At 55.4% G+C, this 56,648-nt stretch carries 53 protein-coding genes, 2 tRNA genes, 18 pseudogenes and 1 CRISPR repeat array (1 of these 74 running past the window's edge); of the genes and pseudogenes, 43 read left to right on the top strand and 30 right to left on the bottom strand.

What is annotated here, in order from left to right:
* Positions 1-186, top strand: the 3' portion of a protein-coding gene (locus tag JCM13583_RS04415) for a DUF6114 domain-containing protein (RefSeq protein WP_075056837.1). Its footprint begins 171 nt before the window's first position; 186 of the gene's 357 nt are visible here — the last part of the coding sequence; its start codon lies off the left edge, out of view; the stop codon is at positions 184-186.
* A 166-nt stretch (positions 187-352) separates the two neighbouring features.
* Here the strand turns inward: JCM13583_RS04415 and JCM13583_RS13825 are convergent, their stop codons facing one another.
* A complete protein-coding gene (locus tag JCM13583_RS13825; RefSeq protein WP_171823436.1) occupies positions 353-514 on the bottom strand; it encodes a hypothetical protein in 162 nt (53 codons plus the stop codon).
* Between the two features lie 244 nt (positions 515-758).
* Between JCM13583_RS13825 and JCM13583_RS04405 the strand changes: the two are divergent.
* Positions 759-3,496: pseudogene (locus tag JCM13583_RS04405) on the top strand (DEAD/DEAH box helicase).
* On the opposite strand, the gene JCM13583_RS04400 reads toward JCM13583_RS04405, so the two are convergent.
* On the bottom strand, positions 3,493-3,861 hold the full coding sequence (locus tag JCM13583_RS04400) for a heavy metal-binding domain-containing protein (RefSeq protein ID WP_075056836.1): 369 nt from the start codon (positions 3,859-3,861) through the stop codon (positions 3,493-3,495). The pseudogene JCM13583_RS04405 and the gene JCM13583_RS04400 sit on opposite strands and share 4 nt — an antisense overlap.
* Before the next feature lie 307 nt (positions 3,862-4,168).
* Between JCM13583_RS04400 and JCM13583_RS04395 the strand changes: the two genes are divergently transcribed.
* The 3 genes and pseudogenes from JCM13583_RS04395 (at position 4,169) to rnz (ending at position 5,872) form a co-directional block, all read left to right on the top strand.
* A complete protein-coding gene (locus JCM13583_RS04395) occupies positions 4,169-4,399 on the top strand; it encodes a hypothetical protein (protein WP_162509384.1) in 231 nt (76 codons plus the stop codon).
* A gap of 112 nt (positions 4,400-4,511) precedes the next feature.
* Entirely contained in the window at positions 4,512-4,901 is a 390-nt protein-coding gene (locus JCM13583_RS04390) for a hypothetical protein (protein WP_075056834.1), read from the top strand.
* Between the two features lie 42 nt (positions 4,902-4,943).
* A pseudogene (gene rnz / locus JCM13583_RS04385) lies at positions 4,944-5,872 on the top strand (ribonuclease Z).
* On the opposite strand, the pseudogene JCM13583_RS04380 reads toward rnz, so the two are convergent.
* The 3 genes and pseudogenes from JCM13583_RS04380 to JCM13583_RS04370 all read right to left on the bottom strand — a co-directional run bounded on the left by JCM13583_RS04380 (position 5,873) and on the right by JCM13583_RS04370 (position 7,719).
* Positions 5,873-6,314: pseudogene (locus JCM13583_RS04380) on the bottom strand (dCTP deaminase). It lies immediately after the preceding pseudogene.
* A 65-nt stretch (positions 6,315-6,379) separates the two neighbouring features.
* Entirely contained in the window at positions 6,380-6,784 is a 405-nt protein-coding gene (locus JCM13583_RS04375) for a hypothetical protein (RefSeq protein ID WP_075056833.1), read from the bottom strand.
* An 83-nt stretch (positions 6,785-6,867) separates the two neighbouring features.
* A complete protein-coding gene (locus tag JCM13583_RS04370; protein ID WP_075056832.1) occupies positions 6,868-7,719 on the bottom strand; it encodes a cytosine permease in 852 nt (283 codons plus the stop codon).
* 10 nt (positions 7,720-7,729) lie between these two features.
* On the opposite strand from JCM13583_RS04370, the gene JCM13583_RS04365 reads away from it, so the two are divergent.
* The 5 genes from JCM13583_RS04365 to JCM13583_RS12125 all read left to right on the top strand — a co-directional run bounded on the left by JCM13583_RS04365 (position 7,730) and on the right by JCM13583_RS12125 (position 9,626).
* Entirely contained in the window at positions 7,730-8,179 is a 450-nt protein-coding gene (locus JCM13583_RS04365; protein WP_162509382.1) for an SMC-Scp complex subunit ScpB, read from the top strand.
* Positions 8,140-8,304: a hypothetical protein gene (locus JCM13583_RS13820; RefSeq protein WP_171823435.1), complete on the top strand. Its 165-nt coding sequence runs from the start codon at positions 8,140-8,142 to the stop codon at positions 8,302-8,304. Before JCM13583_RS04365 ends, JCM13583_RS13820 begins: the two co-directional genes overlap by 40 nt.
* Complete coding sequence (locus JCM13583_RS12135) at positions 8,294-8,650, top strand: hypothetical protein (protein WP_162509381.1); 357 nt, start codon at positions 8,294-8,296, stop codon at positions 8,648-8,650. Before JCM13583_RS13820 ends, JCM13583_RS12135 begins: the two co-directional genes overlap by 11 nt.
* Before the next feature lie 147 nt (positions 8,651-8,797).
* Positions 8,798-9,184 (top strand): hypothetical protein, encoded by a 387-nt coding sequence (locus JCM13583_RS12130; RefSeq protein ID WP_162509380.1) that lies wholly within the window; start codon positions 8,798-8,800, stop codon positions 9,182-9,184.
* Positions 9,132-9,626 (top strand): hypothetical protein, encoded by a 495-nt coding sequence (locus JCM13583_RS12125; protein ID WP_171823434.1) that lies wholly within the window; start codon positions 9,132-9,134, stop codon positions 9,624-9,626. The genes JCM13583_RS12130 and JCM13583_RS12125 overlap by 53 nt, the downstream gene beginning before the upstream one ends.
* Here JCM13583_RS12125 and JCM13583_RS04355 read toward each other — a convergent pair.
* The 7 genes and pseudogenes from JCM13583_RS04355 to JCM13583_RS04325 all read right to left on the bottom strand — a co-directional run bounded on the left by JCM13583_RS04355 (position 9,567) and on the right by JCM13583_RS04325 (position 14,312).
* Positions 9,567-10,508: a hypothetical protein gene (locus tag JCM13583_RS04355; RefSeq protein WP_075056830.1), complete on the bottom strand. Its 942-nt coding sequence runs from the start codon at positions 10,506-10,508 to the stop codon at positions 9,567-9,569. The two genes, JCM13583_RS12125 and JCM13583_RS04355, sit on opposite strands and share 60 nt — an antisense overlap.
* Before the next feature lie 71 nt (positions 10,509-10,579).
* Positions 10,580-10,936 carry a ferrochelatase gene (locus JCM13583_RS04350; protein ID WP_075056829.1) on the bottom strand — a complete coding sequence of 119 codons (357 nt, stop codon included), beginning with the start codon at positions 10,934-10,936 and terminating at the stop codon, positions 10,580-10,582.
* Positions 10,937-11,083: 147 nt separating this feature from the next.
* A complete protein-coding gene (locus JCM13583_RS04345; RefSeq protein ID WP_075056828.1) occupies positions 11,084-11,395 on the bottom strand; it encodes a ferrochelatase in 312 nt (103 codons plus the stop codon).
* Complete coding sequence (locus JCM13583_RS04340; protein WP_075056827.1) at positions 11,392-12,027, bottom strand: hypothetical protein; 636 nt, start codon at positions 12,025-12,027, stop codon at positions 11,392-11,394. The genes JCM13583_RS04345 and JCM13583_RS04340 overlap by 4 nt, the downstream gene beginning before the upstream one ends.
* A gap of 43 nt (positions 12,028-12,070) precedes the next feature.
* Positions 12,071-12,403: a hypothetical protein gene (locus JCM13583_RS04335; protein WP_171823433.1), complete on the bottom strand. Its 333-nt coding sequence runs from the start codon at positions 12,401-12,403 to the stop codon at positions 12,071-12,073.
* A gap of 17 nt (positions 12,404-12,420) precedes the next feature.
* Positions 12,421-13,732 (bottom strand): annotated as a pseudogene (gene asnS, locus JCM13583_RS04330) (asparagine--tRNA ligase).
* A gap of 52 nt (positions 13,733-13,784) precedes the next feature.
* Positions 13,785-14,312, bottom strand: coding sequence for a DUF309 domain-containing protein (locus tag JCM13583_RS04325; protein ID WP_162509377.1), 528 nt, complete (start codon positions 14,310-14,312; stop codon positions 13,785-13,787).
* Positions 14,313-14,400: 88 nt separating this feature from the next.
* On the opposite strand from JCM13583_RS04325, the gene htpX reads away from it, so the two are divergent.
* The 8 genes and pseudogenes from htpX (at position 14,401) to JCM13583_RS04285 (ending at position 21,684) form a co-directional block, all read left to right on the top strand.
* Positions 14,401-15,363 carry a zinc metalloprotease HtpX gene (gene htpX / locus JCM13583_RS04320; RefSeq protein ID WP_075056824.1) on the top strand — a complete coding sequence of 321 codons (963 nt, stop codon included), beginning with the start codon at positions 14,401-14,403 and terminating at the stop codon, positions 15,361-15,363.
* Positions 15,364-15,408: 45 nt separating this feature from the next.
* Positions 15,409-15,480: transfer RNA gene (locus JCM13583_RS04315), tRNA-Cys, on the top strand.
* A gap of 849 nt (positions 15,481-16,329) precedes the next feature.
* A complete protein-coding gene (locus JCM13583_RS04310; protein WP_075056823.1) occupies positions 16,330-16,938 on the top strand; it encodes a hypothetical protein in 609 nt (202 codons plus the stop codon).
* The gene (locus tag JCM13583_RS04305) at positions 16,908-17,336 is read left to right on the top strand and encodes a hypothetical protein (protein WP_075056822.1); all 429 of its coding nucleotides are present in this window, start codon (positions 16,908-16,910) and stop codon (positions 17,334-17,336) included. The genes JCM13583_RS04310 and JCM13583_RS04305 overlap by 31 nt, the downstream gene beginning before the upstream one ends.
* 1,224 nt (positions 17,337-18,560) lie before the next feature.
* A complete protein-coding gene (locus tag JCM13583_RS04300) occupies positions 18,561-18,749 on the top strand; it encodes a hypothetical protein (RefSeq protein WP_075056821.1) in 189 nt (62 codons plus the stop codon).
* A gap of 768 nt (positions 18,750-19,517) precedes the next feature.
* Positions 19,518-20,050 (top strand): annotated as a pseudogene (locus JCM13583_RS04295) (DUF2250 domain-containing protein).
* Between the two features lie 17 nt (positions 20,051-20,067).
* Positions 20,068-21,106: pseudogene (locus JCM13583_RS04290) on the top strand (phytoene/squalene synthase family protein).
* A complete protein-coding gene (locus JCM13583_RS04285) occupies positions 21,094-21,684 on the top strand; it encodes a lycopene cyclase domain-containing protein (RefSeq protein ID WP_075056820.1) in 591 nt (196 codons plus the stop codon). Before JCM13583_RS04290 ends, JCM13583_RS04285 begins: the two are co-directional and overlap by 13 nt.
* Before the next feature lie 60 nt (positions 21,685-21,744).
* Here the strand turns inward: JCM13583_RS04285 and JCM13583_RS04280 are convergent, their stop codons facing one another.
* From JCM13583_RS04280 to JCM13583_RS04265, 4 genes and pseudogenes are all read right to left on the bottom strand, one after another.
* Positions 21,745-22,146: an FAD-dependent oxidoreductase gene (locus tag JCM13583_RS04280; protein WP_075056819.1), complete on the bottom strand. Its 402-nt coding sequence runs from the start codon at positions 22,144-22,146 to the stop codon at positions 21,745-21,747.
* 28 nt (positions 22,147-22,174) lie between these two features.
* Complete coding sequence (locus JCM13583_RS04275) at positions 22,175-22,924, bottom strand: NAD(P)/FAD-dependent oxidoreductase (protein WP_075056818.1); 750 nt, start codon at positions 22,922-22,924, stop codon at positions 22,175-22,177.
* Between the two features lie 151 nt (positions 22,925-23,075).
* The gene (locus tag JCM13583_RS04270; RefSeq protein ID WP_075056817.1) at positions 23,076-23,285 is read right to left on the bottom strand and encodes an FAD-dependent oxidoreductase; all 210 of its coding nucleotides are present in this window, start codon (positions 23,283-23,285) and stop codon (positions 23,076-23,078) included.
* Positions 23,282-23,765 (bottom strand): annotated as a pseudogene (locus JCM13583_RS04265) (porin). The gene JCM13583_RS04270 and the pseudogene JCM13583_RS04265 overlap by 4 nt, the downstream one beginning before the upstream one ends.
* Before the next feature lie 479 nt (positions 23,766-24,244).
* Here JCM13583_RS04265 and JCM13583_RS04260 point away from each other — a divergent pair.
* The 3 genes and pseudogenes from JCM13583_RS04260 (at position 24,245) to JCM13583_RS04250 (ending at position 27,954) form a co-directional block, all read left to right on the top strand.
* Positions 24,245-25,673: pseudogene (locus JCM13583_RS04260) on the top strand (APC family permease).
* Positions 25,674-26,555: 882 nt separating this feature from the next.
* On the top strand, positions 26,556-27,404 hold the full coding sequence (locus tag JCM13583_RS04255) for an APC family permease (protein ID WP_075056816.1): 849 nt from the start codon (positions 26,556-26,558) through the stop codon (positions 27,402-27,404).
* A complete protein-coding gene (locus tag JCM13583_RS04250) occupies positions 27,373-27,954 on the top strand; it encodes an APC family permease (RefSeq protein WP_075056815.1) in 582 nt (193 codons plus the stop codon). The genes JCM13583_RS04255 and JCM13583_RS04250 overlap by 32 nt, the downstream gene beginning before the upstream one ends.
* A 497-nt stretch (positions 27,955-28,451) precedes the next feature.
* Here JCM13583_RS04250 and JCM13583_RS04245 read toward each other — a convergent pair.
* Positions 28,452-28,525 (bottom strand) — tRNA-Arg (locus tag JCM13583_RS04245).
* A gap of 78 nt (positions 28,526-28,603) precedes the next feature.
* On the opposite strand from JCM13583_RS04245, the pseudogene JCM13583_RS04240 reads away from it, so the two are divergent.
* The 4 genes and pseudogenes from JCM13583_RS04240 to JCM13583_RS12115 all read left to right on the top strand — a co-directional run bounded on the left by JCM13583_RS04240 (position 28,604) and on the right by JCM13583_RS12115 (position 31,862).
* Positions 28,604-30,988: pseudogene (locus JCM13583_RS04240) on the top strand (glucan 1,4-alpha-glucosidase).
* The gene (locus tag JCM13583_RS04235; protein ID WP_075056814.1) at positions 30,978-31,163 is read left to right on the top strand and encodes a hypothetical protein; all 186 of its coding nucleotides are present in this window, start codon (positions 30,978-30,980) and stop codon (positions 31,161-31,163) included. The pseudogene JCM13583_RS04240 and the gene JCM13583_RS04235 overlap by 11 nt, the downstream one beginning before the upstream one ends.
* A gap of 114 nt (positions 31,164-31,277) precedes the next feature.
* A pseudogene (locus tag JCM13583_RS04230) lies at positions 31,278-31,662 on the top strand (acetate uptake transporter).
* Positions 31,653-31,862: a GPR1/FUN34/YaaH family transporter gene (locus tag JCM13583_RS12115; protein WP_162509374.1), complete on the top strand. Its 210-nt coding sequence runs from the start codon at positions 31,653-31,655 to the stop codon at positions 31,860-31,862. Before JCM13583_RS04230 ends, JCM13583_RS12115 begins: the two are co-directional and overlap by 10 nt.
* A 22-nt stretch (positions 31,863-31,884) precedes the next feature.
* Here JCM13583_RS12115 and JCM13583_RS04225 read toward each other — a convergent pair.
* From JCM13583_RS04225 to JCM13583_RS04210, 4 genes and pseudogenes are all read right to left on the bottom strand, one after another.
* A pseudogene (locus JCM13583_RS04225) lies at positions 31,885-32,707 on the bottom strand (SDR family oxidoreductase).
* Between the two features lie 22 nt (positions 32,708-32,729).
* On the bottom strand, positions 32,730-32,945 hold the full coding sequence (locus JCM13583_RS04220; RefSeq protein ID WP_075056813.1) for a hypothetical protein: 216 nt from the start codon (positions 32,943-32,945) through the stop codon (positions 32,730-32,732).
* A 14-nt stretch (positions 32,946-32,959) separates the two neighbouring features.
* The gene (locus JCM13583_RS04215; RefSeq protein ID WP_162509373.1) at positions 32,960-33,157 is read right to left on the bottom strand and encodes a hypothetical protein; all 198 of its coding nucleotides are present in this window, start codon (positions 33,155-33,157) and stop codon (positions 32,960-32,962) included.
* A 53-nt stretch (positions 33,158-33,210) separates the two neighbouring features.
* A pseudogene (locus JCM13583_RS04210) lies at positions 33,211-34,425 on the bottom strand (M20 family metallo-hydrolase).
* Positions 34,426-34,813: 388 nt separating this feature from the next.
* Between JCM13583_RS04210 and JCM13583_RS04205 the strand changes: the two are divergent.
* Positions 34,814-36,233 (top strand): annotated as a pseudogene (locus tag JCM13583_RS04205) (proline--tRNA ligase).
* A 7-nt stretch (positions 36,234-36,240) separates the two neighbouring features.
* On the opposite strand, the gene JCM13583_RS12110 reads toward JCM13583_RS04205, so the two are convergent.
* The 7 genes and pseudogenes from JCM13583_RS12110 to JCM13583_RS04190 form a co-directional block, all read right to left on the bottom strand.
* Entirely contained in the window at positions 36,241-36,504 is a 264-nt protein-coding gene (locus JCM13583_RS12110) for a hypothetical protein (RefSeq protein ID WP_162509372.1), read from the bottom strand.
* Complete coding sequence (locus tag JCM13583_RS04200; RefSeq protein ID WP_171823432.1) at positions 36,504-37,877, bottom strand: thioredoxin domain-containing protein; 1,374 nt, start codon at positions 37,875-37,877, stop codon at positions 36,504-36,506. The genes JCM13583_RS12110 and JCM13583_RS04200 overlap by 1 nt, the downstream gene beginning before the upstream one ends.
* Positions 37,780-38,031, bottom strand: a complete 252-nt coding sequence (locus tag JCM13583_RS12105) for a DUF255 domain-containing protein (RefSeq protein ID WP_162509370.1) — start codon at positions 38,029-38,031, stop codon at positions 37,780-37,782. The genes JCM13583_RS04200 and JCM13583_RS12105 overlap by 98 nt, the downstream gene beginning before the upstream one ends.
* Entirely contained in the window at positions 37,935-38,183 is a 249-nt protein-coding gene (locus tag JCM13583_RS12100; protein WP_171823431.1) for a DUF255 domain-containing protein, read from the bottom strand. Before JCM13583_RS12100 ends, JCM13583_RS12105 begins: the two co-directional genes overlap by 97 nt.
* A pseudogene (locus JCM13583_RS12095) lies at positions 38,126-38,251 on the bottom strand (DUF255 domain-containing protein); the annotation flags it as partial. The gene JCM13583_RS12100 and the pseudogene JCM13583_RS12095, both read right to left, overlap by 58 nt.
* 34 nt (positions 38,252-38,285) lie before the next feature.
* The gene (locus tag JCM13583_RS04195) at positions 38,286-38,573 is read right to left on the bottom strand and encodes a histidine phosphatase family protein (RefSeq protein ID WP_075056811.1); all 288 of its coding nucleotides are present in this window, start codon (positions 38,571-38,573) and stop codon (positions 38,286-38,288) included.
* Positions 38,542-38,844, bottom strand: coding sequence for a histidine phosphatase family protein (locus JCM13583_RS04190; RefSeq protein ID WP_162509367.1), 303 nt, complete (start codon positions 38,842-38,844; stop codon positions 38,542-38,544). The genes JCM13583_RS04195 and JCM13583_RS04190 overlap by 32 nt, the downstream gene beginning before the upstream one ends.
* A gap of 144 nt (positions 38,845-38,988) precedes the next feature.
* Here JCM13583_RS04190 and acs point away from each other — a divergent pair.
* Positions 38,989-40,944: pseudogene (gene acs, locus JCM13583_RS04185) on the top strand (acetate--CoA ligase).
* A gap of 119 nt (positions 40,945-41,063) precedes the next feature.
* Here the strand turns inward: acs and JCM13583_RS04180 are convergent.
* Positions 41,064-41,568: pseudogene (locus JCM13583_RS04180) on the bottom strand (HAD family hydrolase).
* Between the two features lie 8 nt (positions 41,569-41,576).
* On the opposite strand from JCM13583_RS04180, the pseudogene JCM13583_RS04175 reads away from it, so the two are divergent.
* Positions 41,577-42,327: pseudogene (locus JCM13583_RS04175) on the top strand (metallophosphoesterase).
* A gap of 612 nt (positions 42,328-42,939) precedes the next feature.
* Here JCM13583_RS04175 and JCM13583_RS04170 read toward each other — a convergent pair.
* Positions 42,940-43,803: a hypothetical protein gene (locus tag JCM13583_RS04170; protein ID WP_171823430.1), complete on the bottom strand. Its 864-nt coding sequence runs from the start codon at positions 43,801-43,803 to the stop codon at positions 42,940-42,942.
* Here JCM13583_RS04170 and cas6 point away from each other — a divergent pair.
* From cas6 to cas2, 15 genes and pseudogenes are all read left to right on the top strand, one after another.
* Positions 43,793-44,680: a CRISPR-associated endoribonuclease Cas6 gene (gene cas6, locus JCM13583_RS04165; protein ID WP_171823429.1), complete on the top strand. Its 888-nt coding sequence runs from the start codon at positions 43,793-43,795 to the stop codon at positions 44,678-44,680. The two genes, JCM13583_RS04170 and cas6, sit on opposite strands and share 11 nt — an antisense overlap.
* A 130-nt stretch (positions 44,681-44,810) precedes the next feature.
* A complete protein-coding gene (locus JCM13583_RS04160) occupies positions 44,811-45,272 on the top strand; it encodes a hypothetical protein (protein ID WP_075056808.1) in 462 nt (153 codons plus the stop codon).
* Positions 45,273-45,283: 11 nt separating this feature from the next.
* Positions 45,284-47,407, top strand: a complete 2,124-nt coding sequence (locus JCM13583_RS04155; protein ID WP_075056807.1) for a hypothetical protein — start codon at positions 45,284-45,286, stop codon at positions 47,405-47,407.
* A gap of 16 nt (positions 47,408-47,423) precedes the next feature.
* Positions 47,424-47,744, top strand: coding sequence for a hypothetical protein (locus JCM13583_RS04150; protein WP_075056806.1), 321 nt, complete (start codon positions 47,424-47,426; stop codon positions 47,742-47,744).
* Complete coding sequence (locus tag JCM13583_RS04145) at positions 47,741-47,953, top strand: hypothetical protein (RefSeq protein WP_075056805.1); 213 nt, start codon at positions 47,741-47,743, stop codon at positions 47,951-47,953. Before JCM13583_RS04150 ends, JCM13583_RS04145 begins: the two co-directional genes overlap by 4 nt.
* Positions 47,917-48,138 (top strand): type I-D CRISPR-associated protein Cas7/Csc2, encoded by a 222-nt coding sequence (gene cas7d, locus JCM13583_RS04140; protein WP_075056804.1) that lies wholly within the window; start codon positions 47,917-47,919, stop codon positions 48,136-48,138. The genes JCM13583_RS04145 and cas7d overlap by 37 nt, the downstream gene beginning before the upstream one ends.
* Positions 48,135-48,374 (top strand): hypothetical protein, encoded by a 240-nt coding sequence (locus JCM13583_RS04135; RefSeq protein ID WP_075056803.1) that lies wholly within the window; start codon positions 48,135-48,137, stop codon positions 48,372-48,374. The genes cas7d and JCM13583_RS04135 overlap by 4 nt, the downstream gene beginning before the upstream one ends.
* 57 nt (positions 48,375-48,431) lie before the next feature.
* Positions 48,432-48,788, top strand: a complete 357-nt coding sequence (locus tag JCM13583_RS04130) for a hypothetical protein (protein ID WP_075056802.1) — start codon at positions 48,432-48,434, stop codon at positions 48,786-48,788.
* Positions 48,789-48,829: 41 nt separating this feature from the next.
* The gene (locus tag JCM13583_RS04125; RefSeq protein ID WP_075056801.1) at positions 48,830-49,066 is read left to right on the top strand and encodes a hypothetical protein; all 237 of its coding nucleotides are present in this window, start codon (positions 48,830-48,832) and stop codon (positions 49,064-49,066) included.
* Between the two features lie 91 nt (positions 49,067-49,157).
* A pseudogene (locus JCM13583_RS04120) lies at positions 49,158-49,961 on the top strand (DEAD/DEAH box helicase family protein); the annotation flags it as partial.
* Positions 49,898-50,143 (top strand): hypothetical protein, encoded by a 246-nt coding sequence (locus tag JCM13583_RS12090; RefSeq protein ID WP_162509364.1) that lies wholly within the window; start codon positions 49,898-49,900, stop codon positions 50,141-50,143. The pseudogene JCM13583_RS04120 and the gene JCM13583_RS12090, both read left to right, overlap by 64 nt.
* Positions 50,121-50,876 carry a hypothetical protein gene (locus JCM13583_RS04115; RefSeq protein WP_075056799.1) on the top strand — a complete coding sequence of 252 codons (756 nt, stop codon included), beginning with the start codon at positions 50,121-50,123 and terminating at the stop codon, positions 50,874-50,876. Before JCM13583_RS12090 ends, JCM13583_RS04115 begins: the two co-directional genes overlap by 23 nt.
* Entirely contained in the window at positions 50,866-51,402 is a 537-nt protein-coding gene (locus JCM13583_RS04110; RefSeq protein ID WP_075056798.1) for a Dna2/Cas4 domain-containing protein, read from the top strand. The genes JCM13583_RS04115 and JCM13583_RS04110 overlap by 11 nt, the downstream gene beginning before the upstream one ends.
* Positions 51,403-51,406: 4 nt before the next feature.
* Positions 51,407-52,264, top strand: a complete 858-nt coding sequence (gene cas1 / locus JCM13583_RS04105; RefSeq protein ID WP_162509362.1) for a CRISPR-associated endonuclease Cas1 — start codon at positions 51,407-51,409, stop codon at positions 52,262-52,264.
* Between the two features lie 106 nt (positions 52,265-52,370).
* Positions 52,371-52,634: a CRISPR-associated endonuclease Cas2 gene (gene cas2, locus JCM13583_RS04100; protein WP_075056796.1), complete on the top strand. Its 264-nt coding sequence runs from the start codon at positions 52,371-52,373 to the stop codon at positions 52,632-52,634.
* Positions 52,635-52,734: 100 nt separating this feature from the next.
* Positions 52,735-56,606: direct repeats of the CRISPR family, unit length 29 nt; unit sequence CTTTCAATCCTACTTAGGTTCTATTTTAC.
* Positions 56,607-56,648 lie beyond the last annotated feature (42 nt).

The raw sequence follows: 56,648 nt of genomic DNA, 5'->3' as shown, positions 1-56,648 counted from the left end.
CTCGGCCTCCTTGCCCTCAGGTACCCGGAGAGGCACAGGCTACTCGGGGGGGGCCTGATAATGCTCTTCGGCTTTCTCAGCTGGCTCGGTACCTCCGGTGGCTACATAATGGGCCTGGTGGTGAGCATCATCGGCGGCATCATGACCGTGGTGTGGAAGCCCCCTGCCCAGGCACCTCCGCCATGAGCATGTTCCAGTCCACAGGCTACAGGCGAAAGCGCCAGGAAACACCAGGCCTCAACGCATGCTGAAAATTAAAGCGCGGGGAGTGGGATTCGAACCCACGCTCTCATACGAGAAACAGCTTAGCAGGCTGCCGCCGTACCTCTGGGCCATCCCCCCCGCAGATGCCTCAGGAGCCGTACCTGTCCTGCAGGTCGTTGGCTATCTGTTCGAGAACCTCCTCGAAGTCCTCGTTTTCAAGCGTTACAACGTCACCGTTGGGCAGTATGATTTTCGCGTAGTATATCTCACCGTCCTTTGAGATCTCCACCTTAGCCAGGTTCTCCGCCATGCCATTCCCGTACCGTTACCGCATATATTAGAGCTTTGATGGCCTCCAGGGCGCCCTTGAAAAGTATAAATATGGGTTCTCCCTTCGGATTGCGGAGGTGTGAAGTTGGTCACATACTCAAAGAGAAGGGACTACGACGATGACGACGACTACGACGACGAAGACGACGACGATGACTTCTGATCAACCTTCATGGTGAACGCGAAAGGTGTTCGATTAGAAAAAATGTATACTTTTTGAGGTTTTGGTGGCCTTGATATCCATCGATTCGAGGATCCTCGAGACACTGGCAAGGAGGGGGGGCATAAGCGAGCTGACGGAGCTTCAGAGGGATGTTTTCCCTGTTATACTCTCCGGCGAGAACGCCCTCATCCTCTCGCCCACAGGATCTGGAAAGACCGAGGCCGCCCTTGTGCCTGTGCTGCAGAGGATCCTGGAGCAACCGGGAGAACCGGTGCAAGTCATATACGTGACGCCCCTGAGGGCACTGAACAGGGACCTCATGCAGAGGATAACGGGCTATGCAACAGACCTGGGCCTCAGGGTGCAGGTGAGGCACAGCGACATAACAGAGGCTGACAGGCGGGAGATAGCCAGGAACCGGCGGACATCCTGATCACCACTCCGGAATCGCTTCAGATAATGCTGTCCAGCAGGGGGGGCCTGAGGGAGATCGTTTCCAGGGTGAGGTGTCTCATTGTCGATGAACTGCACGAGATGGCCCAGAACGAGAGGGGGGGCGCTCAGTTCGCCCTGGTCATGGAGAGGCTCAGAGAGGTGGCAGGTGACTACCAGAGGATCGGCCTCTCGGCCACAGTGGGCAACCCTGGAGATCTCGCCCATTACCTGGACCCGGTCAGGGGGGGTGCCCGGATTGTCCAGAGCCCGGTATCGAAGAGGCTGGACATAAGGGCCATCGTTCCGCCGAAGGCCCCCCAGGGAGGTCGCGGAGAAGATGGGCTGCGACGAGCAGTATGCAGGCGCAATCCTCCTCATCTGGGAGCTGATCGAGAAGCACAGGGGCACCCTGGTGTTCACGAACACAAGGAGCGTGGCCGAGGACATGGCCTTCAGGCTGCGCCTGCTCCTGGGCGACCCGCCTGTATCTGTCCACCACGGGTCGCTCTCAAGGGAGTCAAGGGAGAGAGCGGAGCAGGACTTCAAGGAGGGCAGGCTCAAAGCCCTGATATGCACCTCTTCCCTGGAGCTCGGGATAGACATAGGCACCGCGGACCTTGTGCTGCAGTTCAACTCGCCCAGGCAGATAAACAAGCTCGTCCAGAGGGTTGGGAGGTCAGGGCACTGGATAACCAGGGTATCTAAAGGCTACGTTGTCTGTTCCGACGTGGTGGAACTGGAGGAGGCAGCCGCCATAATAGGGTACGCCTTCACCGGCCACACGGAGGACATAAGGATCATGGAGAACTCGATGGCCACGCTGGCCAACCAGCTCATATCGGAGATCAGGGTGCTCGGGCGCGACCACTGGACACACCTCTTCTCACTCTTCAGGAGGGCGTACCCGTTCAGGAACATGACCGAGGAGCAATTCCTGGATGTTGTGAAATTCCTCTCCTCCACGGGCAAGCTGAGGTTCGACGGTGAGTCCGTCTCGAGGGGGGGCAGGGGGGGAAACCTCACCTACTTCATAGAGAACATCAGCATGATACCCAGCGAGAAGAACTACAGGGTAATCGACATAGGGTCCAACAGGTTCGTTGGCACACTTGACGAGAGGTATGTGGTGAGCGAGATCGAGCCCGGGACATACTTCGTCATGCGCGGCGAGACATGGAGGACCGTGAGGGTCGACGAAGACCGCATACTTGTGGAGAGGTTCCCCCACCGCCGCGCTTGCACCCAAGTGGTCCGGGGGGGAAGACATACCTGTGCTCCCTGACGTTGTCAGGAGGGTTTCGGAGAACAGGAAGGCAAGGCACATAGAGGACGCTGTGGACCCGGAATCGAGGCAGCGCCTCGAGGAATGGTATTCCGGCAGCCTGGCCACCCTGGACGAGGTACTCATAGAGGTCAGGGGGGGCCCGGAGATCATAGTGCAGGTGCTCCTCGGGACCAGGGGGAAACTTTGCCCTGGCCGAGATCCTGTCCAGCATCTTCACGCAGGTCACCGGTGAGAGTGTGGAGATGGACTACTCGCCATACCACATCTACTTCCGTGTGTCCAGGAGGTTCAGGCCGGAGGACGTGGAGAGGGTGATCAGGTCGGTGGAGCCAGAGAACGTTGAGGCCCACGTGAGGTCAGTGGCCAGGCGCTCGAGGTTCTTCTCCAGTGTCTTCCTCTACGAGGCCAGGAAGTTCGGCGTGATCTCGCGGGATGCCGACATAAGCAGGGTGAGGCTGGAGAAGATCATAGAGGCCTACCTGGACACGCCACTCTATACCGACTCGGTGAGAAAACTCGTGCACGACTACATGGACATGCCGGCCTCATGGCTTCATACAGGGCCTCAGGTCAGGCCGGATCAGGGTCAGGCATGTCAGTGGGCCGCAGGCTCGTCGGACGTCTTCCTCTCCCACTACATGGAGAGGGTTGCGCCGCTCAAGCCCACAAGGGCAATCCTGGAGACTGTGAAGAACAGGCTCCTGAACGAGGAGATGAGGCTCGTCTGCACCGTGTGCGGCAACGTGAGGACCGTGAAAGTGAGGGACGTGAAATCCGTCAGGTGCCCCTCCTGCGGCAGCTCCCTGGTCGCCGCCCTCTCGCCATTCGAGGCGGAGAACGGGTACAGGGACTTCTCGAAGTTAAGTGAGAGGGAGAGGAGGAGGCTCGTGAAGAACGCGCACATAGTGCGCGAGAGGGGGGGCACGGATGCACTCATCGTTCTGGCAGCCAGGGGGGGAATAGGCCCTGAGACCGCATCAAGGCTCCTTGAGGTTACCTACGCATCGGAGGAGGACCTCCTCCGCGCCATCCTGAACGCCGAGGTGGACTACGCCCGCAACAGGCGCTTCTGGGACTAGTCCAGCTTCACGTAGGTTGCGTCGCTGGAGCCGTCCTCCACTACAACTGCAGTCCCGTATGCAACTATTTCCGTCATGACCTGCGCTATATCGGAGGAATCGAAGCGCAGCGATATCACCGCATTCGCGCCCATCGAAGACGCTCTGTCCATGAGCCTCTGCACAGCGACGCTCCTGGCATCGTTTAGCATCTTCACGTACTCGTTTATCTCCCCCCCGCCAGCCAGGCTCCTCAGGCTCGCCATAATGTTGCCGCCGAGCCCCCCCCTGCTCCTCACTGTTATGCCCCCCCAGACCGTGCCGATGACCTTGACGATCTTCTTGCCGGGCACGTAGTCGGAAGTGACAGCAGTTATCTCCGCCATGGCTGGCCCAATAGGGCAATTTATATTAAACTTTCTTTACATAATTCTTGAAAGATCTTATGTGTGATACTCCTCTTTTACCTTACTGAAATATACAGGAAGGAAGTGTCATTCTGCTCCTTAGAGCCGGGCTCACCGTTCTTGTTCTTGTAACTATACTTCTTACTTCGGGAGTTGCAATAAATCCCTATTTTCACCCGGCCAATGCAGTAACGCCCCCTGAATATTACGACCTGACCCGTGCAGACAATGGTTTTTTGTTACAGTAATCCCACCATGCCTGACCAGACAGACCACGGATATGGGTGTGGCTATGAATTTCCCCCCCACAGGCGCACCCGTTAACGTATCCGGTCTGATCCAGGTCAAAGGCCTTGCAAACCTGATCTATCACACCATTGAGGAGTATGAGATAAAACCAACAAATGATGTTTCGGGTATCATAGACTTCAACGATGTGCCACCTGGCTCAACAATTAACAACCTAGTAGAATATTCATTGATGCACCTGCGGACAGGTGACAAGTCTGGCAATTGACCCAATCTGAAACTATTTTTATTATTTTTATTTCTGCATCGCAATATCAGGGGGGGAGAAGCATCACACACCTGAAAAAGTTTATTGCCTTCCATTGCCCTGATCGCATGAGATGCGGGAGCCCAGGATACTCAAGGTTCTTGAGAAGTACAGGGCCAAGAACTTAAGGGTGCCTATCATTGTTGAGGGCAGGAACGACGTGAACATGCTGAGGCGCCTCGACTTCAGGGGAGAGATAATAACCATGAACAGCGGCAACAGCCTGGTGGCCTTCACAGAGGAGGTCGCCAAGGAGTTCAGGGAGGTCATAATCCTCACCGACTTTGACAGGAGGGGGGGGAGGCAGATGAGGGTTGAGTTCGAGAGGCTATTCGTGAGCCTGGGCGTGCACGCGGACACGTACCTGTGGGAGTTCCTGTACAGGAGCGGGGGGGGCATTAGGAGCGTTGAGGAGCTGGGCTACGCACAGGAGAAGGCAAAGCAGAGGCTGCTGCAGCAGTAGGAACGCAACCTATTTTACCGCCCCCCCGCCGATCTGTGTGGGATGGCTTCGAACATCAGGATCACCTTCTTCGGTACCGGCGGGTCGTGGCCCACGCCCGGGAGGGGGTATGCCGTCCATAGGCCTCCAGATAGACGAGGTGTTCAACCTCCTGGACTGCGGGGAGGGCACGCAGAAGCAGATAATGAAGAGCAAGCTCTCCTTCATGAGGATAAGGAACGTCTTCATAACGCACTTCCACGGTGACCACTTCCTGGGCCTCCTGGGCCTGGTGCAGAGCATGTCGTTCAACGGCAGGGAGGAACCGCTGGACATATACGGCCCTGCTGGGGGGGCCATTGGCATACTCTCCAACGCACTGAATGTGGGCTACTACACCTTGGGCTTCCAGGTCAGGATACACGAGCTCAGGGCCGGTGAGGCCTATGACCTTGGAAAGTTCGTTGTGAGGACGCACAGGAACGACCACCCCGTGCCTGCACTGGCCTACTCCTTCGAGGAGAAGGACATGGTGAGGATAGACAGGGAGAAGGCCGAGAAACTCAGGATACCTTCACGCCTCCTGGAGAGGCTCAGGGAGCAGGGCTCAATCGAATACGGGGGGGCAAGGTCTACACAATCGAGGACGTGAAGGGCGGCATAAGGAAGGGGGGAGGAAGGTGGTCTACACGGGTGACACGAGGCCCATGGCAGACATGGCTGAATTCGCCAGGGACGCAGATGTCCTCATACATGAGACGACGACAGATTCCTCGCTTGAGCCCAAGGTCAACGAGTATGGGCACAGCTCCTCGAGGCAGGCCGCCGAGATCGCCAGGGACGCGGGAGTGAGGAGGTTCTTCCTGTTCCACTACAGCCCCCCCAGGGTATCGGACCTCGGTGCCTTGGAATCGGAGGCCACGGGGGGGATATTCCCGGAGAGCTACCTGAGCAGGGAGCTCATGGAGTACGATGTGCCCGTGAGGAGGTGATCAGAGCCTGCTCTCGACCACTCCCCTGCTGCCCTGGTAGTTCCCGCTCCTCTCACCGTAGGCCCTGTCCGGCGGCCTCTCCATTCTGATTATGACCATCTGGGCCACCCTTTCGCCCCTCCTGATCCTTATGCTCTCCTGCCCGGCGTTGAAGAAGGATAGTGTGAGGTTTCCCCTGAAGCCCGAATCGATGAAGCCGAAGGAGCCGATGACGCCCTTCCTGGCGAAGCTGGACCTTATCCAGATCTCCGCGCAGTAGCCCTCAGGTATGTAGATGTATTCAAGCGTCGAGACCAGGAAGTGGCCCATAGGCGCCACCTCCGCCTCATCTGCCTCTCTCCCCCCCGGCCTTCACAGACCCGACCGTGAGGTCGTAGCCGTTGGGTGTCAGGTTTCCCTCCCTGAACCCCCCCTCGATCACGATCATTCCGTTCCTCGCCATCTCCTGGATCTGGCCGTCAGATATCACTGCCACGCACCTCTAACCCACATGCTCATATTATGCTTTCACTTGGCAGCGCTGTATTCCGTAGAATTGCGGTACCTGGCCATGGTGAAGTAATAGAGCAGTGCGGCGATGACGAAGGACACGTAGTAGCTTATATCAACACCGCCCAGCACCCTGGACACCGGGCCCTCGAACAGCACGCCCGGGTCCATGAAGGGCACGGAGACCGCTATGGCCAGTATGTAGGAGAGCACGGCCCACCTGTTCACCGGAAGGTTGGACATGTCCCTTCCGACCCTGGTGAAGCTGTGCACTATCATTATTGCAAGCCAGGGCGTTATCCAGTAGTCAAGGAGCAGGAGGAAAGACTCGTAGAACTGGTAAAACACGGCAAAGCCCACCACGGAGAGGGCAAAGGTCACAGCGCTCGCGATGGCCACGAGGTAGGAGCGCCTGACCTTCATCCCCCAGGGAGCGCAGGGAGAGGGTGTTGGAGTAGAGGTTTATGGAGTTTGCCGAGAGACCGCCGAGGAAGATGGCCACCAGCCTATGGCAGCGTAGGGCCCAGTACCTTGCAAGGTCCAGCACCGGGTTGCCCGAAGCGTCGCTGGATGCTATGGCCACAAGCATACCCACGCACTCCATCCAGAACGATGCGACCACGGACCCGAGGAATGACCACAGGAACACTCCGGAGCGCCCACTCTCCTCCCTCATGTTCCTGGAATAGTCTGAGGCGTACGGCCCCCAGGACATTATGTATGAGAAGGACGAGGCAAGGGTGACGCCGAACGCCACAGCCTGGTTGCCCGAGGCGTGGTAACCGGAGATGAGGGGAGAGGTGATAGTGTGCAGGGTGATGAACACTGCAAGGGCCCCCCCGAGTACGAAGGACATGGCGAGCTCGAACAGGTGGATTGCCCTGTAACCCGAGAATGATATCAGGGCCACGACCACAATCACGACCGCAAGGGGGGGCACCTCGTAGGCCAGGGAAACGTGTGCGTAGTATATGGCATAAGAGGCCAGTATGGTGTTCACTGTGAGCCATCCCAGCGTGTTGAGCCACTGCAGGCCTGACATGACTGCCCCCCCCAAGCCTGCCGAAGGCACCCTTAGCCTGCTCCATCTGCGCCACTCCTGTCCTTGAGCCCGTAACGCTCATGATGCCTAGGAGGGCACCTCCCAGCAGTGTGCCCATGAGGAATGATGCAATGGAAAGGCTGATGGAGAGGCCCATGGTAATGGGTATGAAGCCCAGGGCGAAGTCGCCTATGGTCACGTTCGAGGCGAACCATATGTAAAAGAGGGCAGTGGAATTTCCCCCCCACGTGCAGTCTCGCTCTCTCCAGCATTCAGTGAGTGTGGCCGGGAGCTGTTCCCGAACATGTGTTCGCACCTGACATCGTATCGGCAAGACATATATTAAGGGATCGTGCAAACGTACATTTCCGCAGCACTGGCTGGGTAAATTAAATCTATCCCGGGCGCCTAACTGGCCTGATGGACCTCATCAGGAGCTGGAGGCCCTGCTCTTCGCCACTAGGCAGCCCCTCAGCGTGTCCGACCTCTCCTCCCTCGTGGGCGAGGAGGAGGGTGCTGTGAGGAAGGCGCTGAGGCAGCTCGTCAAACAGTACTCAGGCGACGGCACCGCCATGGAGATAAGGAGGATAGGGCACAGGTACAGGATGGCCCTGAAGAGCGAGTACGTGGAGCTAGCAATGCCCGTTGCCGAGGCCGAGATGAGCAGGAGCGAGATAGATGCGCTGGCCTACATAGCCAAGCACCGGGCTGCTTCAGGGGGGGCGAGCTCAGGTACGTGGTGGGCAGCGATTACAAGTCTGTGCTCCAGTCCCTGAAGAAGAAGGGCCTCATATACACACGCAGGTACAGGAACAGCGAGAGGGTGAGGCTAACCAAAGCCTTCTATGAGAGGTTCGAGATAAAGGAGCAGCAGGGTGAGGGGGGGAAGGATGTCAGTTAAGTTTCTCCTTGTTGGTGGCGGTGGGAGGGAGGACGCAATAGCCAGGAGGCTGGCGGAGGCCGGTGCCACCCTCTACGCCTTCATGAAGAACCGGAACCCATCAATAGCATCCCTGACGGCCGGTTTCAGGATAGGCGATGAGACGAGCGCACCTGAGGTCGTGAGGTACGCGAGGGAGGTGGGCGCGGAAGCAGCGTTCGCGAGCCCTGACCCCGTAATCGCAGCGGGAGTATCGGACGCACTGCAGGATGCGGGCATCAGGGTGGCCTCCCCATCCAGGCTGGCGGCAGAGATCGAGAGCTCGAAGGCCTACATGCGGGGGGGCTGCTCCAGAGGCACTCCATAGGTGGGTCAATAGAACACCATGTTCTCGCCTCAGAGGCAGAGGTCAGGGACCTTTTCAGGGACCTGGACTTCCCTGTGGCGGTGAAGCCCATCGGCCTGACTGGCGGAAAGGGAGTGAGGGTCGTGGGGGGGGAGCAGCTCCCCCGACATGAAGGCTGCCATGGAATACGCCCTGGAGGTTGTCACCAGGGACGGGAAGGTGCTCGTCGAGAGGAAGGTTGAGGGCGAGGAGTTCTCGCTGCAGGGCTTCTGCGACGGGAGCAGGATACACTTCATGCCGGTTGTGCAGGACTACAAGAGGGCATACGAGGGCGACAGGGGGGGGCCGAACACCGGTGGCATGGGCTCCATCTCCGACCGGGACCACGGCCTCCCCCTTCATCTCCGGCTCTGTGGAAAGGGCGAAGTCCATAATGAGGAGTGTTGTGAGGGCCATGGGGCAGGAGGGAAGGCCATTCAAAGGCATCATGTACGGGCAGTTCATGGAGACCTCAGGCGGCCCGGTGCTGATAGAGGTGAACGCCAGGTTCGGTGACCCGGAGGCCATGAACGTCCTGAAGGTCTTCGATGGCGACCTCCTCGACACTTTCCTGGCCATTGCGGACGGCTCCCTGCTGTCCCCGCCGCGTTTCCGGACGGAGGCCACGTGCCTCAAGTACATCGTCCCTGTGGGCTATGGGGGGGAGAAGCCCGAGCCGGGTACCCTCACCGTGGACAGGAGTGGCATGCCAGAGGACTTCGACATATACTACTCCGCAGTGTCCGGGACGCCTGAGAGGGTGGAGATGAGCACCAGCAGGTCCCTCGCTCTCATTGCCACAGCGGACAGCATACCTGAGGCATCGGACAAGGTGGAAAGAAACCTCTGGAGGGTGTCAGGCCGGTACTACGTGAGGCACGACATAGGCACAAAGGCGCTAATCGAGGGAAAGAGCAGGCGCATGGCCCAGGTCAAGGGTACCGGCAACCCTGGGTGACATGTTTGGGTGCCCGAAGAGTACTTTCCTCTTCACCACAGCGATCTCCCTGTCGAGCCTCACCGAGCCACTGAAGAAACCCCTCTGGTACTGCATGCTCTCCATGGCAAAGACCTCCTGTCCGTCCCTCAGCCTCTCCCTTACGGCAGGGTGGTACCTGATATCACTGAATTCGACCGCATACTCAACATCACCCTCCGTGAGGAGCGCACCCCCCCTCCTGAGTTCCTCAGTCTCTATGTTCTTGAGTGCCACGCCCACCCTGGTGCCCGGGGGCACCTCCTCCTGGTCAATGTCGTGCACCTGTATTGACCTGACCTGCACCTCCCTCTTGACGTGGGAGACCTTCAGCCTCTGGTGCCTCCTCAGCGTGCCGCGGAGCACGAAGCCAAGAGCCACAGTTCCAACGCTCCTGACCGTGAAGAAGTGGTCTACTATGACTGTGGTCGGCCCCTCAGGTTTTGGGGGGGACTTCATCTCCAGGACCTGCGCCTGCACCTCCATCGGGCTTCCCTGGAGTACTGACGAGACCTTCAGGCCTGCAGCCCTGGCATAGTTCCTGAAGGTATCCATGTCGGACCCATCCGGGGCATAGACGAGTGCGGGCTTGCCCGAGAGGGATGCTGCGACCATGACCTCCGCCATGTTCCTGTCCGGCTTCACCGCGGGGGGGAGGAGGACGAAGTCCGCAGGGTACATGGCATCTGTGAGGGACGACAGCTTCTCCGGGTACCTGGTCGCTGTGAGGTACGTGACGATCCTCTCGCCCTCCTTCTTGCTCCAGATGCCTATATCGCTCTCCGTGTCCTTCTTGGCAACCTCCCTGATGTAGTCCTCCATGCCGTACGCGAACGCAGTTATTCCGGGTTCCATATCAATCACCGCCAGTGGCCAGGGACCTCAGCAGCTCTATGAACGAATCCCTGTCGTCCGGTAATGGCGTCCTCTCATATCTAACTCCCCCCCTGGCGACCAGCTGCCGCCAAACTCGTAGTCCAGGTCGTAGAGGACCTCCAGGTGCGTGTAGACGAACCCGACCGGCACGGCCAGGACCTTCTCCCCCCCTCCCTGATGTCCCTGGTAACATCATAGACCGACGGCCGGAGCCACCTGTCCCCCCCGTACCTGCCTATGCTCTGGAAGCCCCCCCACAGGTACCTGTCGAGGCCGAGCATCTCCGATATTCTCTCCGCGCTCCTCCTGAAATGGCCCACATAGGCCTCCTCGCCGCTCTCCCTCAGCGGGAGCGAGTGGGCATCGTAGAGCACATGGGCACCGCCCACCAGGGGTCTCACAATTTCAGCCCACATGTCATAGAACCTATCACCTGCCCTGTCCAGGGCATCTATGAACTCGATCTGGCCATCGTAGCCGACTGCAGAGAGCGATGCTTTGAGGGGGCTCCAGATAAGACTCCTCCACGTTGTCTGATGGGAATGGGAAGAGCATGATGGCCCTTATGATCCCGGCCCCCCCCAGTCCCTGGCCTCCCTAACCGCGCTCTCTATTGACGGCCTCCAGTGCTTGAAGCCAAGCATGACCCTGAAATCGCCTTCCCTGGCCAGCCTAGCCTCGAGTTTCTGCCTCACGCTCTCTATGATCCTGTTGGACGGCGATACGCCGCCAGCCATGCGGTATTTTTCGACGTTCTCCTTCACTGCATACTCCGGCGGCTCGTGGCCATGGTATATGTCCCTGAGGTATTCCATTATGTCATCAGGGTTTGTGGGGGGGCTGCCGTATGCCATGAGTATTACCGCTTCCCTCATGCACCACCACCATGAACAGTTTCAGCAAGCGCCCTGAGCGTCTCCTCATCCGTGTCCGGCCTCACGCCGTGGCCCAGGTTGAATATGTATCCTGCCCTCCCCCCCTTCATCCTTTCCTTTATCTCCATGGCCTCCCTGATGCACTCCTCCCGGCTGGCAGAGACAACATAGGGATCAAGGTTGCCCTGTATGCCCCCCCTGTCCCTCAGCACGCTGGACGCCCTGGCCAGGTCAACCCGCCAGTCCAGGCTGTATATGTCAGCGTCAAGTTCCCTCAAGACCTCCAGGTAGCCGGAAGTGCCTGTGGAGAAGAAGATGACGGGCTTCCCAAGTTCCCTGACAGATGAGACGAAATCACGCAGTGCTTCGAGGTAAAAGTTTCTGATCGTGCTGGGTGAGAGTGCTCCGAGCCAGCTGTCAAAGACCTGCACGGCATCCACCCCCCCACCGGACACCTGCTCCCTCGCCGCCTGGAGGAGCGCCGCAGATATGTTCGAGATGGCCTCCATGAACTCCTCTCTCCTTGTTAGCATGAACTTCCTTGTTACCTCGAGTTCCCGGTCCGTCCCGGTGGACAGGACATATGATAGCACGGTCAGGGGGGGGCCACCGCAGAAGCCTATGACCGGCACATCGGGGGGGTCCCTCTTCCTGAACGCCTCAACGCTCCCCCCCTCAGGGGAAACACGTCTGGCCTGACCTCGACCTCCCTGCCCCCCCAGGGCACCGGGCCGGAGACCACTGGCCGATGCCCTCCTGGAATTCCACGTGCATGCCTATGTATTCCAGGGGCAGGGTTATGTCCGAGAACAGGATTGCGGCATCAACCCCCCCTAGCCTCTGGACAGGCGCTTCCATGACCTCAGAGACGACATCGGGCAGCATGCAGACCTGCCTTATCGTGTACCTCTTCCTGACGTCCCGGTAGGCCCGCATGTAGCGGCCGGCCTGCCGCATGAACCAGACCGGTATGCCCTCGGTCTCCTCGAGCCTCAGGGCCCTGCGCATGTCCCGGTACGACATATTCAAGGCCTTGTGCGCCTCACGGTCCTGGGGTATGGTATGGCGTCCCTTATGTGATCGAGGCCCATGACCCACATGGCGAGCCTGTCCATGCCCAGCCCGAAGCCAGAGTGGGGGCACGCTGCCGTATCTTCTGAGGTCGATGTACCAGTAATAGTCCTCTGGCCTCAGGCCGTTCTCCTCCATGCGCTTAAGGAGCACATCGAGTTCCCATATCCTCTCCCCCCCACCGCCTATGATCTCCCCCCCGTAACCCTCAGGGGCGAGGAGGTCGTGGCATAGGACCTCTGACGGGTTCTCCGGGTCCGGCCTGTGGTAGAAGGCCTTCAGCGAAGCAGGATAGTGCGTTACGAACACTGGCCTGTCGAAGTGCACCGTTATGGCCCTCTCCTCATCCGCTCCAAGGTCATCTCCGTACTTCAGGCCCAGGCCCCCCCAGCCTGCGGCCATCTTCATGAGTTCCGCGTACCTGACCCTCGGGAACGGCTGTTTCACCTTCTCCAGCTTCGATACATCTCTCTTCAGTTCAGCGAGGTCATCACTGTTCTCCTCGAGGACCCTCTTCACTATATATACGATCATCCTCTCCTCGATGTCCATCATGCCGCTGTTGTCCACCCAGGCACACTCCGCCTCGCCGTGCCAGTACTCTGTGAGGTGCCTCCTGGTCCTGGACTTCTCCGCCCTGAAACTGGGCGCCAGCGTGAAGACGTTCTCCAGGCTGAAGATCATGGTCTCCAGGTAGAACTGCGAGCTCTGTGTGAGGTTCACCTCCTCATCGAAGAACGGCACCTTGAAGAGCGTTGAGCCCCCCCCTCAACTGCAGTCGATACCATCATGGGCGCCTGTACCTGGTAGAAGCCGTTCTCGTAGAAGAAGTCAGAATAGGCCCTGAATATCGTGGACCTTACCTTGAGGACAGAGGTCATCTCCCTGCTCCTGAGCCAGAGGTGCCTGTTGTCCAGGAGGAACTCCTCCCCCCCCTTGTCCCTTGTTATGGGGAAGTTCTCGTTCCTGTGGTAGAGGCGGAAGGACTCTGCGTCCATCTCGTATCCGGTCACGGCCCTCTCGTCCTTCCTCACCGTGCCGGTGAACTCGCAGCTGCTCTCCACTGTCATGCCCTCTATCTCTTTATACGTGTTCTCATCCAGCCTGTCTCCCCTGGCCAGGACCTGTATTATTCCTGTGGAGTCCCTCATGACGACGAACGTCAGTTTCCCGGTGCTCCTTATCCTGTAGACCCCAGCCCCCCCTTATGGTGAAACGCTTCCCCCCCACACTGTCATCGTTGAGCAACTCGGAGATGTGAGTCATTCCTGTTCCGATTGCAGGCATCTTAAATTACTTTTGTCTGCACTCAATGCACTCACTGGCCCGAAAGCACAAACCCGGCAATATCCTCCGGAAAGGTGAATGGGTACTCCATATCGATGAGCCTTGCCTCTGAGGTGAGGCCCAGACGCTCGGACAGCGCTTGGGCTCTCTTCAGCAGGCCCCCCCTGCACGCACTGTCCTGACCCATCTGGACCTTCACTCCCGCAGCGGCCACCAGGATTATGGCCTGCAGGGCATCCCGCCTCTTTCCCCCCCTTTCTTCACGCCACAGGCCCTCGAGAACGTTGTGCGCCTCCCAGTAGCGTTCCATTGAGAACAGGAACCTGGCGGAGGAGATGGCCTCCCGGATATCCGGGCCCTCCGTGTCAGCAACCCTGCCCTCCGAGAAGACGTAGCAGGAGGAGCAGCAAGCTGGGATGCTAGAAAGAGGGGGGGTGGGTATGGAGATATCGAGCTCAACGCATTCCCTGTGCCTCCTGACTATCGGCTTCCTGAGCATGCCAGGCACATCCGCTGGCACGGAAGAGCAGAACAAGATCGACCTGAACGCCACTCGCATGCGATCGTATGGAACCTTATATACTGTGCCACTGTAGCGGCGCACCGGTGCGTGATATGTTTAAATATCGACTTTCGATATCGGAAATATGGACCTTATCTCGGCAAAGCTCAGGCTGGGCAGTGTGGCCCTCGGGCTGGCCATATTCCTGCTGGCAGCCGCCATAGTGTACGGGATAGAGCAGTACATGGGCTACGGGATAGGTTTCCTCGCCCTCCTCATCTTCCTGCTTCCTGTCTTCATATTCATAGACATACTGCAGTGGCTCTTCGGGCCGTACATCATAGGTATGGCCTACCGCACACACAAACTGTCGCCGAGCGACCCGGAATACCAGATGCTCGATTCCGTGGTTACCAGGGTGGCCATATACAACAACATGAGGAAGCCTGACATATACATCGCGGAGGTGGACATGCCCAACGCCTTCGCCTACGGCTCTCCCATAGCGGGTAAGAGGGTTGCAGTGACCAGGGGGGGCCTCCTCAGGATACTGAACGAGAAGGAGATAGAGGCTGTCCTCGGGCACGAGATCGGGCACCTGAGGCACCACGATGTGGAGATGCTCCTGGCCATCGGCCTGATACCCACGCTCCTCTTCTACTTCGGTTACCTCCTCCTCTTCTCCGGGAGCAGGGAGAGGAACGCGGGCATAGTGCTGCTCTTCGCTATCATAGCCATAGTCCTCTCGTTCCTGTTCAGGTTCTTCATACTTGCTTTCAACAGGATGCGTGAGAGCTATGCTGACGCCAACTCTGCGCTCACAGTGCCGGGCGGCGCTGACAACCTGGAGACTGGCCTGGCCAAGATCGTTGCCGCATCCGGTACACACAGGCTCTTCAGGAGGAGGAACAGGAACACGAGCAGCAGCGTTGCGGAGATGCTCTTCATAAGCAACCCGGACCAGGGCGAAATCAAGGACTACAGGCAGCTCCTGGAGGAGTGGAAGACAATGAAGGTCTCGAGGTTCGCAGCGTTCTTCTCCGACCACCCGCACCCTGCGAAGAGGATACAGATGCTCGAACGCATCAAGCAGTCACAGGCCCAGTAAAGGACTCCTAAGTTTATTATAACCCCCCCAGATTATTCCTATCCCGGATAGGTGGCAGAGTGGCTATGCGTGGGACTGCAGATCCCATCTACTAGGGTTCGAATCCCTACCTATCCTTTACTAAAGATGGTGCAATAATTGTTATACTTCTGTGGTTATGCACGTATCAACCCCCCCGTTACAACACATAGAAAATTATTGAAAAACAAGGGGGGGGTTCAAAGGTGGTATGAGAATCTTAAGGTGAGATCCCAGGTGACTTCAGCATCTATCTTGGAAATTTTGGCCTATGGCTTGAGTACCCCCCCAACAGGGATCCAAAAACAATAATCACTTTAACAACGGGTAACTTTGAAGAGTTTAAGGGTGCAGTCCAGGATAAGATAAGGGAACTGGAGATAAGAAGGGACTATGGAGGCATCCATATCCACAAGTCTAAATGCAGTGAAAATGGCACACCTCTAGACTCAAAGCATGTTTTCTCCTTTCCGTGTCGGAAAGGTGTACCCAAAAAAGGGTGAATATTGGAGGAAAACTCAACTATGTTTTCATGGGGGGGCGTAGGACGCAAACTCCAGTAGAGATCTAGATGAAAGAGGAGGAACTTAGAAAAATACGGGAACGGACAGATCAAAAAAATGGAAGAACTTCTATGAAAACATACGGGACGGATCCCAGGATTCCGTCCCCCTAATGGGAAATGGAACAGCCTCTTGATCTTTCGCGGAGCCTTATTTTCCATATTTCCAAACACTTTCATTATAGGGTTCCAGATCTCGCACTTACCGATAATAAATGCGCATGGGGGGGAGATCATTTTTCCCACGCGACATGAGAAGTGCGAGAAATGGAACCATTGGGATCATATCCCAGGGAAGGAATTTACAGGGTTTGCTTGCGATATGATAGCGGTAGTATCATCGTCGGGTCGAAGGAATATTCATTCACTACTTCTCTGACTACACCGTGGTCACTGAGATCGCCCTGTTCATATCGTTCGTTGTGCTCGCAGCCTTTACGATCTGGAGCGAACTCCGCGGGGCTGCCCTGACGGCGGTCATGAAGGACGCGCTCATTCTGTCCTCTGTCGTGGTCGTTGTGATCGCGGTGCCGCTGTCCATACATGGCCGCTTCGCGACAGCCTTCTCCAGCGCAAACAGTTACCACGCGAGCAGTGGCCTCATGAAACTCGGTGTCGAGACCCTACCGCCCAAACTGATAAACGCCTGCATAAGCCCCCCCTTTGTACTAAGCGCACTAACACTCTACTTCTACCCACACGCAATAAACGGAGTCCTCTGTTCAAAGGATGTCAAGACTGTCCGTCTCAGCTCGGCAATTCTACCTATGTACGGTGTGTGCCTGTTCCTGCTCACCCTGTTCGGGGTCCTGATATTTGCGGTCCCGTCCGCACTGCACCTCTTCCTGTCGACTAAAAACGGTGCTCTGGTGGTTCCTGCCCTAATGTGGTACACAATGCCCTCGTGGTTTGTGGGGTTCACCCTGCTGGGCATATTCATAGGGGGCTCGTACCGACCGCTGTCATGGCAATATCCCAGTCAAACCTCCTTGTGAGGAACATAATAAAGGAGTTCAAGGAAGACCTGAAGCCAGAGACGGAGACCAGGATTGTGAAATGGACCTCCGTGGGGTTCAAGCTCCTGGCACTGGGCTTTGTGTTCGCCCTGGAGAGCAGTGACACCTATGCGATTGCACTCCGGCTACTCGGTGACATATTTATAGCACAGACACTTCACGCAACGCTCCTCGGCATGTACCAGAAGAGCCTGGACAAGAACGGGCCTCTGGCATGGTGGTTTGTTGGCATGGCCTCAGGCATATACCTAATACTCGTAGCCAACAAGTTCGGCGCACTCTCCACGTCACTTGGCAACACCCTGTCGGACTGCTCTATGTGGCCGCCTTATCACTGCTTATCAAACTGTTTGTCGTGTATGTATGGACATACATAGCACGCGCTGTGAAGAAGCCAGCAGAGACTATGCCATCCGAGGCGTGATAATACAATCACAACCATTTTTCATTTTTGTTCCGGATCCCCCCCTGGACCTGGTCTCACTCCCAATGCTACCAGAGGCAAGGGAAGACTGCACGGGATCGTGAAGGCATTCCTGTATCCGGACAGCGGGTCAGCCAGCGTGTGCTGGACATAGTACCGGTCGGAATTCAGGGAGCGATACGATCCGGTGGGGCCTGTTGCAGCAACTGGCCTTTTACCTGTACAGAACGCGGATGAACCATTCCCCCCCCATGGAACCCCCCCATGACCTGCTTTGTACACGCTTCCACATAGATAGAGAAAGACCGGGATTCGTGGCTGGCCTGTCCCACGGGGGGGCCTGCCGATTTTAGGCGCCGGGCTAGCGTAACCTGATCCTTCGGGCCGGGGGGGAACAGGAGGTACTATGGGTACATGTTATCTCTCGGCCATTTCTGAACATCCATCATGGTAGCTGCAATGACATGACAGATGTTGGGTGTGCAGCAGCGGTTGCCCATGCAAACGTGATGTCCTGACAGATCGGTCTGGCTGCGCAGCACACCCAGATCAGGGGGGGATGAAACCTTAACTCAACATTTCCCATGGCGGTCCATAAGTGATCATCCGGCATGCCCCCCACAGGCAATCGCTCCCCCGGTGGAATCTGTAAAAAGCTGGCCTGCCCGGATGCCACCCGGGCTGAATGGTTATTATGCGTGAATGCATAAAATCAAGCCGATGAGGGCCACCACGTTTGCCGTGGTAGTGGCGACCCTTGCTTGCTTAGCGTCTTTCCTGGCATACTAAGACACATCCTACCGCCCTATGGGCATAGGGGGGGTTTAACGCATACCCGGCCTGACAGGATAAGGGGGGGCTGAGAACATCACACTTAGTTTAACGGGAACACAGCGTCGTAGACCATCTCCAGGGCCACCAACCCCCCCACGTCGGTAAACCTTGGCCTCTACACAGAGAGCCACAGAAACCTGTCAACCCTGACGATCCTCTCTACGTACACAAAACAGGGCAAAGCACGGGATAGCCTTACACTTCTTTACCCTTCCAGATCAACGGTGCCTCCATGTCCAATATCGGAAACAACTCAACAGCAAAGGAGATACCGATAACGGTGGGCTGGTTGGGCCAGTAACAGAGGATCTGCATCTACGAATTCCAGCACACACTCACCGTTGTGAAGTCCGCGAAGTTCCTCACCATGATACTGAGGCCCAACATAGTCTACCTCAGGGAGTGGGAAAACGGTGAAGTCAGCATCACTCTCAGCCTTAACTTAACGAAGCTTGCCTATGTTGGCCTGGTCCCAGTAGACGAGAGGAACCAGCAGATTTCGTACAGCGTGAGCATGGAATTCCTCAGTTGAACTGGCTGGAGAGCTGTGTACGGCGATGCGCCTGGCTGTACCTGCCAGCGTGGCATATGTGCACCTAGTGCATCACTGGCCCACATGTTTCCAGAATGGTCAGGCCAACCCCGAGCATTACAGGGAACGTACGCACATCCTTCGGCGGAATGACAGCGTGCACTGAGGGTACACACCGCGTGCTTGGGCCACAGTCCAGCTGCAGGTCTCAGCCCAGTCTGGCAGACCGCTGGATGCACCTCCCCCCCAGAACCGGTGGGTGTATTTCAGCAGTGCCTGTGCCATAGGACCATCTCAGTTCCAGGCACAATGAGGGGGGGGTTGGGGGGGAAGCCCGCCACTCGGGCGGTTAACAGTGGGGGGGCCGCACTATTCCATGAAGGAAACAGGCAGCACGCCATCCACGTGTGGTGTGTGTCAGCAGGTAGTTAGCTTTTGCCGGTAACGGACCGCGTAGCAACTGAGTTGAGCCGGGCAGGGCACCCTGGCACCCGCGCCACGCATCCAAGACTGCAGTCCTGTTCCTAGCATTGGTGTATTTGGCCAAACGTACCATCGCATCGTCACGAGTCTGCACTGTGTTGGCATCCTCTTACAAGGCCAGTCTTTTTGAGCCGTGCACCCATACACGTGCACACACGGAATTTCCCGTTTGGGGGGGAGAAAATGCTGAATCTGTCTTGTGGTTGCTTCTCCTCCGACCGTATTCCCCCCCATCAGTGGCACCCGGCAGTACCTTTTATACCTCATTGTTTCATCGCATCCTTAATGGCAGAGGCCCATGACTATGGTGCAGAGGTAGCCGAACTCCTCAACGATTACGAGATACTCCGTGTCCTGAGGCACTTTCAGGTCGCACGCGTTGACTATGCGAAGAATGTAACACGGTACACAGAGATCCCGCAGGAGAGGGTCAGGCGACACATCGAGAGGCTCAGGGAGATGGGCCTGCTCGACATATACAGGAACACGTCGATAAAGAGGACGGAGGCCAAGCTCAAGAAGAGTGCAGAGGTGCACAAGCACCACACCTACTTCATGATAAACAGGAAGGGGGGGAGCTCGCCCTGAAATCCATAACCCCCCCGAAGGCATACGCCATGCACCTCAGCCCGGAGGAACTGGCCTTGCTGTGCAGGAGGGAGGACCGGGTGGTCAGTGCAGGGGGGGCAACGGGCCACCTCGTCTCCATGGGTCTCGTGGACAGGGAACTGGGCCTGACAGACCTCGGTACGCAGGTGCTGGACGCTGCCAGGCGCATGCACCTTGTCCGGTGTGAGGGACAGCGCACCCAGTTATAACATGGCCAGACGGCCTGATGGCGCCCTTCTTCTGTGACGGGGTCAGCCGCTGGCCAGCCCTCCGAAATGTAAAGGAATACTTTACACCATTTTATAAAAAACATGGTATAGCTAACTGCGTGGAGACATCCAGGACCGAGGAGAACCACTTCGCAGTCGGGAACGGTGGCCCGTGGGCCAGTGGCACCTGTAGGGCCACAGGGCATGATGCATTGGACGCCCACTTCACGGAAATCTTCAGGAGCGGGAGCACAACATACTTCAATTCAAGCCTATTCTTCCCCCGGGCCCATCAGGAGGGACGTGTCAACCTGTACGCCTTCGTGCGCACAGCGGACAACTTTGTTGACACCGTGCCCCCAGAGGAGGGAGGCATTCTACCAGTTCCGCAGCGAGTTTGAGAGGTGCCTGAGGACGGGGGGGAGCAGCAGCAACGGAATAGTGGAAGGTTTCGTATCCCTGATGGAGAGGAAGGGCATAGGGGGGGACGAGTACGTGCGGGCCTTCTTCCGGTCAATGGAAATGGACATGACCAGGACTAGTTACCGCACGATAGACGACCTCCTTGAGTACATCTACGGCTCTGCGGAGGTCGTCGGCATCATGATGCACAGGGTCCTCGGCCTCCCTGTGGAGGCTGAGCCGTTTGCCGCGATGCTTGGCCGGGCCATGCAGTACCTGAACTTCATCAGGGACGTGGATGAGGACAACTCACTGGGCAGGACCTACCTGCCGGTGGAGGAGATGCAGTCGTTCGGCCTGTCGGACCTCCTTGAGGAGACAGCCTGCCACAAGAGGGAGTCCTTCTCCAGGTTCATGAGGTTCCAGCTTGACAGGTTCTTCCGGTGGGACAGGATGGCGAGGATTGGATTCCGCTACATCCCCTTCAGGTCCCTCATCGCGGTGAAGACCGCGGAGGATATGTACGTGTGGACTGGAAGGAAGATCTACGCGCAGCCCATGGTCGTGTTCGAGAGGAAGGTGAAGCCACGCAGGAGGCGCATCTTCCTGAAGGTTGTGATGAACGCTGTGGGAACAGCAGTATGGAGATACTGAGTGGCCACATGGCCTATGCGGAGATACTCCTGGCAATATTCGTCCCTGTAGCCGCCATATCCTTCCTCACGCCATTTTCCAGGGTGAGGCGGTACAGGCCCCTAATCGTGTCGATCGCCGCTGTCGCACCCGTTTACATCCTCTGGGACGAGCTGGCTGTGGTCTTCGGAACATGGAAGTTCGACCCGGCACACGTCCTCGGTATATACTTCTTCTACATCCCGGTGGAGGAGGTTGCCTTCTTCCTGGTGGTGCCCTTCAGCACACTCCTGATATTCGAGGCCCTCGATAATTACGTGAAGGGCACACTGCCATGCAGGGGGGGAACGGTGGCAGCAGCATCCATATCCATCGTCCTCTTAGTTATCCTCGGAGTCTTGAACACCTCCAGGAGCTACACGTCTGTTGCTTCCTTCTTCTCAGCAGGCTCCCTTGCCCTGGGCTTGATAGTTGACAGACGGCTGCTTGTTAAGAAGTCCCTCTGGGCCTTCCTTGTGGTCTCCTACATACCCTTCGTGTTCTTCGACCACCTGATGGTCACTGCCCCCATATTCACTTACGGTAGGGGGGGGCGATAACCGGCATAAGGGTGGCAGGCATCCCGGTGGAGGAGTTCGAGTATGTCTTCTCGCTGCTCCTCAACTACGCAGTTGCCTACGACGTCTCCGCAAGGTTCCTGTCCTCAAGGCGGGCTTCTGAGGCCAGTAGCTGGACCCGCTAATGAGTGATCCAAGCACCTGTGCCGATATGAGCGTCATGGGCACTCCGATGCCAGGATGCGTGTACTGGCCAGCGTAGAACATGTTCCTGAGCTTCCTGCTCCTCATGGCTGGCCTCAGCCCCGCTGTCTGACCCAGGGTCTGTGAGAGGCCGAATGCGGAGCCAAGGAACGCATTGTAGTCTTTCTCGAAGTCCCTCCTGCAGTACGTTTTCATATACACGATCCTTTGCCTTATCCCTTCCCCGGTGATCTCCTCCAGCCTCTCCAGTGCCCTCTGGACGGTGCGCTCCCTGTTCGTATCCGACTCCTGAAAGTTCACCGAAACAGGTATGAGGAGGAATAGGTTCTCACAGCCCTGGGGGGGCCACAGAAGGGTCAGACTTCGAACGGGCGCTGGCGTAGAAGGCGAAGTCCTCCGGGATCCCAGAGGACCTCTTCCTGATCGACTGGAAGTGCTCTTCCCAGTCGCCCTTTATCACGATTGTGTGGTGGTTCAGTCCCAGTTTTCCTGAGAGGCCTATGTAGGCAATGAGCGCAGAGGGCGAAACATCCCTTGAGGCCCAGTAGGCATCACTGTAGCTCCTGAGGCCGGGTTCAAGGAGGTCCTGTTCCACGTGGTGGTAATCCGCGTTGAAGACGAACAGATCTCCCCCCCAGTATGTCTCGTGATCCCCCCCTTCAACCGCTGTGACACGGCTGCCGGAGGCTCTTATGCCCACTATCTCCTCGCCGGTCACGAACTTCACGCCGAGCCTTTGCCCGGCCTTCGCCAGTGCGCCTACCACGGACGCGAAGCCGCCCTCGGGGGGGTAGAAAACGCCATCGCCGAATATGGATGCGTTCACCATCGAGTAAACAGCGGGTATGCTGGACGGGTCCCCGCCCAGGAACACCGATGAGAAGCCTGTCAGGTAGAGCATCTCCCTGCTGCTGAAGTATGAGGAGTTCATCTCCTGCATGCTGGAGAAGAGCCTCATGCCCAGGGCTGCCCTTAGGACTGAGGGAGACAGCATGCTCCTCATCCCGCTGTAAGGCCTGTAAAGTAGGGAGGACATAGTCTTCCTGTAGATCTCCGAGCATTCCCTAAGGTAACGCATGAACTTGGAGTAACCACCCTCCTCAAGCGAGTCAAGGGTTGCCCTGTTCGCCCCCCGGCATCCGGTTTGACCTTTATCCTGGCGCTGTCAGTCACGACCTCAAACGACGGATCCAGCTTCCTCAGTCCGTAGAAGTCCTCCCTCCTGAAACCTATGGCCTGGAAGAACCTGTCAAATACCTCGGGCATGAGGTACCAGGATGGCCCCCCCATGTCGAAGGTGAAGCCCTTTTCGGAGACGCCCTGGCCCTGCCGCCCAGGGCAAAGTTCTTCTCCACGACCGTAACCTGGAAGCCCATCCTTGCAAGCACTGCCGCCGATGCCAGGCCACCGAAGCCGCCACCGACAACGACGGCCCTCATTTCTGCCCATCACCCTTCTTCCACGGTACCTCGTCAATGCCAGGTATGTAGAACAGAAAGCCCCAGTTCCTACCCCTGTTCCTGCCGTCGTTGACGTGGTGGAGCTCGTGCACCGCTATGAGGTTCTGCACGTACCTGGAGTGCCTCCTGTTCCGCAGGTGGAGGTAATAGTTGTGTATTATCATGTCATGGACTATCAGGTACGCCAGGCCGTACATGGCCATGCCGAAACCCACCGATGCGAAGGCCGCATTCCCGGTCCTCAGGGTCAGGACGAAGAGCGACACTGCAATGGCTGCGAAGAACAGCGCGAAGAAATTGTTCCTCTGGAACCTGTGCCCCCATTTCTATATGGTGGTCCATGTGTAGGGGCCAGAGGATGCCATGCATGACGTACTTGTGCATGAGCCTGGCTATGGCCTCCATGCCGAGGAAACCGGCCAGGGAGGCAGGCACATCCACAAAGTAGTTGATTATCATTCAGGCTTCACTTTCTGAACCATGTGGTCTCTCGTTATAAGGCTTGATTAAAAGGTTTTTGAGAAAGTGTCACTGCATCCCGGCCCGGAGAGGGCAAACACAGCTGGCCAAGACTCCCCCCCGGCAATGGCAACAGTTCCGCGAAACCGCAGTACTGTAACCTCGGAGACCACAGGCCCACGGCATCCCAGTGCATGGGCCACGCTGCCCTCACAACGGAATGAAAGGCCTAACCCTTTCACGGTTCAAGGCCAGAGGCGTGCCTCCCCCCCTCAGAGGCGGATGCCATCATAACCTTTGGTGAGACCGGTGCTGGAGTGGAGATCGGGAACAGTCCCTGGCCACGCATTTATGAGTCCGATTAATTTATTGAATAAAATATAACTCATTAAACATATCATTGAAGACTTTTTCATGATATCCGTGTTTCTCTGGCCTATACGAAATTTTTATAAGCCAGACGTTATGACTGCTAGACTATGACTGACACTAACCATCGGACAGGTTCGGGACTGAAGAGGGACGCGCTCTCGATCAGGGAGGTAATATTCCAGGGAGTTGCGGCCTCGGCCCCCCCTGCGGGTGCTGCGGTGGCCACGATGACAGGAGCGGCAGCCTTCGCACTGGGGGGGTCTCTGCCCCTGACAGCCGTGCTCGCCCTGGTCATTGTGGGCCTGAACGCCTACATAATCAACAGGCTCTCCACCCACGTGGCAGGCGCTGGCGGTTATTACGAATACGTCAAGCTGGGCTTCGGGAAGCACGTGAGCGCATACACCGGGTGGTCGTACCAGTTCTACCAGGTCACGTCGCTGGCATTCATCGGACTGAGCATATCCGTATTCGTGCCAGCGCTTTTGAGCAACGTGTTCAACATCAACCTTTCCGGGTACCTCTGGCTGCCGCTCCTTGCCGGTACGATTGCGTTCGGCTACATAGTCTCCGTGCTGGGCGTCAAGGGCTCGTTAAGGTATGCTTCAGTGATGGCCAGCATGGAGATCGCTGTGGTGATCTTCATAGGCCTCTGGCTCATAATATCCAGGCCTGGCATAAACACGGTGAGCGTGTTCAGCCCATCGCACGCTGCGGGCGGCCTCTCCGGCGTCCTACTCGGCGTCCTCTTCATGTACACTGCATTCTCCGGCTTCGGCACGTCAACCCCCCCGCTCGGTGAGGAGACCAGGGACGCCAGGAGGACGATAGCGAGAGGCATTGTCCTGACGATCATAATACTTGGCGTCTTCTTCGTCTTCGCCGCCTACGCCTTCACGGTTGCCTGGGGCATCAACGACATGGCCTCGTATGCCAATGCCCTTGTCCCCCCCGGGATATCCCTGGCCTACTCCAGGATAGGCATATGGGCCGCCATCCTCATCACGGTCTTCTACATCAACAGCATACTGACAGACCAGGTGACTTTTACGAACAGCTCCTCCCCGTGTGCTCTATGCCATGACCAGGGACGGCTTCTTCCCCCCCGAGCAGGTATCGAGGGTGCACAGCAGGTACCAGACTCCACACGTTGCGGCAGGCGTTATGGCCATAGCGAGCTTCCTGATTGCCGCCATATCGACTGTCCTCATGGGAGGCTTCAATGCGTTCCTGTTCACGGGCGTTGCCGGCACCCTCGGATCGATCCTTGTGCACATAATGGCAAACGCATCTCTACCGAAGATACTCAGGGACAGGGAGAAGAGGATCGGTTACGTGAACATGGCAGTGACCGCGGTGGCGATAGGCTTCCTGGCCTTCATATTCTATGGATCGTTCATATCCATAAGCATCCCTGTGCTCGTTGCTGCGTACTCGTTCGTTGCATGGATGGTTGCCGGCCTCATTTACATAGAGCTGAGGACCAGGCAATCTAGGACGCGTGCACCGTTGGAAACGGCAGCTGGCAAGAGGTAAATCTATGTCTCTAAATTCTCGTCCAGGAGAAAAATGTTCGTGAATGGCTGGATATGATGATACTATTAATTCACCCTTTCAACTTGGCCATTTAACTTAAAAGAATATTAGTCTGGTGTTGAGTCAAATTGGGGCCTTTTGACAGCTTAAATCTACCTCTCTAATTTAAGACCTCTTTTTTTAGTTTAAACTGATGATTGCATATTATTTTAGGGAGTATCACTTTTCCAAAACAGCTCAAGGTTCTCCTGAGATCACTAATGGAGTCAGGCGCGATTATAATGCTGTGGATTTCTATGAAAGCGAGTTTTTTACAACCTCATTCTAACATCAAGTATTAACTACATGGGTGTGCGTGGAACGATGGATCGCTGATCGCCATAATATAAGACACCTCTATCTCACTTGATAACAGAGAATCTTGCCCAGCTCAAAGTAAATTAAATAAGGAACACTTTTTGTCGGAGAATTTGAGGTATTTATGGGCAAGGTGATCCAGGGCCCATATTTAACATCGTCCAGGCATTTAAGACCTATTTCTTGACACTTTTTAGATTTAATGTCTGATGTTAACCGTTAGGCTTGCAAAGCATACCCGTTGCATCAGTAAAATCAAACTTCCTATCGATAAGATTCAATATCTTTTTCAGACCCCCTGAGAAGACTTGAAAAACCCTATATGGTTAGAATTAACTCATGCACCTATTTGCTTTGGTTTGCGGAGAAACTTTTGAAGATCGGGCGTCCGATTTAATAATGTCCGGATATATTTCAACTCATACCCTATTTATCTAGCAGAAATTCGCCCTTCATTTTTATAGAGTTCCCAATGAGTGGCTAAAAAAATGCAAGAATTATTATAGACATAGAACATTTTGCAGCGTGGCGGCTTCTCAAGAAAACATAAGCAACAGGCTCAAGAAGGATCAGCTAGGTCTCTGGCACGGAATATTTCAGAGCTTCAGCCATGTGGCACCTGCAGCTGAGGTGGCGATCCTCATTACAGGTACCGCGCTGGTGGCTGAAGGATCTACTCCATTGGTGTTTCTTTTGGCCCCCCCTCTGATAGTCTTGCTCTGGCTCAATACCAACTACCAGTTCAGTAAGAAGGTGGCAAGTGCTGGAGGTTATTCTGCATTCGCAAGGGCAGGACTGGGGAAGGTTACAGGTGATATGACTGGGTGGTTGTTCTTTTTTAACGAATTTCTCACTTATACAGGATTTGCACTTCTGTCATTCGCAGCTTTCGTGTATCTGCTCACTCCCTCAATCACCAGCGTAACTTATATCTGGATACCGATAACACTCATTCCATTGCTATTCAGCACAGTTTTCGTCTACAGAGGTGTTAGGTTGTCACTTAACTATGCAGCTTACACGGGCTTCATTGAGACTGCTGTGCTCACAATCTCGGCAGTGATCATAATTTTTAGGCTTGGTCACGCCAACACCCTGTCAGTATTCACTGCTAGTCCCGTGCACAATGATCTTTCACTGATTGGTCTTGGTCTGCTCTTTGGTCTCTACTCCTACGGTGGCACTGGCTCCGTTGTTGCATTGGGTGAGGAGACTAAACAGCCTAACACTACTATCAGAAAAGCAATCATATATGGATGGCTACTAGTTGTAATCCCCCCCCTAGCACTAAATGCTTACGCCTTAACCGTTGGGTGGGGGGGTCTTAACAACATATCTTCATTTGGAAATTCACCTGATCCGGGGGGTAATTGAATACTTCAAATACCTTGGCCCATTCGGCGGATGGATATTCGTTGCTGTAGTTCTGAACAGCTTCTTCGACTTCGGTATAGCAATAAATAATTCTCTGACACGCATGCTCTACTACCTTTCAAGGGACAGCAACATCCTTCCAAAAGTCATAAGTAGGGTTCATCCGAAGTACGGCACTCCCTATGTGGCTATCTTAGCGGTGGCAGTTCTATCTTTTATCATATCTGTTGTGTCTGGCCTCATATTTGGTCCGTTTGTCGGTGCCCTAGTTATTGAAGGCGCAGCATCAATCGCATTCATGCTACAACATGCGCTTGCAACTCTGAGTCTGCCGTTCTTCTCCAGAAAGGAAAGAATGATGAACATAACAATGCATGTTATAATCCCAGCTCTAGCTCTGGGATTCATTGGCTTCGCAATATTCAGTACAATATATCCGGTGCCTGCATATCCCTTGAACCTACCGGCGTACATGGTAGTTGCTTGGATCATCATTGGACTGGCAGTTGTTTACAGCCTTTCCAAGAAGAACAAGAGCATCTCTTTGTGATGAGTTGGAATCGATTAAATCAATTTTTAAAAATTTATCTCCAGGGATTAGACAACAGGCTTATAGTTGAAGTAGGTTCAGTTGGGCCCTAGTCATGAGAGGCATCTTGAATTGTTCGCCGCGAAGAATTGTGTGGAAAAAGTTAAACCTCTGTCAAATAGAAAGGCTTCACCAGTGCAGAATGGACAGTACATAGGTATCAATTGTGTTAACAGGGTTACCGGTTGATTATCTACTTGGACCTTTAATATGGAAGAAATTTCATCTCCCATCTATGGGAGTTTTTGGGCAAACCTAGAAACGAGGTGCCGATAAATGAGGGTAGTGCAAATTTACAGAAGGAACCCAAATAAGATACATAATGGAATTTAGTATTTACACTATATACTCCATGTACGTAGATTCTTGAAGTATGGTTCGATTCTATGCTCCTGAGTTTGGAGAGCGACCGGAACTGAAAAAATGTAGCTCTTGATATGGTAACGAACTTAGCTCAACGCCCGAGCCGGGATTCGAACCCGAATCTGAGGCTCCGCAGGCCTCCAGGATATCCAAGTTACCCCACTCGGGCCCGGTAACCACATAACTGGTGTGTATATTTCATTTCCCATAGCAAGGCGTTTCACAAACGTTAATTGCACCTTCCTCAATGCACGTCCATGGAAGCCCCGGGATGGCCAGGCATGTACCTCGGTGGACCTCCAGCGCCAAGGACGCTGTGGGCACATCGATGTCCGAACTGAGCAGGGTCTGGTTCACAATATCGCATGGAATAGTGAACGAGGTGTATTACCCAAGGGTGGACATAGCGAACACCAGGGACCTGCAGTTCCTGGTGGCCGGCCCTTCGTACTTCTCCGAGGAGAGGAAGGATACCGAGCACAGCATAGAGATGGTGGAGGACGGCATCCCGGTATTCTCCATAAGGAACACCGCGAAGGATTCGTCGTACGTCATAGAGAAGACCGTCATGGCGGACCCGGAGGTCGATGTGCTCCTCCAGCACGTCAGGTTCGAGCCCAGGGACAAGGGCCTCACGCCGTACGTGCTCCTGGCACCGCACATCATGAACGGCGGCTACGGCAACACAGCATGGGTCTCGGAGTACAAGGGCATACCGGCGCTCTTCGCCCAGAAGGGCCCAATATCCATGGCGCTGCTCTCGTCCACGGGCTTCACCGACATGTCCGTGGGCTTCGTCGGCATCTCTGACCCCTGGCAGGACATAAGCAGGAACCACTCGATCACATGGAAGTACACGGAGGCGCACAACGGCAACGTGGCCATGGGCGCTTCACTTGGCAGCTCGAGGGAGTTCGTGCTTGCCCTGGGCTTCGGCGAGACCCCGTCGGAGGCGGCGTTGAAGGCAAGGAACTCACTGCAGAGGGGGGGTTTCCAGAGATCCATGGAGCAGTGCATACGGGACTGGAGGAGGTACTATGAGGGCAAGGACATCCCGCATGTGAGGCTAGGTAGGATAAGCGCATCGGTGCTGAGGGTGCATGAAGCGAAGTCGCAGTTCAGGGGCGCCATAATAGCGTCCCTCTCGATCCCTTGGGGCAACTCCAAGTCCGACGATGACATGGGTGGATACCACCTGGTGTGGCCCAGGGACATGGTGGAGGCAGCCATGGCCCTGCACTACATCGGCGACGACGAGGGCGCTGTCAAGGCCCTGGAGTTTTTGAGGTCCACACAGGAACCTGACGGCCACTGGTACCAGAACCTCTGGCTCGACGGCTCGGGCTACTGGTCAGGGGTGCAGATGGACGAGACCGCCTTCCCCCCCATCCTCCTGGCTGACCTGCTCAGGCGCTCGCGAAGATACGGCCTGCGGACTACTGGGACATGGTGAGGAGGGCCTGCTCCTTCATAGTCACCTACGGCCCGGTGACGCAGCAGGACAGGTGGGAGGAGAATGGCGGCTATTCTCCATTCACCCTCGCCGTGGAGGTCGCTGCCCTCATAGCGGGATCGGAGTTCGCGGAGGAGCTCGGAAAGACTGAGGAGGCACAGTACATGAGGGACGTGGCCGACTTCTTCAACTCGAACATAGAGCGCTGGACATACGTGTCCGGCACCGATCTGGCGAGAGAGGTGGGCGTCAGCGGTTACTATGTCCGGATAAGCCCGCCAGATACGGGCCAGGTCTTCGCTCCCTCCGCCATCAAGGGCTACGTCCCGGTGAAGAACAGGCCCCCCCCGGCTCTTCCGAGATACCTGCGGAGGAGATAGTGAGCACAGATGCCCTCGCGCTGGTCCGCTTCGGCCTCAGGTCTCCCGCGGACCAGAGGGTTGTGGATACTGTGAAGGTCATAGACCGCCTGCTCCGCACGGAAACGAGAACGGGCCCTGTATGGCACAGGTACAACCATGACGGGTATGGGGGGGAGCACGATGACGGCTCGCCCTTCGACGGCACGGGCACCGGCAGGGGGGGCTGGCCGCTCCTCGCAGGCGAGAGAGGGCACTACGAGCTCGCTTCAGGCAACGCGAGAGAGGCAATGGCACTCCTCCAGACAATGGAGGCGCAGGCCAGTCCCGGGGGGGGCATGATACCGGAGCAGGTCTGGGACTCGGACGACATACCGCAGCGTGGCCTCTACAACGGCAAGCCGTCTGGCTCCGCCATGCCACTGGCCTGGGCACACGCGGAATACCTGAAGCTGGCCCTCTCCATAGAGAGGGGGGCAGGGTCATGGACATGCCCCCTCTCAACGTACAGGCGCTACGTGAGGGACAGGGTGCAGGCCAGGCTGCACATCTGGACATTCTACAACCGCTCCACCTGGATGCCCAGGGGTAAGGTGCTGAGGGTGCAGTGCCAGTACCCGTTCGTGCTGCACTCCGGCCACGACGGCTGGAAGGATGCTGGGGGGACATCGAAAGCAGGCAGAACCCCCTGGGCGTGCACTACGTCGACATCGAGCCAGGCGACTGGAAGAGCGTGGAGTTCACATTCTTCTGGCCAGCCGCAGGGAAGTGGGAGGGGGGGCAGGACTTCGCCCTGGAGGTGAGGGACGGTGGGCTTTGACTGCAGCGACATCCCGAGGATCGTGGTCTACCTTCGCTCTGGTGGAAAGGTTGAACTCTCCCATGAGGAGTCCGTGGAGCTCTGCAGGGAGATGCAGGAGACCGGCGATACCCTCGAATCGATCTACGAGAGGAGGACAGGCATGAAGGTGAAGGCGCTACGCCTCATGGACTGAGTGGATATGAATACCTAGGTGGATTTCAAAACAGCTATTCAAAAGTATAACTTATGGAATATTTTATATACAGCCGACAGCCTGATCATGCAGGTGGTCTGACTGACAGACAGCATGGAAAACCCGTTCTCAAAGGCGCTGAGCGCTGATCCCGCCCCGCTGGGCCTGGCGGCCTTTGCGTTCACCACCTTCCTCCTTAGCTTTGTGAACGCGGGCCTAATACCGGCCAGCGGCGCGAACGTCGTTGTGCACTGGCCGCTGCCTACGGCGGCCTGGGACAGCTGATCGCTGGATCCTGGGAGATGAGGAGGGGGGGAACACCTTCGGCTTCACAGCCTTCACCAGCTACGGCGCGTTCTGGGAGTTCTACGCACTCCTCCAGATCCTGGCTGACCTGAAGGTCCTGACAGTCCTCCCCCCCTCGGTTGCGGTTGGCTGGTCGCTGATACTCTGGGGGCATACTCACCCTGTACCTCTGGGGGAGGCGCCATGTTGCTGAACCTGGCCCTGAACCTGGTCTTCCTGACCCTCTGGCTTGCCTTCGTGACACTGGGCGCAGGCGCAGTATACTCCAGCACTGCCCTTACCCATGTGGGCGGCTACTTCGGCATCCTCGCAGCGACATTCGCCGCATACACGAGCTTCGCCATAGTCATGAACTCCATCAGCCTGGCATGCTGCCGCTGGGGCCGGGCATAATGAGGAGGAAGTCCTGAAACCCTCACCTCCTCCCCCCCATCAGCCCGGAGAAGAGGTTGAACTGCCCGGCGTTGCTGACCCACTCTCCCCCGTCGGCCGTTATGCAGGCCCCGTTGATGTAGGATGCCATGTCCGAGGCGAGGAAGAGGCACACCTGCGCTATCTCCTCCGGCCTCCCGACCCTGCGGAGCGGGTTCCTCTCCTCTATCTTCCTCTCTATCTCGGGTGTTATGCGAGGTGCTCCCACGCGCCCTGGGTCCTGAATGGCCCCCCCGGAGCCACGGCATTGACCCTTATCTTGTGCGGGCCCCCCCATTCGGCTGCGAGCGAGCGCGTCATGGCAAGGACGCCAGCCTTGGCAGCAGCGGAAGGAACAACGAACGCGGAACCGGTCCATGCATAGGTCGTGACGATGTTGATTATGTTCCCGCCACCGGCAGATATCATCCTCCTGCCCGTGTACAGTGACATGTTGAAGGTACCGTTCAGCACTATGTCCACTATGGTCCTGAAGCCCTTGGGCGTTATGTCCACAGTCCTGGCAACGAAGTTCCCGGCAGCGTTGTTGACCAGCACGTCGATCCTCCCCCCCATGCCGGACCAGAAGTGGTCCACCGCCCGCTCCACAGCCTCCGAGTCCCTGACATCGCAGACCATCCACTCCGCCTCTATGCCCATTTCCGTCAGGACCTGTGCCCCCCCTCCCTGAGGTGCTCCTCCTTCCTGCTCACAATGCATATCCTCGCACCCAGCGAGCCAGCCATCTTCCCTATGGTCAGGCCGAGGCCTGTGCCGCCGCCCGTTATCAGGAAGACCTTGTCCCTGAACATGCCCTCCCTGAACATGCCATGCCCAGCGCTAGATGCATTAAAAACTGTTGGACGGGTCGCCCAGTATCAGCAGGTCAGACCTGGCCAGGAGCAGGAATATGCCCCCCCCGAAGAGGCCGCCGAATAGCACAGCGGCGATGCAGAGGAGCACTGAATCGAGGGCGTGTGCCTCCATGTAGCGTGAGGCGATAACCCGGGACCTTATGGCCACGCTGAAAGCAAGGCATATGGAAGTAACGGTGAGGCCGAGCACGATTGCTCCGTACTCTATCTCCCTGACCTCCTCCAGTATGGCAGGGGGGGAAGCGCCTGGTAACCCTTTACGCTCAACTCGATGATCCCAGGGCCGAAGGCCAGGAAGAATATGTCAGCAAGGAGCGAGAGGATGAAGAACGCAATGGCGATATCGGTGTAGAGGACAGCACGCCTCCTGCGTTCCTCCACCTCAGGATAGTGTCCCTCCATCCCTCCGCGGAACTGGAGGGCGGATATAACCCTTTCACCCCCCCGCCCGGGCGTCACCTGCCGTACAGGATCTCCTCTATCACGTCCCTGTCCTGCAGTATGTGGCCTATCACCACATACTCATCTGGCCTGTGCGCCGTGGTCGGGACCTCGGTGCCCCCCCAGACTGCAGCGTCCATGCCCTCCTTCCTGAAGAAGGCTGCACAGGTGCCGCCGCCTATGCCTATGACCGCAGGCTCACCGCCCAGCCTCTTCCTGATCGCCTCCCTCAGGAGCTTGACGACCTCGCTGTTCTCCGGCGTCGGCGGCGGGGGCCTGCTCCTTCTGTATGACCTCGTACGTGACCCTTGCCTTTGACCTGGCCTCGAACTCCTTCACCACGTCGTGCACCGTGTCCAGGACGAAGTCCAGGTCGTACACGGGCAGCACCCTGCAGTCGAAGTAGAAGACCTCTGTGCCCGGTATCGTGTTTATGTTGTCCACGTTCTTCTCATGCTTCGTCGGCTCGAACGTGGACACTGGTGGCTGGAAGAGCGTGTTCGATGCGCTGAACTTCTCGTGCAGCACCCTGTCAAGCTCCGTGATCAGCTTCGAAGCCTCCCTCAGCGCGTTCACGGCGTTGTCCGGCATGCTGGCGTGCCACTGCTTCCCCTTGACGGTGAACTTCAGCCAGAGTATGCTCTTCTCCGCCACCTCGATCTGCAGGCCGCTCTCGCTGCCCGCGTCCGGCACGATTATGATATCGCCCTTCCTGAACACCCCCCCCTGCTTCAGGAGGTGCTGTATCCCGTATGTACTACCGAGTTCCTCGTCAGAGACGAACGCTATGCCCAGCGAGTACCTCATCTCCCCCCCACCCTGGCATGCTGCAGGAGCAGCAGGGAGAGGAAGACTGCGTGGCCGTTGTCGTTCGTGCCACGCCCGTAGATCCTGTCACCCTCCACCGTGGCCGCGAATGGGGGGGTATGTCCAGAGGCCCAGGTCCCCCCCTCCGGCACGGTGTCTATGTGGGCCACCACCCAGAGCGTCCTGGGCCTGTCACCCACCCTGACAACGATGTTGGGCCTCACAGTCCCGGTGTCGTCCTCAACATCATACCTGGTGAAGTTGCTTATGCCCATCTCGGAAAGTATCCTGCAGATCTCGTCGGCCCTCTCCTTTTCCCCCCGCCCGCCACTCTTTGGAGATATCGCCCTGATCGGTATGATCCTCCTTGCCCAGTCAATGATGAGCTGCCTGTCCTGCTGGAGCTGGTCCGCGGATATCATGAGAGTACATCGCTCGTCACTTTAATACTTTGCCGGGGGGGCACCGCACTGCTGGATACCTCTAATTTGCAGTGAGACACTGGGGAGTGGGTAGGTGATGCACCAGTATGCTAGGTAATGGGGGGGGCACAGCGGTGCCCGGGGCCGGACGGGGGGCAGACGGGATGGCGTGCAGACCGGGGCCACAGGTGGACCGGTCCGAAGGTGGTGTTACCGTCTTGCCTGATTAACTTGAGAGACGACCAGGGCCGGTATGGCCCTTCCTGTTTGAACCGTCCCCACGGGAGGCCTGGCACACTGGTTGCCCAGTCTGCATGGAGTGGCACACCTCCACGGAATCCCCAGGGGGGGAGAGTTTAAATTACTGCCTTGATATTTGAGGCCCAGAATGGAGAACAGGAAGTCCAACTTCAGCGAGTGGTACAACGAGATCATAGACCTGGCAGGCCTCAGCGACAAGCGCTACCCCGTGAAGGGCATGAACGTGTGGCTCCCCTACGGCCTGAAGATAATGCAGCACATAGATACGATAATAAGAAGGGCCGTGGACAGCAGGGGGGGCATGCAGGAGGTCAGCTTCCCGCTCCTCATAACCCGTGACCAGCTCAGCGTTGAGTTCGAGCACGTGGCGGGCTTCGAGAACGAGGTCTTCTGGGTTACCAGGGGGGGAGGGAAGCAGCCCCTGGAGGTGGAGATGGCCCTGCGTCCCACCAGCGAGGCCGCCATGTACTCCATGTTCCCGCTCTGGATACGCTCTCACTCCGACCTGCCGCTCCGGATATACCAGATAGTGAACGTATACCGCTACGAGACGAAGCACACACGCTCCTTCATCAGGATAAGGGAGATACACTTCTTCGAGGCCCACACGGCCCACAGGGACTACGAGGACGCGGAGAGGCAGATGCGCGAATACATTGACATATGGAACGAGATAACCGATGCTCTGTGCCTCCCCCCCTACAGGATCGACAGGCGCCCGGACTGGGACAAGTTCCCGGGCGCAATGTACACTCTGGCCTTCGACACGGTCATGCCGGGGGGCAGGACGCTGCAGATCGGCACGATACACCAGTACGGCGAGAACTTCTCCAGGAACTACGGAATAGTGTACGATGATGAGAGGGGGGGCGAGCACCACTACGTCTCCCAGACCACATTCGGCATGAGCGAGCGCCTCCTTGCGGCGGTGATAGGCATACACGGCGATGACCAGGGCCTGATACTGCCGCCTGACATAGCGCCCGTGCAGTTCATAGTGGTACCGATACCTTCCGATAGGGTGGACACGCTCTCATTCGCCAGGGACGTGGCTTCCAGGGCCTCCGCCCTGGGCTACAGGGTAAGGGTGGATGACAGGGACAACTACACCCCCCCAGGGTACAAATACAACGACTGGGAGATGCGCGGCGTGCCTGTGAGGATCGAGATAGGCGAGAGGGAGGTCTCGGAGGGGAAGGTCACCCTGGCTCTCAGGAGCATAAGGGGCAGGAGGTCGTTCCCCCCCTGGGCGAGATGCAGGAGAACCTGAGGAAGGCCCTCGCTGATGTCAAGGAGGAGATCATGAGGCGGGCCAGGGAGCACTTCCTCTCCATGACAGTGGAACTCAACGACATGAAGGAGGCCAGGGGGGGGAAGTCAGGGCTGGTCTCTACCTTCTGGTGCGGCTCCAAGGACTGCGCCGACGCCTGGAAAGGGAGGCCGAGCTCCAGGTCCTCGGGACCGTGGAGAACGAGAAGAAGAGGGGGGGGAGGTGCGTGGTCTGCGGCCAGGACGGCCTCCTCACAACAGTGGGCAGGCCTTACTGACCGGGCATCACGGTGTGCACGCGTGCAGCACGGCCTCCGCGCTGGCCGTGGGCTGCATGCACTCCGTGGAGGTGCACAGGTAAACCAGGGGGGGCCTGTCGGACACCGGTATGGTCTCCGTTTTGGGCAGGTCCACCTGGCCGGAGTGCAGCAGAACGAACAGGTTCGGCCTGAAGGCATTGAAGAGTTTCCTGTGGAGCTCCTCCCAGCCGCCTCCTGTTGAGGAGATGACCGCACAGTATGTTCGGGAGCGCAGCAGGTCCAGGGCCATCAGGGCAAAGCAGTGGTACTCCGGCCCCCCCTCTCGATCTCGGCCCTGAAGCACCCCAGCGCCCTGGAGGCCATATCAGCATATTCCTCCCTGCCCGTGAGAGAGTACAGGGCAGCGAGCACGTACGATGCCACGGAGTTTCCGGACGGCACCGCACCGTCATAGGCCTCCTTCATCCTCACCAGGTTGCCCTGGCCCTCCCTGCTCCTGAAGAAGCCGCCACCGTTGCTGTCCCAGAAGAGGCCATTCATCTCTTCCACAGTGCGCACCAGCCTGTCCAGGAAAGCGGTTTCCATGGTGCTCTCGTATGCCATGAGGAGGGCCAGGGACAGGTATGCGTAATCGTCGAGGAACGCGGGCACGGAGGCCTCGCCGTCCCTGTAGGAGTGCATGAGGACGCCGCCCTTCACCATGTACCTGTCTATGGCGGATATTATCTCCAGGCCCCTGTCCCTGAACACGGTATCTGATGTGGCCCTGAAGGCCATGAGGTACGCTGCAGCAAGCAGTGCGTTGTTATCCGTTAAGGCCTTGTCATCGGTGGCCGGCCTCACCCTCTTCTCCCTGGCCTCCAGGAGCTTCCTCCTCCACCCCCCCTCTATCCTCCCGTCTCTCTGGAGCGGCGAGAGGGAGAAGAGTATGTTCCTGCCAGTGTTCCTGCCCGTGGCCTCCTCTAGGTAGTTGCCCTCCTCCCTCACGCTGAAGGTGGAGGCGAAGTCAGCATACTCGCTCCCCCCAGAATGGACTTCAATTCCGCCGAGCTCCATGTGTAGAACTTCCCCCTCCTGCCCCTCGCTGTCCGCATCGATTGCGGTGAAGTAATACCCCGGGCCCTTCATCTCCCTCTGCAGGAACCCATCGACCTCGTATATGGTCTCCTTAAGATCATTGTCGCCCGAGGCCCAGTAGGCCCAGGAATAGGCCATCATGAGCATGGCCTGGTCGTAGAGCATCTTCTCGAAGTGCGGTATCACCCACGCCTGGTCCGTGGAGTACCTGTGGAACCCGTGGCCAACCTGGTCGAATATGCCCCCCCTCCACCTTATGGTCCTGAGGGTCTCCCTGGCCATCCTCAGGCTGTTGGCATCGCCGGTTCTGAAGTAGTTGAGCACCAGGAACATGAGGTTGTGGGGCGTGGGGAACTTTGGTGCTGACCCGAAGCCGCCGTTCACCTCGTCGTACGAAATGGCCAGGGCCTCGGCAGCCCTCTGGATCACGTACGGGTCGATGTCGCCTCCTCCCGATGGTGCCCTGGAGCGCAGCTCCTTCAGTATTTCATCTGCCCTGCCCTCCAGTTCGTCCCTCCTCTCCTGCCAGAGCTCCCTCACAGCCCTGGCGAAGTCGATTATGCCCATCTGGCCGCGCCTGCTCACCCTGTATGTAGGTGAGCGCGAACAGCGGCTTCCCGGACGGGGGGGTGAGGACAACGTTCAGTGGCCACCCCCCCCGGAGCCGTTGGCCAGCTGGCAGAACATCATGTAGGTGGCATCTATGTCTGGCCTCTCCTCCCTGTCCACCTTGATGCACACGAACGTCCTGTTCAGCTCGCTGGCCACCTCCGGGTCGCTGAAGCTCTCCCTCTCCATGACATGGCACCAGTGGCACGTGGAGTAACCTATGCTCAGGAACACAGGCTTATCCTCCCTCCTGGCCCTCTCGAATGCCTCCTCCCCCCCCACGGGTACCAGTCAACAGGGTTATCCGCGTGCATCATCAGGTACGGGCTCTTCTGGCCCGCAAGGTGGTTCGGCGTCCCTCACACCCCCCCTCCTGAATCGGTATCATAGATCCACAGCCGGCATGCTGTTCCTCTCTATTATAAGTTTCCGGACCCTCCCGCTGAGCACGAAGGACCCGATCGCTATGACCTCAAATGTCCTGTTGTCCACCACGCTCAGCGACGCGTTCCTCACCTCTATGCCGTAGGACTCTTCCTCACCAAGGCCCATCACGCTGGCCAGGTAGGCCCTTATGGGGAAAGCATGGCTCACCACTATGCTCGCCTCGCTCATGCTGTCAATGGCCTCATGCATCCTCTCAACGTGCGAGGCCCAGCTCTCTATGGGCATCTCCTCCCTGGGCCCCCCCCAGGGGGATCTCATCCGCCCTCATGCCCGCATAGGGCCCCCCCATGTCCGTCTCCCTGAGCCTGGCATCCACCTCCACGCTGAGGCCGAGGTGGCTTGCAATGATCTCCGCGGTCTCCACGGTCCTGAGCAGCGGGCTGCTGTAGACCCTCCTGAAGCCCAGGCCCGCAAGTGTCCTGGAGATGAATAGGGCCTGCTCCCTCCCGCGCTCCGTGAGGTGGTACTTGCCCTCCTCGTGAGTGACAATATTCAGGACGTTCGCCTCGCTCTCCCCCGTGCCTGACCAGTGCTATGAGGGCCATGGTACCGTATCGCGGGGGGGGTGGATTTACCACTATCTGAACCCTGAATCCGGAGCCTGGGCAACCATAATATACAGAAAAGTGTATATTCAAATATGGATGAAGAGAAGGGCATACTGCCCACAGGCGAGTATTACACACCGCACATGAACAGGTACCGGGAAGTCTACGAGAGGTCCCTGCGCGAGCCGGAGAAGTTCTGGTCGGAACAGGCCCAGGTACTGGATTGGTTCAGGACATGGGACAGGGTGCTGGACGATTCAAACCCCCCATTCTACAGGTGGTTCGTGAACGGCAAGCTCAACGTGTCATACAACTGCCTGGACAGGCACCTGAAGCAGCACAGGAGGAACAAGGCCGCATACATATGGGTGGCGGAGAACGGAGAGGAGAAGATAGTCACATACGACGGCCTGTACCGGCGGGTGAACAACTTCGCCAGGGCCCTGCAGGACCTAGGTATAAGGAGAGGAGATAGGGTCGTCATATATTTGCCCATGATCCTAGAGGCGCCCGTGGCCATGCTGGCCTGCGCCAGGATAGGTGCAGTGTTCTCATTCGTCTTCGCGGGCTTCGGTGCCCAGGCCCTTGCCGACAGGATAAAGGACTCCGAGGCAACGATGGTCATAACCGCCGACGGAGGCTTCAGGAACGGGAAGATAGTGGAGCTGAAGAAGACCGTGGACGAGGCCCTGGAAATGACCTCTACCGTTAGGACAGTGGTCGTTGTGAAGCGCACAGGCCATGAGGTGAACATGGAGGAGGGCCGGGACGTCTGGTGGCACGACGTTGTCAAGGACGGGATGAACTACGTGGAACCGGAGTGGATGGACGCCAACGACCCGCTCTTCATACTCTACACCTCGGGCACGACTGGAAAGCCAAGGGTGCCCTGCACGGCAACGGCGGCTACTCGGTCTGGGTGGCGAACACGCTGAGGTGGGCCTTCGACCCGCAGGAGGACGACAGGTGGTGGTGCGCCGCAGACATAGGCTGGATCACGGGCCACAGCTACATCGTGTTCGCACCCCCTGATCCTGGGCCTCACCTCCATAATGTACGAGGGCTCGATCACCTACCCGGCCCCCCCTGACAGGCTCTGGGAGATAGTCGAGCGGTACAGGGTGAACATCCTCTACACCTCGCCCACAGCCATAAGGACACTGATGAGGTACGGGGAGAAGTACCCGAAGATGCACGACCTCTCGAGCCTGAAGACCCTGGGCACAGTCGGCGAGCCCATAAACCCTGCTGCCTGGAAGTGGTACTACGAGAACATAGGCGGCTCCAGGTGCCCGATAATAGACACATACTGGCAGACGGAGACCGGAGGCTTCATGATATCGCCGCAGCTGGGCCTGGGACTCGTGCCCCCCCTGAAGCCAGGGTCAGCCACGTTCCCGATGCCTGGCGTCGACCCGGTGGTTGTTGACGAATCGGGGAGGGAGCTGCCGCCGGAGCAGAAGGGCTACATAATATACAGGAGGCCCTGGCCCGGCATGTTCCTCACACTCTACAGGGACCCGGAGAGGTTTAAGAAGGTATACTTCGAGAGGTTCCCCGGCAACTACTTCTGCGGCGACTACTGCGTGAAGGACAAAGACGGCTACTACTGGCTCCTGGGCAGGGCAGACGAGGTCCTGAACGTGTCCGGCCACCGCCTGGGCACCATCGAGGTGGAGGACGCGCTCATCTCGTACAAGGAGGTGGCTGAGGCCGCTGTGTTCGGCAGGCCGGATCCGGTGAAGGGAGAGGTCATCGTTGCGTTCGTGGTTATAAAGGACGAGTTCGCGCACGACAGGGACGTGGTGCAGAGGATAAGGAAGAGGATCAGGGAGGACCTGGGGCCAATATACGTCCCGGAGGAGATACACGTGGTCACTAAGCTGCCCAAGACAAGGAGCGGGAAGATAATGAGGAGGGTCGTGAAGGCGGTGGCCCTGGGACAGCTGCCCGGGGGGGACATAAGCACCCTTGAGGATTCGGCATCCGTGGAGGAGATAAAGACCGCAATAGAGGAGTTCAGGAGGCAGGCCCAGAGCGCGTCCTGAGGCCCTGGGCCCCCCCCAGATTTTTCGGGGGGGATTCCGGAAAGCATGTCAGTCCACCATTTTCTGAAGCTCCTGGGAGACGGGATGGATCTGCCTATGCAGCCAGCAAAGCCCTGTACTTAAACGTCCCTGACCATTATCATGTAGGGCATTGAGAGCCTCCTGGCCAGTTCACCGTCCACGTCGTCCCTGTCCCCCCCCACAATGAATGACCTGGAGAGGTCTATGCTGAGTTCCCTGGCGGCCCTCTCCACCAGGCCGGTGGCAGGCTTCCTGCAGCTGCACCCCCCCTCCTCGGGCCTGTGTGGGCAGTAATACACAGCGGTGACCCTCACACCCCCCCTCTTCCTGAGCGAGGACAGGAGGTGGGAGTTGAACTCCTCCATCTCCTCGACGGAAAAGTACCCCCCGTCCGATGCCGGACTGGTTGGTCACTATGACGATCATGAAACCCAGGGACTGGAAGAACCCCATCACCTCCACCGCGTCTTCATAGATATGGAGGTCCCTGGGGGGGTCGTGGCAGTAGGGGGGGCAGTCCCTGTTTATCGTCCCGTCCCTGTCTATGAAGAGAGCAAGCTGCACCGGATCTGGAATGTCAAAGTGTTTATTCCCTTTTCCCATCGGTGGTTGTGAAGGAGATCCAGGTGATTAAGGACGTCTTCATCTCCGACCTCTACTGCCTCTACCTCAGGGACGAGAATGCCTGCGTCATATCGGACCTGCACCTGGGGGGGTTCGAGGAGGAGATGAACCTCCACGGCCTCTTCCTGCCCAAAATGCAGAGGGAGCATGTGGAGGGCCTGGTGGACAGGATCATCGAAAGGTACTCGCCGGAGAAGATCATAATCAACGGGGATTTCAAGCAGGAGTTCTCCAGGAACCTGCCCCCCCAGGAGTGGGAGGACATACTCCACTTCATAGACCGTTACCAGGGGGGGACAGTGGAACTGGTCTTCGTGAGGGGGGGGAACCACGACAACTACCTCCAGACCATCCTGTCGAGGAGGGGGATCAGGATGCACGAGGCGTATGAGACGGACAGGTACTTCATCTACCACGGAGACAGGGACAGGGGCCTGAAGAAGATAACGATCCTGGGCCACGAGCACCCATCGGTGGTGCTGAGGGACAAAGTAGGGGGGAGTCTTTAAGATGCCCGCCTTCCCGGTCAATGCGGAGCAGGGAGTCATAATCACTCCATCAATGAGCTTCTACTCCTCAGGCACGGACGTGCTCACGTCCCTCATATCTGAGGAGCACTTCACCCCCCCGGCCCTCAGGAAGGTCGATCCGAAGAAGTTCAGGATATTCTCGATATCTGAGGAGTTCGGGATAATAGACATGGGTTATCTGGGTGACATGGGTTCTGTGCAGGGGTAGTCACTATCTGTTGAAATGAAGCGGTGTCAATTTCAGTCTCTCCTGAGTCCCTTTTAAGGTAATCCTGGACAGCTTTCCCCCCGTTTTCCCTGGAACCTTGAATCACACAGGGGGGGCTCCATTCTAATAGCGATATTTTAGGCCCGTTACTGCTTGCAGATCTATTTCTTATCTTTCAACCCTACTAAGGTTCTTATTTTACACATGAGAGGCAAAAGGTCCGCGATTGCCCTCAAACTTTCAATCCTACTAAGATTCTATTTTACCCTCCGTAGAAAGGTGGTTCGAGGATGACATGGTGAACTTTCAATCCTACTAAGGTTCTATTTTACATATTTTTGTGTTCCTGGGATTGTCCGTGAAGTCCTCCTTTCAATCCTAATAAGGTTCTATTTTACTTGCCAGGCGCGTTAGGAAGGCATTCCATCTTTTCGACTTTCAATCCTACTAAGGTTCTATTTTACTATCTTTGAAATTAATCGTATCAGTTCAGCATAATTAGGCACGAGACCCTTGAATCCTTACTTAGGGTGCCCTGGGGGTTCTGAAAAGATCTTGGCTTTCTGCGCACCAGGTTCTGGAATTCTAAGGGAATTATGTTATCCTGGCTTTCTATGTACCGAGAAAACCTGAGATGTCTATGATCTTGGTCAAGTTATCAGATACCAGGTAATTCTTTGATTTTCCTGATCTATAACTTCTTATGAGCCCCCCCATTTGCTCAAGGGAGTTCAGCCTCATCTGGATCAGCCTCAGGGAAATCCTCCAATGCTCCTCCAGGGATCTATGGACAAATCTCAGTATTTCGTTACTAGACTGGCTGCCGGAAGCAATGGCCTTCAGTATCATTTTGTCCATATGGTCAAGGTAAACGTAGCTGTAATAAGGCCTCAGATCGATGAAAGAGAATATGGATATGTTGCTCTCTTCCCCCCCGAGATCCTTGAGTGATTGTTCCCTCCTCTCAACCACGTGTCCCACGAGGAGCGAACCCTTCCTCAGTCCCCAGAGGATAGCTGATGCAGCGAACACGGAAGGTCCTGCGCTCAAGTTGACGAGACAAGACTCGTCTTTTATCTTATCGAGATGGCCCATACTCTCTCTGATATCCCAGATATTCCTCAGAGTGACTTCTCGTACCTCGAACCCGGACCAATCCTGCCTAAGAACTCTGTCAAGTGCTGACCTTACAGATGAATACCTGGCGAACTGCTCAGCACTCAGGTCCTCATCCTTGCTGTGGAACAGGTGTATGGTCCCGGAATCAAATTGAAATGCCTTATGGGCCTGCTCAAAGAATCCTGCTACGAGGTGTTTCTGGAATCCCACGAATGAGACCACTGAGATTTGCTTCCTCCTTTCCGGATCATGTTTCAACGAAGAAATTTTTTCGTCCATCCGCACCGAATAGTTTATATCAAACCTAGATAATATTCTTATCGGTATGAAAACAGCATTGATCACCATGGAGCGCACCTCAGGCAAGATGATCCCGTACGAGTACAACTACTACCTTGCAATGTCCCTCTATTCTAGGCTCGGTATCTACCAGCAGAAGGTAAGGCCCCCCCTGCATGTGCCTTCTAGCTTCTCGGTTTTCACCTTCAGCAACATAATATCCAGGGATGTTTCGACCGGCATCAACGGCCTGAAGATAGACAGGGGGGGGTTCCTTGTCTTCAGGACTCTGGACGACAGGTTGCTGGAGTACCTTAAGCTTGGGCTGGCCCTTAACCCGGTACTCAAGATCGCGGATACAAGCTTTACAGTGAAGTCAGTGAAGGAGGTAGAGCAGAATGAGATGCAGGGAGAACTCGAGTTCAGGACCCTCTCGCCCGTTCTGATCAGGGACTTCAGTGATGGCAGGAAATATGTTGTTGACCCCCCCGATAGGATCGAGGAGAACCTGAACCTCACAACTGAATGGTTTCTGAAGAACAAGCTGGGCGTGCAGGAGCCCCCCCGGGTGAAGATCGAGATCTTCAAATCGCACAGGAAGACTGCAAGGATCTCTTCGAACGCAGGAAAAAACTCAATAACGACATGCTTTAACCTCGCCGGAAAGATAACGGGAAACCCATCGGACATATTGCTCCTCTACTACCGGGGGCCTGGGATCGAAGACAGGCCTGGGTCTGGGGTGCTGGGAGGTGAGCTGAATGGAAGAGACGAATGTAAGGCAGATCCCAAACAGTACAGGGAACCGTCGGTCCAGAGTGCGTACCAGTGTTCGTGGAGAAGGTGGTGGCGCGCATATGGAACGAAGAGGATTGGAACCAAACGGCGAAGGGTGGCGAATGGGAAGACCCTTCACGGGCATCATGGGAGAGGAAGTACGACCTCCCGTACATAGGCCACATCCTCTCGGGAGCAGTGTGCCCTGAAGATACTCGACACCTTTCTCAGCAACCCTGCAATGAACCCAGACCTCATTGAGAGGATCAAGAATAGGGTTGAGAGAGGGCCCACGGATCCAAGCGCCGATGGCAGGGGGGGACTGGCGCCTTCAGCTGTCGTTCAGGCTGAAGAGGGCACTCCTCGGCTACCTATTCCATGACTACGTCAAGCTCACGGGTGACGATTACAGGATGAAGGATTCTAGGGACAGCCTCTCCGACCTTGTGAACATGTACTTCCATGATACACTCAGCGAGGTGTCGATGTCGACGGACGACATCTATCAGATCGCATTCTCAACGGAGGAGGACACGAAATTCAATGCCCTGAGTTCCAGGGTGCAGGTCAATCCTATGCTTACCTTTGAGTCTGGTTTCTCATCGCTTGCCGACAAGATATCCAGCAAATTTGCCGAGCCCCCCCTGAATATAGCATCCGACCAGTGGTTCAGGAGCCTAAAGTTCCTGGAGGTGAACCTCTTCACAGATTACTCTGTATTCAAGACGCCGCTGGGCTCAACGTACTTTGTCGCTGTGACAGACTCCTGAGAAACACAGTAGTGGAGATCATAAGTTCCTCTGGTGGCCACTACCTCTGGAGCACTCCGGATGCCATATACTACATTGCCAGGTCGAGGATAAGCATCGAGCCAGAAAAGGTGGCGGAGAGCCTAGCTGAGTACATCTCTGGCCAGATGATGGAGATCGCGGACAGCATAGAGTTCACAGATAGGAGGATCAACATCCCTGGAAAGCAGATGGTCTACATCACTGAGGAGGTTCTGCGGGAGGTCGCTGGCAAGCCTGAAAAGCTGAAACAGGCCCTCAGGCCTGAGGATAAGCCTGTGCCGCAGGATGCCATGGAAGCGCTTGCCAGGTACCGGGACGTAGTGAACCGTGAGTTCAAGGGAGACCTGGAGGTTAGCCTCACTCCCCGTGGCTCCAAGCCGCTGAGCTACAGGAACCTGACTGAAGGTGTGAGTGACCTAATATCCGACACGGAGAAGATGAAAAAAGTAATACTTATACGAATAGTTCAGCTCATAGGCTCCCAGGTCAGGGAGGGGGAGTTCGAGAAAGTCAAGGAACTGCTTGACTCTCTCTGCAGCTTGGAAGGCGGAAACGCTGTCATCAATGCCCTCCTGAGGGAAACAAAAGAGGTTAACAAGAGGAAAAATCCGCTTCTAATCCCGCTGGTAGTTGCCCTGTCCGGCCTAGACGGGAAGGCGGTTGCAGCCGAGATCGGCATTCCCGACGACCTAGCTGTACAGGCCTCTGGAATAGACTGGCACGCCCTTGCAGCAGAGGTCTCAAGAGAGCTGTCCTCAGAGACGTCAGAGACAGGGTTCAAGGATAACCTGCTGAAAATCGTCAGAATAATCCTGGGCCCATCCTCTGTGGACCTTCCGGATGTGCCCGACAAGAGGAACATGTCCATGATAGATGGATACCCGGGAGAGACGGAGGCCATAAAGGAAAACCTGTACGGGCTGAGGACAAACGCGATATTCACGAACAGGGTCGTCACCTCCGCCATCCAGAACTCCCTTGTTGACGGGAGGTATGTGCTCGAATCTTTCCTAAGGAAAAAGCTCGGGCTGGGCGAATCCAGAGAAGGGTCGGTCTTTGTGTTCTTCGATTTCCCGGGCCCAATACCCTTCTTCGACCTCTACAGGATCCTCAACTACCTGGCCAGCAACCAGAAGGCGGAGAACTGGGCGGCAGAGAGGATAGATGAAATAGTGGTCTCGCTTCGCAGGAGGAAAGGGCCCCTCCGGCAGGACACCTCATACTTCTTGGCTGTGGACCAGCCTGAGACGACATCGGATGCCCTAAGGCTGTACGAGGAAGCCATAAGACTGGCTTCAGGCACCAAGCTGAGGGTGCAGGTAATAGATTCTCACTCTCCACCGGCCCTCCAGCAGAGGGAGATCTTCAACTACGCAGTGAACAACTTTGTCCTGGATGAACTTGGCATCTCCAGGGTAAGGTACAACAAGCTGCAGGAGGTGCTGGCTTTCCTTGAGGACATCGGGTTCCTGGCCAACATATCAAGGAGCTCATCGAAGAACAGGTACGACCAGGAGGCAGAGATACTGAGGGAGTTCATCAGGGAACCAATCAGCCTCTTCTCGTACTGCATGGACGCCGTCAGGAGCCAGGAGAACAGGGGGGGCGAGTCGGGCAGGGGGGGTTCGTCTTCCAGAAGGTTCAGGTTCCCGCCCCACCTGAAGGCCAAGGTGGAACTGTATGCGGAGAGGGGGGGCTTTGGTGGAGTGAAAGGAGGTGTGAGTGTGGAAAGCGTGAAGAAACTTGCGAGGATAGCAAGGGAGCTCTGGCCGCCAAGATTCGACATGAGTGGCTCTCAGAGGTCCTGGATGCTGAGGGAGAGTCTTGACGTGCTAGAGAAGGCTCTTTCAGAAACTGTGGTGGGAGCAAAGGAAAAAGTGGATCTAGGGAACTACCTGGAGTTCGTGGAGGGTCACCTCTACAAAGGCCTCCAGGCTGAGAGGGACAAGCCGGACTCGAAGCACTATGTTCGGTTGGACAGCGAGAAGATAAGGGAGTTCTCCAGGACGTTCCTGGAGATGATAGAAAAGGACTTCCACGGTCGCCCACCGACCGGTAACATGAAGTCCTACCTGATCGATGCGTTCGAGTTTGAGTACGTGATGGGAGAATGAGGGAGGTTGAGTAAAAATGAAGAGTGTGTCAGAAGCTGTTGAGGCAGGCCTGCTGAAGAAATCAGTGGGCGATCTGGATCTGAGGAGGAACAGTGGGCTGTTCATGAAGGTGGCTGTGGTCTCGGAGACCAAGTCATTCTTTATATGCAGGAACAATGAACCGACTGAGACCACATCGGAAATGTTCTTCGGGTACGACAGGGTAGTCGTTCCTGGTCCCAAGTGGAGGGGGCGCGGAGCGTGGCACAGCCCTCACACTGTTCAGGTGGGCTGGCGCAGTGCCGGAGAACTACCACAGGAATGCGGTGAGCGCAAAATCGCTGCTCAAGAACGGTGAGCCTGATATATGGAGACTCCAGCACAGGTAGCGGGAGGGAGGCAGCATCTATAGCGTCCAGGTGCTACTATGACTGGTCCTACAGCTACGAGCCCATGGGTGCCATCACCGAGAGGCTGACCCACAACTCCCTTTCGGATACAGGCACCATCCTGATGGATGAGCAGGCAACGTGCAGAGGAACGCAATATACAACACACAGTACGTGAAGCCTGGCGTGAAGTTCGTGCGCTTTATATCGCTCGAAAACGCATCGCTGGACATGCTGAAGGTGGTCATCGCAACCACCCTGAAGACCACAAGGTACGGCGCAAGGACATCGATACTCGGGGGGGACAACATGCAGAACACCGTTGTCGCGGTGGGATTCTCGAAAGGCGACAGGGGGGGGTGACCTCTTACTCCGTAATGGAAGAGTGCTGGGAGAGCGGCTCCTGGAACCCTGAGAAGACCATCATCGAGCAGATGCAGGCAGCCTACGGTGACAGCCTCCTTACGGGAGAGGGCCTGGAGAATCTGATTTCGGACGCAAGGCATCTGGCAGCAAACAGGGACGAGCTCAGGACTGTGGCGGAGCAGATGATATCCAAGATGGAGCAGGACTGGGCAGAATTCTGGAGGTCACAATGAGGGTACGCGGTGTAAGGCTCACGGTGCTGGAGCCGGTTAACTACTACTACCAGCCAAGTGGGAGGGGGCAACAGGACCTCCCCCCCATTTATCGGGGGGGACATAGCCCTGAAGTACGCCATGCTGCACCAGCTAGGGGTGGGCGAAGCCCCCCCGGAGCCGGGGAAGTTCGTGCCGAACTATTCGGAACTGAGGGAATACAGCTTCTGGTTCTCCGTGGCCGTGCCCGGGTACCTTGCTGGAATGGATAGCAGTTACACGGAGTTTTTCAAGCAGATAACGAGGAACACGATGCAGGGCATCGACTACAACGGCTCAAACCAGCACCCCCCCCTGATAAAGGTCGGTGGCATAATGTACAAGAACTTCTACTTTCAGCAGCCAATGAAGCCCGGCAACCGTTTCTATGCCTGATCCTTGACGACGGCCGCTGGGAACTGCCAAACGTTCTGAGGGTGGGCACGGGTAAGACCGGCATGCTGAAGGTGGAGGAAATAGAACCGGAGAAAATGAGGTGCTACCTGAACCTCTACACGCTGACAAAGATACTCTCAGTGAAGCGCGAAGCGCTGAAGGGGAGGGAGTTCAGCTACTCGGAGCACGCCGTGATCCAGTACTTCGTCGTTGGCCCGGTGACCGTGGAGGAGTTCAGGGACCTCTACTCAGAGGGCGTGTCATGGCATGCCAGCTGATAGAATCGGGAGAGGAATACGTTGACCGTTCCTTCCAAGAAATAGTGGCTGGTTTCCTGGATTCAAAGAAAAACATACTCGTGCTGCAGGCCCCCCCACAGGGGCGGGCAAGACCAGGGCCTTCTCAAGGCTCTACAGTGACGTTTACAGGAGTTTCATAGTGATGCCGAACAACGTCCTGATCGACCAGAACTTCAGGGAGTTCAGCGCCAGCATGACAGGCGTCGAGAGGATCACTGCATCTTCAGTGCGCGAGAACGCTGTGAAGTGGAATCTCGGCAGGGAATACACCATAACGAAGATGGTCTCCAACTCAACGCTGGTCTTCACGAACCCCCCCACCCTCCTCCTATTCATACTGACGAACTTCTACAGGCCACCCCCCCGGTCCCGGTCGGACCACATTTCACACCTCGTTATCGAGGGGCTTAGGTGCATAGTCCTGGACGAGTTCCACGTGTACAGCAGGGACCAGAAGTACCGGCTGCTGGCACTCATCTCACTCCTACGCAGGAAGATCAAGTTCCTGATCAGCTCCGCAACGCTTGAGGAAGAGGTCGTAAGCGTTCTCAGGGGGGGACTGGTGGGCGATGACGAGATCGAGATAGTGAACGTGGAGAAGGCCGGCAGTGATTTCATACGTGGCCCCATTGGGTACGATCTCCACCCTGAGGGGGGGGCCCTTGACACCATCAAACAGCACCTGGACGACATTAGGGAGGGGGGGAAGTGGTTCCTGATACTGGACAGCATCAGGGATTGCATCCAGGCAAGGGACATGATGGTTGAGAGGGGGGGATTTCACCCGGAGATATCTGCCTGCTCAACCGAATGGACCTATCAAGGTGGAGTGACAGGGAGGCTGCCCTCGGAAATTGCTTCAGCAAGAGGATAGTCATTGCTTCAAACATAGTTGAGCAGGGCCACAACCCGCCGCGGGACTTCATGAACTTCATCATTTCCCGGGGGGGATACTACGGCCACAACCTGAGGCAGAGGGCGGGCAGGGTCGGGGAGGGGGGGCATCAGGGAGAGGAGCCGCCTGATAATAGCAATGGGAGACCAGGCCATCATTGACAGGGCCATGGGCAAGATAGCGGACGGGATGAACGTTGTCGAGAGGCTATCACAGGAGATCGGAGAGGAAGGAACAAGCCTGAAGCCAGAGATCGTGGGGGGGATATACGCTGGTGTGCTGCTGCAGTTCTTCACGAGGGACGCCAGGGACACGCTTGTGGAGGAGTCCGTCTCTGCCAGTGACAGCAGGTTCGGGACCGGAGTCAGGAGGTCCTTGGCTGCAGTGGCAAAGATCAACGAGATGAGGAAGAAGGCGGAGGTGGAGGAGTGCGAGGAGCTCTCCTGCTTCTGCAGCTGGTTCTCCGATTACATGGACACATTCAGGTACTTCATAGGAGACAGGGAGGAGATCAACTTCATGATGGGCGACAGTAGAGATGGGGCCAGCGAACAGTACAGGTATGATGCCCTCTGGCTCATGCAGAACGCGGATTACCTGAAGACTGAGCATGGCATTGTGGTAACCGGCCTTAAGGATAAGCCGGACCGGGGCTTCGACGTGAGGATAACAGGACTCCCATACACGGATGTGTCTACCAGGGAGGTGAGCATGACCTTCCAGGAGATATACGGAAAGGAGAGGCGGGAAATGCTGGACAGCCTGGAGAGAGCGTTCAGGTTCCTCAACGCATGCGGCGGGCTGCCCACACAGGCAAAAGATCTCGTGAAGGCCATAGTGAACGTCACCGGGTATCCAGAGAGGCTGAGTTATCGGGTGCAGCTTGGGAGTTGAGAGGTTGAGGCCAGAGGAGATAAGGGGGGGCACAGACGTGAGCTATTCACAGATCTGCGACAGGCGCCTCTGGCTATCGGTACACAACATATACATCACGGATGGCACGGAGTTCGTAATGGAAGGGAAGTACCTGGCAGAGAACAGGGAACACCCAGGATTCTCGAGGGTGAAAGTGGGCTCCAACGTCATCGACAACCTTGAGATCCTGCCCGATGGCACCGCCCTGGTGCATGAGTACAAGAGGGGGGGCAGGAAGGCCCTCAAAGCAGACGTGCTCCAGCTTGCCCACTACCTCAACTGCCTCCTTTCAGGTTACGGCGTGGAGGCCAGGGGAATACTTCACCTCACTGGCTCAAGGAAGGTGGTGGAGATAGCCCTGCCTGAACACCTTCAGGAACTTCAGGAAGCGTACCGGAAGATCGAGAGTATGACTGTCTCTGAAATACCCCAGGCGAAGAGGAACTGGTTCTGCAGGAGGGGGGGTTGCAGCTACGTAGAGTTCTGCTGGGGGGGAGGGAGGTGAGGGACTGAGGCCATACTACATAAATTCCAACGGCATCATTTCAAGGAAAGACGAGAGCCTTGTACTGAAGAGCAGGGACGGTGAATCCGAGATACCGCTCAACGATGTTGATTCGCTGGTGATCACAGGCAACGCAACCCTAACGAAGCCGGCAATCCAGCTCCTATCCAGGGCAGGGATACCTGTGTTCCTCATGACTTCTTCAGGCAGGTACATATCGAGCATCCTGCCAGAGAACTACCTGATAAGCGGTAAGGTGCGGATCATGCAGTTCTCTAGGTTCCTGGACCCGGGATCGAGGATGCACCTCGCCAGGGCCTTCGTTATAGGTGCAGCCAGGAACTACAACGTGAACCTGAGGCGTCACGGGGGGGCACCCAGGATCAGGGTGAGCTTCCGTGATGTCCTGTCAGCCACCGATATCCCGGGACTGATGGGGATCGAGGGAAACATAGCGGATTCTTACTTTGATTCCCTGGACACAGTGCTGCCAGAAGAGTTCAGGATCGGAACCAGGAGCAGGCGGCCACCGATGTCCTTCGGAAACGCGCTCATAAGTTTCGTGAACTCCCTGATCTATTCCACGGTTTCCTCTGAAATATTCTGCACACACCTTGACCCTACAGTCAGCTTCTTACACGAGCCGTCCACATCCAGGACCAGCCTGGCCCTAGATGTGGCTGAAATATTCAAGCCCATACTTGGCCACTCTGTAATAGTGTCAATGATAAGGAGGAAGGAGCTCAAGCCAGACAAGCACTTTGTGTCCAACGGCGGAGTGTTTCTGAACGAAGCGGGAGGCGGATGGTGCTCAGCAGGTTCAGTGAAGAGATGGAAAAGACAGTATATTCAAAATCGCTAGCGAGGTACGTTTCGAACAAGCACATCATCAGGCTCGAGCTGTACAAGCTGGAGAGGTACATCCTTGAGGGTGAACCATACAAACCTTACGTTGCGAGGAGATAGGCATGTTCGTTGTCCTTGTCTATGATGTCAATGCCTCAAAGGATGCGAGGATATCCAAGATCTGCAAACCTTACCTTTTACACATTCAGAACTCTGTTTTCATGGGTGATATAACTTTGGGAAACCTGAGAATACTGCTGGATAAACTGAAGGGTGAGATTGATAGAGAGAGCGAGGTTCTCGATATATTTATCCTGAGGAGCAGGAAAACGGTGCGCAGGATAACTATCGGCGAGAGCAGAGTTAGACATGAGAACGTGATATGAGACGGAGTAATCCATGCCTAGAGCAGAACATCTATGGATAATGTCAAATGTCACTGTGTGAACTTTTGATCTTCACTGTAGGATGGCCGGAGCTCAATTTCCTCTAGTCTTTTTCAAGTTCTATTTTCCTGCCCAACAAGCATACTCCTAGACTGGAGCATGAATGCGCTTTCAATCCTACTTAGGTTCTATTTTACTTCATTCGATGGACAAATAATGAACATGTCCTATTGCCTTTCAATCCTACTTAGGTTCTATTTTACTATCTCAATAAGGATCTTACCGCCCGTGTCATCCGGCTTTCAATCCTACTTAGGTTCTATTTTACTATCTGGTCGTGTGCCGTCTTCTTTTCCATTTTTTTTCTTTCAATCCTACTTAGGTTCTATTTTACTTGCACCTGTGTGGGAAGAGGTCCTAAAGTTCATATTCTTTCAATCCTACTTAGGTTCTATTTTACATCGGCCCCCGGATCTTAGCTTTCCACTTCTCCTTCTCTTTCAATCCTACTTAGGTTCTATTTTACTTTGTTAACAACAAAAAGCTATCAGTATCAGTATAAATCTTTCAATCCTACTTAGGTTCTATTTTACGTTTCTTACCGACCAGTCCAGAACCCAGAACGAAACCTTTCAATCCTACTTAGGTTCTATTTTACCATCCCAGCCATGGGCATGAAGGAGTTTCGGATACTTTTCTTTCAATCCTACTTAGGTTCTATTTTACCTTTATCTTCCAGAATCTCTCTTTTGATTCTTTGAGAACTTTCAATCCTACTTAGGTTCTATTTTACCCTGCGATCAGTACGGCTGTCCGGGAGGCATCCCCCCCAACTTTCAATCCTACTTAGGTTCTATTTTACTATTGCACTTGCAATCCTTCTGCATGCAGTATGGAACTTTCAATCCTACTTAGGTTCTATTTTACCTGCATATTGCGGCTCATTTTCCTCTGAATAAGACTTTCAATCCTACTTAGGTTCTATTTTACATAGAATACGAAGCGGAGGCAGAGGCATGAAATTCTACTTTCAATCCTACTTAGGTTCTATTTTACTCATGATTGCACCTGCATCAAAAAGTGTGATAAAGCCTTTCAATCCTACTTAGGTTCTATTTTACAATTTGATTGGCTGGGGGGGTTGTCTCAATATTATGTTACTTTCAATCCTACTTAGGTTCTATTTTACCCTTTTTTCCGAATTTCGTACCACCAATACGAATTTCGCTTTCAATCCTACTTAGGTTCTATTTTACCCAAAATTGCTACATGCCCATGGCTGGGATGAAAAAGGGCTTTCAATCCTACTTAGGTTCTATTTTACAGACCCCCCCCGGCCTCTAGGAGATCCGGGATTAGATGGCTTTCAATCCTACTTAGGTTCTATTTTACCAGCCCTCGGGGGCGCAGCCCTGAAATGGTATGGCAAACTTTCAATCCTACTTAGGTTCTATTTTACGAGGAGGTCGTCGAGGAAGTCATTGAGGCCATAGGATCTTTCAATCCTACTTAGGTTCTATTTTACCACTGCGATCCAATGGAGCGGGCTAACATTATTTTCTCACTTTCAATCCTACTTAGGTTCTATTTTACATGATTTTCAATCTGGATAAGATATCGACCGTCACCTTTCAATCCTACTTAGGTTCTATTTTACCCCCTGCGCCCAGGCAGTTGGAATAGCATGCACCATTCTTTCAATCCTACTTAGGTTCTATTTTACCCAAACTGACCTGGAACGACGAGGATCGAATAGTTGGCTTTCAATCCTACTTAGGTTCTATTTTACTCAAACTATCCGATAAAAATTGAGACCCCCCACTATTTCTTTCAATCCTACTTAGGTTCTATTTTACCGATTTGTACAGGAAAAAAACCGGTCGATCAATAGCCCTTTCAATCCTACTTAGGTTCTATTTTACCTATTCGAACAGGACTCGCAAGATTTCTGGCACGGCCTCCTTTCAATCCTACTTAGGTTCTATTTTACGATGCTGGCCTACATCGAGGGAATAGAGCCCGAATATCTTTCAATCCTACTTAGGTTCTATTTTACACTATAGGATTGGCAAAGTCCATAAGATTGGACGTAGCTTTCAATCCTACTTAGGTTCTATTTTACCCCCCCCTCGTTTCCGTCGATTCGGAGGACATTTGGCTTTCAATCCTACTTAGGTTCTATTTTACTGCATCCTCTCGATATTCTCTCGACTGACTCGATAGAACTTTCAATCCTACTTAGGTTCTATTTTACTCGAGGGAGGACGACGAAATTTTTTCTTCGCCGAGCCTTTCAATCCTACTTAGGTTCTATTTTACATCGTGGTTCTCATCTTATGGCCATTCTTATCGATCTTTCAATCCTACTTAGGTTCTATTTTACCTCGATCCGGTTGCATTGACGAAGCCGAAGACGAATTTCTTTCAATCCTACTTAGGTTCTATTTTACTTCGCCTCAGGGCCAGCGGGACAGTGTACGCGACCATCTTTCAATCCTACTTAGGTTCTATTTTACCAGAAATTAAAGCGATTATCGAGAGCGCCGATTGTTCCCTTTCAATCCTACTTAGGTTCTATTTTACCTATTCGAACAGGACTCGCAAGATTTCTGGCACGGCCTCCTTTCAATCCTACTTAGGTTCTATTTTACGCGTCTGTGTGCGACAAAAGATATAAATAAAAATGGCTTTCAATCCTACTTAGGTTCTATTTTACATGGAGAAAGGGAGACAATAGGGTCAGATCGCTTCTCTTTCAATCCTACTTAGGTTCTATTTTACCTGCAACTGACCATCTGGTTGTCAAGCTGACACAGTCACTTTCAATCCTACTTAGGTTCTATTTTACTCTCAAGCATTTCTGGAAATGGGGGGGCTCAATCTTCGTCCTTTCAATCCTACTTAGGTTCTATTTTACTCTCCATTGATCGGGCCCAACCCCCCCTCTTTTTCCTTCTTTCAATCCTACTTAGGTTCTATTTTACTCGACCCGTCACAATAAAAATAAGTGGTCATAATGGTCTTTCAATCTACTTAGGTTCTATTTTACGACATCAAACAGGAGATCGAGGAGGCTAAGGAGGATCTTTCAATCCTACTTAGGTTCTATTTTACCCCCCCTCCATAATAGAGAAGGCCCGCTCCCTAGGAATTCTTCTTTGAATCCTACTTAGGTTCTATTTTACACGTAGACCTAGAAGGTGAGTTTGATGAGTAGTGTACCTTTCAATCCTACTTAGGTTCTATTTTACATCTGATGCAAATTGCCCCCCTCTCGTATCGGCTTCCCACTTTCAATCCTACTTAGGTTCTATTTTACTTTTTATCACCATTATGAAAATGCCTTCCTATCTTTTCTTTCAATCCTACTTAGGTTCTATTTTACTTTTCTCTCTATCGATCTGTAATTCCTCATTGTTTTCTTTCAATCCTACTTAGGTTCTATTTTACTGCCTACCACATAATTACAATTCGTGCATAAAATTCCTTTCAATCCTACTTAGGTTCTATTTTACTACACTTTTTGAACTTGCAGAGAGTATCAGTAGAACTTTCAATCCTACTTAGGTTCTATTTTACAAATGAAAACCTTTTTATCCATGGGTGCAGGCGTGCACTTTCAATCCTACTTAGGTTCTATTTTACAGGCCCTCGATGAGAAAGAGATCGGAAAGGCCCTTCTCCTTTCAATCCTACTTAGGTTCTATTTTACCTGGCCCTAGCAGGGGCCGGTCTGAAATGGTATGGCAAACTTTCAATCCTACTTAGGTTCTATTTTACCAGGCGCACCGGCGGTCGCTTGGAGCGTGACGGTCTTTCAATCCTACTTAGGTTCTATTTTACAAGCGCCTCGTTAAGTACCTCGTCCTCGTTATAGACTTTCAATCCTACTTAGGTTCTATTTTACACAAGATTGAAAGATAGAACCGGATTGGGATGCAATCTTTCAATCCTACTTAGGTTCTATTTTACGTAGTTATGCATATGTAGAAATCGAAATACCTGAATACTTTC

The sequence above is a fragment of the Thermogymnomonas acidicola JCM 13583 genome, from assembly GCF_001316105.1.
Lineage (GTDB): Archaea > Thermoplasmatota > Thermoplasmata > Thermoplasmatales > Thermoplasmataceae > Thermogymnomonas > Thermogymnomonas acidicola.
Note: the sequence above shows the minus strand (reverse complement) of the source record. Positions and strands in the feature narration are given on the sequence as shown.

Bases quoted from the DNA above. Each gene is read 5' to 3' on its own strand.
- JCM13583_RS12125 (WP_171823434.1), top strand. From the start codon at position 9,132: ATGGAGACCTCAGGCGGCCCGGTGCTGATAGAGGTGAACGCCAGGTTC.
- cas2 (WP_075056796.1), top strand. From the start codon at position 52,371: ATGTTCGTTGTCCTTGTCTATGATGTCAATGCCTCAAAGGATGCGAGG.
- JCM13583_RS04325 (WP_162509377.1), bottom strand. From the start codon at position 14,312: ATGCGAGTGGCGTTCAGGTCGATCTTGTTCTGCTCTTCCGTGCCAGCG.
- JCM13583_RS04285 (WP_075056820.1), top strand. From the start codon at position 21,094: ATGGAGATACTGAGTGGCCACATGGCCTATGCGGAGATACTCCTGGCA.
- JCM13583_RS04195 (WP_075056811.1), bottom strand. From the start codon at position 38,573: ATGCCCATAGAGAGCTGGGCCTCGCACGTTGAGAGGATGCATGAGGCC.
- JCM13583_RS04160 (WP_075056808.1), top strand. From the start codon at position 44,811: ATGGCAGGGGGGGACTGGCGCCTTCAGCTGTCGTTCAGGCTGAAGAGG.
- JCM13583_RS04375 (WP_075056833.1), bottom strand. From the start codon at position 6,784: ATGAAGGTCAGGCGCTCCTACCTCGTGGCCATCGCGAGCGCTGTGACC.
- JCM13583_RS04115 (WP_075056799.1), top strand. From the start codon at position 50,121: ATGGGAGACCAGGCCATCATTGACAGGGCCATGGGCAAGATAGCGGAC.
- JCM13583_RS04150 (WP_075056806.1), top strand. From the start codon at position 47,424: ATGAAGAGTGTGTCAGAAGCTGTTGAGGCAGGCCTGCTGAAGAAATCA.
- JCM13583_RS12090 (WP_162509364.1), top strand. From the start codon at position 49,898: ATGGACCTATCAAGGTGGAGTGACAGGGAGGCTGCCCTCGGAAATTGC.
- JCM13583_RS04400 (WP_075056836.1), bottom strand. From the start codon at position 3,861: ATGGCGGAGATAACTGCTGTCACTTCCGACTACGTGCCCGGCAAGAAG.
- JCM13583_RS04215 (WP_162509373.1), bottom strand. From the start codon at position 33,157: ATGGAGGGACACTATCCTGAGGTGGAGGAACGCAGGAGGCGTGCTGTC.
- htpX (WP_075056824.1), top strand. From the start codon at position 14,401: ATGGACCTTATCTCGGCAAAGCTCAGGCTGGGCAGTGTGGCCCTCGGG.
- JCM13583_RS04275 (WP_075056818.1), bottom strand. From the start codon at position 22,924: ATGCGTTACCTTAGGGAATGCTCGGAGATCTACAGGAAGACTATGTCC.
- JCM13583_RS04350 (WP_075056829.1), bottom strand. From the start codon at position 10,936: ATGTGGGCTGAAATTGTGAGACCCCTGGTGGGCGGTGCCCATGTGCTC.
- cas6 (WP_171823429.1), top strand. From the start codon at position 43,793: ATGGAGCGCACCTCAGGCAAGATGATCCCGTACGAGTACAACTACTAC.
- JCM13583_RS04305 (WP_075056822.1), top strand. From the start codon at position 16,908: ATGGCAATATCCCAGTCAAACCTCCTTGTGAGGAACATAATAAAGGAG.
- JCM13583_RS12115 (WP_162509374.1), top strand. From the start codon at position 31,653: ATGTTGCTGAACCTGGCCCTGAACCTGGTCTTCCTGACCCTCTGGCTT.
- JCM13583_RS12130 (WP_162509380.1), top strand. From the start codon at position 8,798: ATGAAGGCTGCCATGGAATACGCCCTGGAGGTTGTCACCAGGGACGGG.
- JCM13583_RS13825 (WP_171823436.1), bottom strand. From the start codon at position 514: ATGGCGGAGAACCTGGCTAAGGTGGAGATCTCAAAGGACGGTGAGATA.
- JCM13583_RS12135 (WP_162509381.1), top strand. From the start codon at position 8,294: ATGTCAGTTAAGTTTCTCCTTGTTGGTGGCGGTGGGAGGGAGGACGCA.
- JCM13583_RS04270 (WP_075056817.1), bottom strand. From the start codon at position 23,285: ATGAGGGCCGTCGTTGTCGGTGGCGGCTTCGGTGGCCTGGCATCGGCG.
- JCM13583_RS04335 (WP_171823433.1), bottom strand. From the start codon at position 12,403: ATGCGCAGGGCCCTGAGGCTCGAGGAGACCGAGGGCATACCGGTCTGG.
- JCM13583_RS04345 (WP_075056828.1), bottom strand. From the start codon at position 11,395: ATGAGGGAAGCGGTAATACTCATGGCATACGGCAGCCCCCCCACAAAC.
- JCM13583_RS12110 (WP_162509372.1), bottom strand. From the start codon at position 36,504: ATGGCCCTGGACCTGCTGCGCTCCCGAACATACTGTGCGGTCATCTCC.
- JCM13583_RS04390 (WP_075056834.1), top strand. From the start codon at position 4,512: ATGCGGGAGCCCAGGATACTCAAGGTTCTTGAGAAGTACAGGGCCAAG.